The organism is Nostoc sp., assembly GCF_036917095.1.
GTDB lineage: Bacteria > Cyanobacteriota > Cyanobacteriia > Cyanobacteriales > Nostocaceae > Nostoc.
The window spans coordinates 115,344-173,014 of record NZ_JBALFH010000045.1; the positions used below are offsets into that span (position 1 = coordinate 115,344).

Consider the following 57,671-nt stretch of genomic DNA (forward strand, 5'->3'; position numbering starts at 1 on the left):
TCTACTGTCTGATAAACCACCGATCCCAGCTGCTTTAATTCCTGATAAAGCTTTACTTTTTCTAATATTTCCGTAGAGAGGTTGGATGTAATATCTTCATTTGGTAAATCAGTCCGACCTACTAATAATAATTTGGCATTAAAAAACTTAATTAGATATTTAGCAATTTCAACTGCAACACCCCCAAGCCCTCCACTGATCAGATACGTTCCCCCTGATTTAAAGGGAAGTTTTTGCTTTGGTTTGTCTTCTAAATTAACTTTTTCTAAACCTGCAATCAAACGCTGTCCGTTTCGATAAGCCACTTCTTGCTCTTTTGATAAAACCTGGAGTTCTTGTAGAAGATAGTTTCCATCCACCTCTATCGAATTTGGTGTTAAATCGATATGACGGCAATTTAACCAGGGTATTTCCTGGGGAATAGTTTTAATTACACCCAGAACAGGAGATTTTTCATAAGCAATCTTGTCTGTTGCTTGCGTAGACTGGGTGTAGCTAGAAACCAACAATAACTGAACTAAGTCTTGGAAGTGTTGAGTTTTTGCTAGGGCTTGGGTAAGAAATAATAAACTGTAAATTCCCTGTTTTTGGGATTTTTCCAGAGCTTCTATGCTCTTTATCTCTCCTTGATACTCTTGATAATTCCATAAATGGAGAATCTGACCGATCGTAAGGTTATCTGCTTTTATAGTCTCAAGCAATAGCTGATAATGCTCTGCATTTCCAGGAGTTAAAAAGAAGTGGTTGGAACTTTTTTTAGCAAATTCTGCTCCAGGTGAGACACAGATATACGGTAGGTTTTGCTGTTCTAGTTGCTGACAAATAAATGTCCCCAATCCTACCTCGTCGAGGAAGACTATAGTCAGACAATTTGGGGATAAAGTCTTCAAAGCCTTGGCTTGCTTGGGTCGCCAGACTTTTTCGTAGAACCAATCAGGAATAGTGTTGCTATTGCTTAGTAAGATATCGAATCGTTTGAGAATTGAATTGAACTCACCTGCATGAAAGCGATCGCTAAGTTGCGATCGCTGGATTTTACCAATAACAGTTTTGGGGATATCTTCTTTAGCTAATAAAATTAAATAATCAGGATTTAAGCCGATTTTGTTCACCACTGTCTGGCGAATTTTCTTCAATAACTCTAACAGTTTAGCTTCTTCTATAATTAGTGAACTGAAGAAAATAGCCAGTTTCTCTATTGCATCATCAGCATTGCACACTGCACAAGCGGCAGTGTAGGACACTTCAATTTCTGCAATTTCTTCAACTACTGCTTCAATTTCATGACTGTAGTAGTTGGCTCCATTGATAATAATAGTTTCTTTGGCACGACCACTAACCACTAATTGTCCGTTGGTAATAAATCCTAAATCTCCAGTATCAAACCAGCCATCTTTTAAAAAGGATTGACTGTTGGCATTGTGGTTGTTGTAATATCCCGGAGAAACTGCATCGCCTTTAACTTGCAAACGCCCGATGGTGTCTTCTCTTAATACAGAGTTTTGCTCGTCTACTATGCGAATGGTAATTCCAGGAATGACTGAGCCTAAATCGGTAAAAGTATTGTAATTTGGATGGTTTATGTCTACTCGTTGAATAGTACCTTGCAATATAGATTTGTCTACCTTATGGAATAACAAAGGAGCTTTTTTTATAGGCTGATAATATGTAATTCCTGAACCCATCTCAGCCATTCCAAAAGCGGGACGAATTGCCGTTGCTTTGAGTCCATAGGCAACCAAATTTTCTCGAAAATCCTCCACAGCTTTATTAGATACTGCTTCACCAGCTGTTAGTAGAAATTTCACGCACGATAAGTTCCAGTTCTGTTCTGGTTCTTGTTTGAGAGAGTCATTAACTATTGCATAGGCAAAGTTAGGTGCCCAGCTATGAGTAATCCGGTATTTATGAATCAAATCTAACCAATTGAGAATGCGACCCAAGATATATTCTTTTTGGGCATAAACCAAGGTGCAACCCAATTCAACACCACGGATATGCCAGTCGGAAATGCTGCCAATGTGATCGAATGGCAGCCAATTTAAAATCACATCTTCTCGCTCATGCTGATTGAGTTGGTTAGCTCCTCTGGCGCGATAAATTAGATTCTTATGAGTCAATTGAACGCATTTTGGTATTCCTGTACTGCCCGAAGTCAGGTTTAAAAGAGCTACCTCATCTGGTTGACTATGATGATATTGTTTGCTGGTAGTATTGTTTTTTAATACTTCAATTGTGCCTATCTTGATGCGTTCTACTGGTAGCCATTGCGATAGAAATTCTATCTCTGATTTGAGAACTTCCGTAGTTAAGATGACTGGACTATCTAAGAACTGCCAAATATGACAAAGCTTATCCACCACCTTGTTTGATTCTCTATAAGTCGGTGGCACTTCCATGATTACGGGAACAAAGCCTCCCAATATGCAGCCCCAAAAAGCGGGGATAATGTCACAGCTAAGTTCCATCTGCAAGATGACTTTGTTGGTTGGCTTGAGTCCCAACTTTCTCAAACCAGCAAGAATCCGCTCTGCAACTTCCAGTAACTCAGCGTATGATTGGCGTAGTTCTGTGCCATCGGGCAACAGGTAAATAATTCCCGCACTTTTAACCTGTTGCGCGGCTCTTTGCAGAACTTCGGGCAAGGTAATAGGTGCATGGGGATCGTTCGGGAGAATACTGCCGTGGCTAATGGCAAGTGGCTTCGGCTCTAAAAAATGTTGTTGTGTATCTGGTTGGGAATCTCTGGGAATTGGGACAACGTTAGCGATGGGCAAAGCCCCGCCTCCCGCGATCGCGTTCTTGTCTCGCCAATCTGGGATTAAATCTGATAAATGGAGTGAGGGGATATTCTTTCTCAACTCCTGCACCACTACCACTGCCTCTTCAATTTTGTGATCAGAGTTAAGTTGCTTTTCTACTTGCTCAATTAAATTTTCATCAATAATAGGAATGTTCATCAGAGCCAATTCGTCTACCTCTCCTGTGGCAGTTAAAGGTATATTTGACACTGGTACTACGGCTTTAAGTAATAATGCTTCCCCGGACACATTTTGAAGATAAGAACGAATTTGCTTTAGCGAGTTATTTGAGCTTGAAACAATATATGGTATGACTTCCAGTGGATATGTTTTATTCACAATCACTGTGCATTCGCTTAATGGAGCTTTCTCCAATAAAACTAATTCAAACTTAGTTTTAAGTTGCTGTATTCTATTCAAATATAAACTCTCTTCTTCTAAAAAAATCATTTTTTACACTCTTTCCCATAATTTAAATGTACTTAAAAATTACAAGTATATACTTACTACTTATTAATCTATAATTTAGGCAAACGAAAAACTATTACAAACACTACTCTGTTTCATATTGTAAAATATAAATTTTGCTTTTATTTTATATCAATCAATTCAGGAATAGCCTTTTTTTTGTTATATCAATTTACTATAGATAATATCTTAAAAATTATTGTTTTATTAAAGTACAAGTTTTATTAAATTAGTCTGTTTAACCTAAATCTTTTAAATAATCTCAGTTTTGTCAATAAAATGCAATAGCAGTTAAGACAGTTAAGTAGATAATAAGGTGGATAGTTAAGAAAGTTAAGAAATTTAAGAAAGTTAAGTAGATAATAAGGTGGACAGTTAAGACAGTTGAGCAAACATTTAACTAACCTTCCCATAGAAACTTGACGGCTTTATATTAACTTCTTAATATAGGAATTCTATTTGATTTTTGAAAGAAATTACGAGAAAATACGGTTAAGTGTACAAGTGTAAGAGTAGACAATGATAACTCAGCATCTACAAACTTCATCGCCTCGATTCGCCTTGGGATAACCTGTTCCATGCCGCAGCATCCGAGCATTAATAGGGAAAGGCAAACCAGCTAATTCACCAGCCGGTTCAACAATGGCGACGATCGGATCGTGTGCCAACGGGCCAAGTTGAAAAGACTGGAAAATATAGGGACTAGCAGGATAATCTAATCAAATAAAATTGCTACAGTTTGATATTGATTACTTAATCTTGATAAATAGTTAATAAATTTATCTTATGCGTTTGCTTAACTTTCCTAAATTTCTTAACTTTCCTAAATTATTAGAATAATTACTTCTTAACTGTCTTAACTGCTCTTGAAAATATATTTAATTACTGATATATCTGTAGTTGAAAAAATAATTTCCTTTAAGGAAAACTCTTATGCATAAGAACACAGTCAAAACAGTGGATGTTGTCGCGTTACCATTTTTTGCGCGTTTCTTGTCAGAGCAAGCTACTGAAGGTGAAGGAACAGATGTTCCTTGGACTTACAAGTTTCCTTCAGATTTGGAAGATAAATAACTTAGTCTTATACATCTGAAAGTACCTTTCTAATCGGGAAAATATCTTGTAATTGACTACACCATCATAATTTCATAGAGTAGCAGTTATCAAATAACTGAAAACTACTCATAACGCGATGGCGCCCGACGGAGGCGATCGCTTTCATATTTCTTTATCCATAACATGGAGGTGATTGCTTTTTATAGATACTTAAATTATTTAAAAATTTTGGATTATAAAAAGCAAGTTAGCTATTGCTTAATAGCTAACTCCTAAAATTATCAAAAAAGTATATTGTATGCACCTGTCTCGTGATGTTGTTTTATTAATCACCCACAGTGGTGATTTCTTCACAATAGATAGAGTGGCAGAAGCCTTATCAAAAAAAGGGGTGCAACCATTTCGTCTAGATACTGATAAATTTCCTCTAGAAGTGCAATTAACAGCACATTTTGACAAGTCTAAAAGCTACCACACTATAGAATATAACAACCACTCTATCAACACAGAGCAGGTGCAAGCTGTATGGATGCGCCGTATTTGGGAACCACAACTGAGTCAAGAATTAGCGCCAAAGTTCCGAGAAGCTTGCATTAGAGAATCACTTGCAACTTTAGATGGTTTTTGGGACAGTCTCAAAAGAGCTACGTGGGTAGATAATTTAGAGCGGATAGATTATGCAAGTAACAAGCTGTGTCAACTGCGGATTGCGTCTGAAGTAGGTTTTGTTATTCCCCAGACTCTTGTTACCAACAAAGCTCAAGCAGCACGAGAGTTTTTCGGGCAAGTCAAGGGCAAAATGGTAAGCAAGCTCTTAACTGCTCTTTCCCACAGTATGGAAGCTAACTCTTCGTTTTTTCTGTACACCAGCATCGTTAAGTCAGAAGACTTAGAAGATGCCGAATCACTGCGCTATTGCCCAATGGTTTTTCAAGAGCAAATTCCAAAACAACAGGAATTACGGGTGGTGTACGTGAATGGTAATGTATTTGTGGGGGCGCTAAATGCAGATGTGTATGCAGCAGCCAAAGTTGATTGGCGTAAACCAGGTGTTGAGGTTGGCGCATGGCAACACCACCAGCTTCCTGATGAAGTAATTCGTCGTCTCAAAGCCTTTATGGGGAAATTTGGGTTGTTGTTTGGAGCGTTAGATTTCATCCTCACACCATCAGGCGAATACGTCTTTTTGGAAATCAACCCTGTGGGGGAGTGGGGAATGCTGGAAAAGGATTTAAACTTACCGATTGCAAGTGCGATCGCAGACGCCCTACTTCAAAGATTTAATATTTGATATTAGCCTGTGGCAAGCCACCCAAAAGGTGTCTACATACTTCACACTTCATGCTTTTTATGACCGTATTAATAGTTACGTTTAGTAAAGACAACGAAAGCATTCCTCTAGTCATCAAAGAGATTGAGGCTAGAGGAGAAAAAGCATTTCGGTTTGACACAGACAGATATCCCACTGAAGTCAAACTAGATATTTACTCTGGCGATACTGAACGGGTAATTATTAGTGATGGCGAACAGAAGCTAGATTTGAGTGAAGTCTCCTCAGTTTGGTATCGGCGGATGCGCTACGGACAAAAAATCCCCGACTCAATGGACAAGCAATACAGAGATGCGTCAATTAACGAATGTCGCGCCACAGTCAGGGGGATGATTGCCAGCCTTCAGGGATTCCATTTTGATAAAATGTCCAATGTGGATCGGGCTAATAATAAGCAACTACAATTGCAAGTTGCACGAGAAGTTGGTCTTATAACTCCACGCACTCTGACTTCAAATAATCCAGAAGCAGTCAAGCAATTTGCTCAAGAGTGTAGCCAAGGTATAGTTACCAAAATGCTTTCTTCCTTTGCTATTTATGACGTTCGGGGGCGAGAAAACGTTGTGTTTACCACTCCAGTTACAGATGACGATCTGGAGAATATGGAAGGGCTGCGTTTTTGTCCGATGACCTTTCAAGAAAATGTGCCCAAGGCGCTGGAGTTGCGGACAACTATTGTCGGACACCGCGTATTTACTGCCGCAGTAGATTCCCAAAGCTTGTCAGGATCTACTTACGACTGGCGCAAAGAGGGGAGAGCCTTAGTTAAAAATTGGCAACCCTACGACTTGCCAGAAGATATTGAGAAAAAACTGCTCAAACTGATGGCTTCTTTTGGCTTAAACTATGGAGCAATTGATATTATTGTCACCCCTGATGGTCGGTATGTATTCCTCGAAGTTAACCCAGTCGGGGAATTTTTTTGGCTGGAGATATATCCACCACACTACCCCATTTCGCAGGCGATCGCAGAAGTATTACTGACTAATAAAAATTAGGTAATTGAGCCTTCTATATTTTTATTGTCTTCTATTTTGAAAGGTGTTAGTGAGATTCCACTATTAAGTTTATTAATATTAACTTCCTTATTTAAAATTACGAATTATTTACATTTGGAGATTAAATCCTTGTGATAAACCTAGTAAATACACAAACAGTTTTAACATTTAATGGGGTAAATGATTATATAGATTTTGGCAGAAACGATATTGGCGGCGTTTTCGCTCAAGGGAGTTCAGCTTTTACGGTTTCAGGATGGGTAAATCCACATGAACTAACAAATAAAGCCACTAGTTACGGGACGCGCAATGTATTTTTTGCCCGTTCTTCAGAGAGATTCAGCGATAATTTTGAATTCGGCATCAGTGAAACAGGAAGCCTAGATGTCTACATTGATGAAAGTGTTAGCAAAGGTATCAAAACCTTCGGGCAAGGAGAACTAACTATAGGACAATGGCACTTTTTTGCTATTGTTTTTAATAGTGGTGAAGTAACCGTATATCTTGACGATCGCGAATACAACGATTCTCTTAGAGGTTCATCTTTAAACAAAGCCACAAGTTCTATAACTCTGGGAGCAACCTTACATAAACAGGTTTATTTCAAAGGACAATTAGCAAATATTAGTGTTTGGAATTATCCTTGTACTCAAGCAGAAATCCAGACTCATCGTTGTGGGCAAATAGCCGGAGATGAATCAGGATTAGTGGCTTACTGGAGATTAGACGATGGGCAAGGTACAACTGTCAAAAACCAAACTGGAAAGTCCTATCAAGGAAATTTTCGTGGTAATCCTATTTGGACTTTAGCAGAAATTCCATTCGCAACACAATCATTAAATCTAGTTCCATTTGCAGCAGAATCATCCAATCAAGAAGATATTCAACTTGAAGAGATCCAAACTGAGACAGCAGTTATTCCTGAAGAAAATATCTCACCACTAACCACAAGTTTATTAGCAACAACGGTATCGTTAGTAAGCGACGACGAAAACCAACCAAAGGAAATTCAACAGACAGAAATAAACCGCGAAGAATCCGAGATTATTCCAACTGCGATCGCTCTCAGTCCAGATGATGAGGAAACCAAAACAGACCAAACTGAAGATCCCGTCAATATCCAACAAGCACAAATATTAACTCAGGAGGAATCGCCGTTAGTAAGCGACGACGAAAACCAACCAAAGGAAATTCAACAGACAGAAATAAACAGCGAAGAATCCGAGATTATTCCAACTGCGATCGCTCTCAGTTCACATGACGAGGAAACCAAAACAGACCAAACTGAAGATCCCGTCAATATCCAGCAAGCACAAATATTAACTCAGGAGGAATCGCCAGAAACTATGAATACAAAAGCCCGTCCCAAATATAAAATACTTTCCATTGATGGAGGCGGTATTCGGGGCATTATTCCGGCATTACTCCTATCAGAAATTGAACGGCGGACACAAAAGCCTATATTCAGTTTGTTTGATTTAATTACTGGCACTTCCAGTGGCGGAATCTTAGCACTTGGACTAACTAAACCCCGATTAAGTTCCGATATATCTAATAACTTGCCAGTAGCTGAATACACTGCTGAGGATCTCCTACAGTTCTTTCTTGAGTATGGGGTAGAAATATTTTATGAGCCGTTGTTTGAAAGACTACTAGGCCCGTTAGAGGATATATTTCTCCAGCCAAAATATCCTTCCGAAAGCAAAGAAGAAATTTTCAGGCAATATTTTGGTAATGCCCTTCTAGAAAATAATCTCAAAGAAGTTTTTGTAACGAGTTACGATATCGAGCAGCGAATTCCGATATTTTTTACAAACAAAATAGAAAAACAGCAAATAGAATCTAAAAATTTTCAGAAGTTATGTGGGGGTTTTTCGCTTTTAGATGCAGCATTGGCAACTAGTGCCACTCCGACTTATTTTGCTCCTCATCGGCTTGTAAACCCTCACAATAGCGGCATCGCCTATACTTTAATCGATGGTGGAGTATTTGCTAATAATCCAGCCCATTTAGCTATTTTAGAAGCACAAATTAGTAGTAAACGAAAAGCCCAAAAAGTCCTGAATACAGAAGATATTTTAGTAGTTTCTTTAGGTACAGGTTCGCTGACGAGTGTCTACCCTTATAAAGAAGTCAAAAATTGGGGACTTTTGCAATGGGGAAGACCGCTTTTAAATATTATGTTTGATGGTAGTAGTGAAGTGGTAGCTGGAGAATTAGAACAGTTGTTTGAACCTAGCGAAAAAGAAGCTAAAAGTTTTTATTATCGCTTTCAAACATTGTTAGATAGTGAATTAGAAGAAATAGATAATACCAAACTCCAAAATACTCGTCAGTTACAAGCTATAGCCCATCGATTAATATCTCAAAAAAGTCAACAAATCGATGAACTATGTAGTCTTTTGTTAGGATAAATCAGATTCCTTACATCTTGCATTAGTTAGCTGGTGCAAGATGTAAGATTTTTAATTTCTTCACAAAAGGAATTAGTAATGACTCTCTTAGTCATGTTTTCACTTTATAAGGATTGTAGGTAAGTACAATGGATGAACTCGTCAAAAAAATTTCTGGTTTAGGTCTTCCTGGTATACTTTTCGTGATCGCAACGGGTGCATCAGGGGGTAATGTCGCTGCCGTTGTCGCTATGCTTTCAACGCTGGGCGGGCCTTTAGGTCTCTTAGGAGGTTTAGGCTTGCTTGGGCTGGTAGCCGTTTTAGGGGAATATATAGCGGGATTTGGAATTGAAAACATTCTCAAGCTCGTCTATACAGAACGTAGCAAAACTGAATCTGTCAGATTTCTTCTCAAAGAAATTCAAGAATTGCCCATTTCAGATGAGTTAAAACTCAAATTGAAACATCATATTAGCCCAGTAGTCGTTACTGAGCCTGACCAAGGCCCTTTTCCGAGAACAGTCGAAATTGTTGATGACGAACCATTGACCTAGTACCGCAAAGCGGAAGTCAAAAATCAAAAAGCTTAGAAGACAGGCTTTTGAACAATTTGAAATAGTTGCTTTATTTACACCGTGCTGTACTAGTGCATTCGATTTGCTCCCCCTTAGCCTTAACGCTGACAGCGTAGCTGGCTCCCCTTAAAAAGAGAGGACATTTAATTAAAGTCCTCCTGAAAAAGGGGAATTTAGGGGGAGCTATAAATATCGAATACAACACCATAAAAGTTTTCAGACATTCTCTAAAAGGAAAAATGACCTCTGAGTCTAACTTAATTCTCAAAGGCCATTTCAAAATTCCTAGCGTAATTAGTAACAGCTACATTTTTAGAATATGCAAACTCCATCTGTGCGCGAGCAAAATACAATAAATCCTTTTTCAGCCTTGATTCAATTTTGGCAGGATGTGAAAGTAGTTGCCGGGCCTTATTGGTATCCAACAAAAGCAGAAGGAAGAGCATTTTCAGACGTGATTCGCTCATGGGGAATGCTCATTTCCTTAATCTTATTAATAGTTGTAATTGTCGGTGCAAATGCTGCAAATAGTTACTGGAATCGGTATGTGATTGATATCGTTATTGAACAGAGAGACCTTGATAAATATAATAGTACTTTATGGCTGTCCAGTCTAATTATTGTCGGGATGGTCTTGTTAGTGACTCTTTTGAGATATATCAAAAAAAAAATAATTCTTGACTGGTACAAATGGCTAAATTTTCATGTTCTAGAAAAATATTTAAGCAATCAAGCGTATTATAAAATCAATTTTAAATCTGATATAGATAATCCAGATCAACGCTTATCCCAAGAAATAGAACCCATTACTAGCATTGGCTTGAGATTCTCATCTTCTTTACTAGAAAAATCTTTAGAAATGGGAAGTTCTTTGATAATTCTCTGGATAGTTTCTTCAGAAATCGCAATTTATTTAATTATTTATACAATTGTAGGTAATTTAATAGCTGTTTACTTGAATCAAGGAATAAATAAAGTTAACCAAGAAGAACTTGCATTTAAAGCAGATTTTGCCTATTGCTTAACTCATGTTCGTAATCACGCTGAATCAATCGCTTTTTTTCAGGGAGAAGCTGAAGAATTAAATATAATTCAGCGCCGATTTAATAATGTTTTAAAAACTGCTGAACGCCGACTGAATTTGGAGAGGGGACAAGACGCTTTTGGCAGAGCGTATCAGTCTGCGATTAGCGTATTCTCGATGTTTATTCTTACACCTTTATTTCTTCAAGATAAAATTGATTATGGACAAATAAACCAAGCTAGTTTTGCTTGCTTTATGTTTTCTAATGCTCTAGGAGAACTAATATCTGAGTTTGGAATTTCAGGACGATTTTCTGGTTATGTAAAGCGTTTGGCAGAGTTTTCAGATGCGCTACAGGCTGCTAGCAAACAACCAGAGAACGTCAGTACTATTAAAATTATAGAAGAAGAACGTTTAGCTTTTGAGAATGTCACTTTACAAACGCCAAATTATGAACAGGTAATCGTCGAAAACTTGTCACTAGCTGTTGGGCCAGGAGAAGGTTTATTGATTGTTGGTTCTAGTGGTAGGGGTAAAAGTTCTTTGTTGAGAGCGATCGCTGGTTTGTGGAATGCAGGAACTGGTCGTCTCGTGCGTCCTCCCCTAAAAGAAGTATTGTTCTTACCCCAACGCCCTTATATCATTTTAGGGACTTTACGCGAACAGTTGCTCTATCCTCACACAGATAGGAAAATGAGCGACAAAGAACTCGAACATATTTTGCAACAAGTTAACCTGCAACACTTACTTACCCGCGTAAATGCCTTTGATACGGAAGTTCCTTGGGAAAATATATTGTCGTTAGGAGAACAACAACGCCTCGCTTTTGCACGGCTATTAATTACACATCCTAGTTTCACTATCTTAGATGAAGCAACGAGTGCTTTAGATTTAAATAACGAAGGTAATTTATATCAACAGTTACAATCAACGAAAACAACTTTTATCAGCGTTGGTCATCGAGAAAGCTTATTTAATTATCATCAATGGGTGTTAGAGCTTTCAGAAGGATCTAATTGGCAACTTGTTTCTATGCCAGATTATCAATTGCAAAAAGGGATTGTTATTAAACCAGTTGAAAAGGAGCAAATTACGATAGATATTTACCCGAAAAATGAACTCAAAATGAAACCAGAATCAGCAGCAAGCGCCACAATTATAGGACTTTCTCATAAAGAGCTTCAGACATTAACAGACTATTCTCTTAGTACTATTAGAAGCAAGGCTAGTCAAGAAAAGTCTGTGACTACTAAGGATGGTGTAACCTACCGCTATAACAAAAACCCGGAGGTATTGAAATGGGTAAGAGTGTAGCAACTATTTGTATATTTCAAAACAAGTGATGCTAACTAGAAAGCAAAAACAATTAGTTACTTATAAATCTATTACAATTTATGAAACACATTACAAATTTCCAACTTTAAAAAATTCCAAACTAAAAAAAGTTCAAAGAAAAATTAGAAAATGCCAAAACTTAATTAGAGAAGGTACCAAATATCATTCTTATTTTTGGGGAATAATCAAATGGAAAAAAGAAATTAGTCAAGGAGAAACTTTAGTAGAGGTTAAATTATTAGTTACAGATTATATTCAACTTCTTGAATCATTAGAAAATTATAAAAATAGTTATCAAAATTTTTTATTAAAATTTATAGATGACTGGAAAAATCTATTTAAACAAAAATATGATGAAATTAGAAAAGTAAATGAACAAAGAAATAAGCTAGAGATAAAAAATCATAGAAATCCTCAAATAATTTACAAGTTAAAATTGGAAGAAGAAGAAAATTTAAAATCTATTTTGCTATTAAGTAATACTAACTTTTTAATTTTAGAAAAAGTACAACTACTAAGTGAAGGAATTAAAAATTTAGCGGAAGATACTAAAAATCAAAAGCAAGCTATTCAGAAAATACTTAAAGATATAGAGGTGTATCAAGAAATTTATGAATACCAAGTCAAAGCTACAAAAATTCGTCAAGAAATCGCAAAAATAGCTGAAACAGCAATTAATCTAGAAAAGTCTCTACAAGATTACTTTAGTCCCTTTCAATCTTTAATAGATGATGTAGTAAAAGTAGATGCAGATTTTTACGCAATTGTAGGAGAAATTCAAAATTTAGCAAGTAGTACTCTAAATTCTCAAGTTAATTTATTAACAATACAAGATACTAGTACGATATCTCATGACATCCTCAATTTATTAGTGGCAAGTTATGATAAAAAATATAGGCTGCAAGATGCTTTTTTTCAGTCAAAATTATTAGATTTGCAGGTTCATGACTTTGATATAAGTAAAGATGAGATAACTTTAAATCAAGCGATTTACCTAATATCTAATTATATGTCTACTCAACTGGTTGCTCAAAAGAAAGTGCTAGGGATAGAAGAAGCAGATATTATTTCTCCTTATCCTCAACTTTTTATCGAGAAAACAGAATTGGCGGAACAACCTAATAATGATATTGAGTTGGCCACAGAATTTAAAAGTAATTGGAATATTGATTACAGTAAATTGCAAAATCTTCTTACACAGTACAAGTGGCAAGAAGCTGATATTGAAACAGCTAAATTAATGCTACAAGTCATGGGCAAGAATGATTGGAATGAAGTTTATAAACAAGATATTCTTAACTTTTCATGTCAAGCTTTTCATAAAATCGATCGACTTTGGCAACAATACAGTCATGGTTACTTTGGCTTTAGTGTTCAGCAAAGTATTTGGAACGAAATAGGCGGTCAAATAGATTATGAAACAGAAAAAAGACTTGGCGATCGCCTGGGTTGGCGAAAAGAGGGAAACTGGTTAAATTACGACCAACTAACTTTTGAATTATCCCCAACGACACCTATGGGACATTTACCAGTTAAATGGTTACATTATGACCAAAATATATTAGACATGCCTTCATATTCATCTACAGCCCCCCTGTCAATGGCAGCTTGGCGAGTTGGATCTTGGCTAATATGGCAGATGCATTTATTTTTTACTCGTGTCAAAACTTGTCATGAAACTTTACCATAAGTAAATCGCACATTACTTAATAATCAGGGAGAAAGCAAATGAATAATATAAATTTGTCAGATACAGAAATAGAAATTTTACTTTTTGGTAAATGGCGTTTTAATACAGATTGGGAAAAAATCTCTATTGAATTTAAAGATAATATGACTTATGAGCAAACTAGAATTCAAACATTTCTTTTATCTAAACCCAGCGAATTTGTCACGGGTAATAAATTTACTGGTGTATGGCACGTAAATGATAGAAGATTATGTTTAATTGTTAAAACTGTTCCTAAATCATTTTTCAATTTGCGATTACTGATATTATCTAAAGTAGATTTGGCAGATATGATAGCTAGCATATACTCTATATTTATAACAGAGAATTATGAAGTTATTGAAATTGATAAATTAAAATTTTTAATCAGCGACAAAAATCAGAGAATTGTTGGTATAAAAATCAATTAATACTTTTTCCATGCTGGTAATATTAACTTAATAAATTTAGGTAAAATATTAACTCTGTATAAGTTCTTACGATTCTGCATTTTGGTAGTAGACTTCTTAAAATTAATTTACAATCTTAATATGAATAATATTAATCTTATGCATAGATAGCTTAATAAATTTTAGAGCTTGCTTGCAAAATTTATTGTGCTAACCTAGTTTAGTACCACTAAGACTAACTAGAACTTGAATTTAACTCGTTTTTAGCTTACTTATGTATTCCTTTTGGACAGTTGGGCTTTCTGATAATGTGCATACCTAAAATTTTTAAAGTACTATTATTATCGCGGATAGTGAGTGATGTTAACTCTTGACCCAACACATAAAAGCTACCCATAATACTAACCCAATTGTGCAGTCCGTTTTTGGCTCTGTTAAGCGTTATTGTCGCATTCCTTCGATTATTTGCTCCTTTAAGTATTAAAATACCACCAAAATTAAAACTACCCGATGCAATTAATTTGCTGCTATTAACGCTAGCCGTAATATTGGCAAAGGTGTAGCCTAAAAACTTGAGGCTTCCTGCAATACTGGCAGAATTATTGATATTACCATTAGTTCCTTTGCTGAGAGTGACTGTAGCGCCGTTGAAAGCTAAAATGCCAAAATTGAAATTACTTGTAGCTTGAAATCCGCTCTCGTTCAGGCTGATACCTAACGCGGTGAATTGTTTGCCTAAGAGAGTAACATCGCCTAAACCAAAAACCTTTTTATTAGTTAAATCAAGTTTAAAACTCGGAACATTGAGCTTTATAATATTGCCTAATTTAAGAACTACTTCATTAATTGAAACATTCTGAGTGTTAAATGATAAAGTGCCGCTACCTAAAGATTGATTAAAAGCAATAATATTTGCTGTTCCTGTTGCGATTTGATTCTTCAAATTAACTGTCAGGTTCGGAATAGTCAAAGTCAAGAAACCTGCTAAACTCAGCCGAACATCCCTCAGATTGACACTATTTTGAGTAACATCAAACATAATGCCTGCTAGAGTATTCCCAAAAACTGAAATTGTTCCTAAACCACTACCACTACCAGATTTTATATCGATACTCAGGGCATCAACATCAATACTCAATAGATTGCCTAAACTTAGGTCAAAGTTTTTAAAGGTAGTATTGGTAGGGGTAATTTTAAATTCAACATTCGCAATTTCGTTGTCAAGAATTTCTAGATAACCATCTCCCTGAAGATACTGCTCACTAGGCGTTACTTTTAAAGATAAATCTAAACTATCGTCATCTGTTCCCTTAATTTTCAGAAATCCTAAATCAATTTCTAGAACTTTTAATGAACCAGAGATATTATTAAAAGTTTTATCTCCTTGAAGGATTAAGATTGCCTCATGACCCCAAGCATTAATTTTGCCATTAATTTCTAAACCTTCTGATATCGCTTGAGCCGCAATTCTTGTCGGAAAAGGAACATACTTAATTAAAGGATTGATTTTTCCGTCTCCATCCCCATCAATTGATTCGATGTTTAAGTTCACTAAGCTTTCTAAAACCCCTAGTGCTTTGTTAACTAAATCGGTTGAATAACCTACTTGTTTGCTAAGAAAGGAAGTGATTGGCCCCCGCCACAAATCTATTAAGCTAATCGCTTGCTTGGGATTTAAAATTAAAGCTAATCTTTCAGGATCATTAGTGTCCATCAGAAAAGCTACCTCAAGGTCTGTTTTTTCCCATTTCAAATCACCAATGAAGCCAAAGTTATCGAAGTAAGGAGGTAAATACGTTCCGCCTCCTTGAAACCTGATATTGCGAAGTTCAGTTCCTAGCAATCCATAGGGATTACACCAAGATTTTTCACCTTGTTGACAAAAGTATGCTGTTAAAGATTCGGGTTCGAGGGAGAGACTACCAGAGAGAAATAGTTTAGGTTCTTTTTCTTGGGTGGGATCGTAGCCTTGCAGAATCAAATTTCCAGTTAATCCAAAGTTTGGCTCTAAATCAGTCCCAATATTTAATCCTATGAGCAAGTTATTAAAAGTAGCCTTAAATTGTTGCTGAGAAAATAGCTGAATATCGCCTGCAATATTACTTGTTAAGCTAATCTGTCCTGCCGGATTAAAGTTAATTATCGCTCCTAAGCACCCAATTCCTAAGCTTTGATGAATAAAACTGCTGAAATTTGTCTGGAGATTATTGAAATCAATATTTCCAATAAAGTTGAATCCTATGCTTAAGTTAATGCAACCTAATTTTGGATGTATAAAATCATGTTCAGTATCAGTGATAATTAGCTCTGGGTTGCTTAATTTTAAATCGTTGATAATAGGAAGTTTACTCGCTAGATTGCTAAAAGTAAAATTTTTATTTAATTTATACTTTAATGTGCTTTGCTTCCCAATAAATAATTCAATATCTTGGTTATTTAGTAATCCTTTAAAGCTGATTTCAACTTCTTGATAAGTTTTAGAAATTTTATATTTTGGTGCAGATATTCTAATTTCAGGTTTTCCAAATACTTCAACAATAATTCTATCAAGCGCCACATTTATGTATGGAACTGTACTATGAATACTAAAAATTTTGTCTAAATTTAACTGCAAATTATGGTCAAAATCTAAATAACTTCCTGAAGTTGAGGAAACTAAATTTAGATCATCTGAAAATCCAAGTTTTAATTTGGTAGCATTAGGTAAGATAATTCTTCTTAAATCAACGCTATTAGCCATAAGGAAGTTGATGTAAATGTGTACAGTGACAAATTAAGCTCTCTTTGCAACCTATAAATACTTCCATAAGATATAACACAATATTTATTTTAAAGCTTGACGCCAGAAAACTGGGATAAAGCATCAGGTGCTAAAGGAGTAACTGGCCGATAATCTTTACTCACAAGGAAATCTGGGCGGGGATTTTGAATTTGTAAAGGAATATTTTCAATACTGTTATAAGTAATAATCACTGTAGAACGCCCAAAAGGCGAGATATTATTTGAGGAAGCATGTACAATATTGCTATCAAAAAATAATACAGAACCAGCCGCAGCTTTGATAAAAGTAATTCCATATTTTGATACTAAATCAGCAACTAGTTCCTGACTTAGAGAATACTTCAAATTAGCACTAAAACTTGATATCCATGCAGGGTTATCACCAGACTTATCAGATTTGGTGTTTGTCACTCTAGGATTAGCCGTAATATCAATCATTTTTTCTTTGTGGGAACCAGGGATAAGAAATAGCGGCCCATTAAATTCATTCATATCATCTAATAAACACATGGCATTGACTACCTGTGGTCTTGGCATTCCATCCTCCTTGCGCCAATAAATATAGTCTTGATGCCATTTCCAAATATCACCAGTAAATGCTGCCTTAAGATTTACTTTGAATTGATATATATATACTTGATTGTCAACTATTTGCATAGCAGGTTCAACAATGAATGGATGTCGTGTTAGGGAATTGAAAACATCATTTTCAGTATGCAAGCCGTGAAGCGAACGTACAGTGCTACCATCTTTTTCAAGGATTCTTTTTGGGGAATTTTCTGTAGATAAAGCAGATAATTCTGCTTTCAAAATTTCTACTTCAGTAAGTGATAAATATTCTGATAATAAAATATATCCTTGATTTTTATAGATTAGTAATTGTTCTTGTGTAAGGTACATATTTAAGCCTTGTATCTATGAATAATTAAAATATAACTTTTTTAAACTTTAGGGACATTGCCATGAATACTTAAATATTTAAAATTATTGTTGATACGTTAAAATACCCAAAAGCTTTCAAAGTCTTCATGGTTTTTTAAAGATTAAGGACTTCTACTTAGTTAAAATTGTCAAAAATATGTCTATTATGTAACTTTTATATTTAAAAATCCGCTACTTTGGAAATAAGCCAAATATTTACCGAACAATTCAGTATCCATTGATGGAGGATAGATGGAAGTATTAGCAATTGCCTCAAGTGTATTGCAACAGTCTAAATCAGGAGTATTTTGATATAGCTGCCATACTGTCATTCCTTGATGGACTTTTTCAGTTAACATGGGTATAAGAGGAAATAAAGGATTTTCCTGAGAGGATCGTCCTTGCTTAATTAAATCGTTTGTCCATTGTTCATAAGACACTTTTTCCAGTTGGTATCCACAACTCGATACTAAGCCAAATAATCTAGTTAAATCAATATTCTGCGATGCTAAAGGAACTAAATGAAAGGCATTTCCTAAAGATTCTTTCTTCCTAGATATTTGAACAATAGCTTTACTAGCATAATCAACAGTTATTAAATCTTGTTTTTGATTGACTAAATCTGGAAAACTACCTAATTGAATACAACCTTTGATCAATCTAGATATGTAGTCATCTGTATTAGTTACACCAGTATGCGGATGACCCATTAAAAATCCCGATCTAATAACTGTCACAGGGATTCCTCTAGATTTAGCAATCCAAACAAGTTTTTCAGCTACCCATTTACTTTGTATATAACCAATATCTTGATAAAGATAAGCTTCACTAAGATCGATATCATCATTCTCATAAAGGATATTTAACCCATTAAAACAAGCAATTGTGCTAAAAATGGCAATTGTTGAGATGTAGTGTACTGGCTTGAGTTGACCGTGACATGCCAATCTCAGTACTTCTTGAGTACCAAGAACATTTGTCGCCTTCATTAGAGAATATGGTTTAGCAAAGCCGACTTCAGCACCACTGTGATAAATAACATCAATCTGCTCTGCTAGCCTCTCAAATTGCTCTAAAGAAAGTCCTAGACGAGGCCTATCTAAATTGCCTGGGACAGCAATAATTCTTGAGCCTTGATTCGCGTCCCATATTAAATATTTTTCTAGGTTTTTCTGCAACCTTCTCAAACCTTCACTTTCGTTATCAGCACGCACAAGGCAATATATTTTCGCCTCAGTTTGTTGCAACAATTCATGTAGTAAGAAAGCACCTAGAAAGCCGGTAGCACCTGTTAAGAAAATATGGTTTGGCTGACTGATGTCTTTAGCAAGTACTCCTTGGGGATAGATATTTGGATCGAGTACGGCTTCAGCTTTGAAACTAATAACACTATTGAGAGCAGAACTTCCTTCATGATATAATTTCTCAACTATCTGGCACAGTCCCTCTATAGTCTGCTGCTCAAAAATACATCTTACAGGCATTTGTACTTGAAAAGTTTCTCGCACATACATCATTAACTGTGCTGCTAATAGAGAATTACCGCCAAGTTCAAAGAAGTTATCTTGAATACCCAGATTATCAATGCCAAGTATCTTAGTCCAGATACCAACCATTTGTTCTTCAGTAGGAGTCCGAGGTGTAATTAATGCTACTTCTAGAATTGGTCTGGATCGATCGGGAGCAGGTAATGCTCGACGATCTAACTTGCCACTGGGTGTTAGTGGTAACTTCTCTAAAGACACAAAAGCCGTAGGTATCATATATTCTGGTAGCTTTTGTTTGAGAAAGCGGCGGAGTTCTAATGTAAGTTGGGTGTCATTCTCATATTGTTGACTTTGCACCACATAAGCTACCAAACGCTTTTGTCCAGGTACATCTTCCCAATCTATTACAACACTCGTCTTGATGGAGGGATGTTGTGCTAGTAAAGCTTCAATCTCTCCTAGCTCGATTCGGAAGCCGCGAATTTTCACTTGATGATCGATCCGACTAAGATATTCGATATTGCCATCTGGCAAGTAACGAGCTAAGTCACCTGTTTTATAAAGGCGATCGCATTTCGCTCCCCTGCTCCTTTGGAAGGGGTTAGGAATGAACCGAGCATCTGTAAGATCCAAGCGATTGAGATAGCCACGTGCTATACCAATACCACCAATGTAGAGTTCTCCAGGCACACCTACAGGAACAGGTTGTAACTGAGAATTCAATAGATAAATTTGACTATTAGCAATCGGTCGTCCAATGGGTGGCAAAGCTGGCCAATCTGTAGGTGAATTGTTAAGGGTAAAGGCAGTCACGACATGAGTTTCCGATGGGCCATAGTGGTTGTGCAGAGTGCAGTTAGGCAATTGGTGAAATAAATGTGCGATCGCATCCGTAATGCGTAACTGTTCCCCAGCCGTAATCACTTCGCGTAAACTACAGGGTACAATGCTTTCTATCCTTGCCATTTCGGCTAATTGTTGCAAAGCGACATACGGTAGGAACAAGCGCTCAATCCCTGTTTGGTTCAGAAATTGCAGCAGGTGTGTGGGTTCGCGACGCATTGATTCCGAAATCAATATTAATGTTCCGCCTGTAGTTAAGGTGGCAAAGATTTCTTGGAAGGAAACATCAAAGCTAATTGGTGTATATTGCAGTGTTTTGCTGCCAAAGCCAACTGTGGAATTTTGCGACTGCCAAGCAATTAAGTTGACTAAGGGACGGTGCGGCATCGCTACACCTTTTGGTTTGCCAGTAGAACCGGAGGTGTAGATGACATAAGCTAAATTGTCAGGATGGATATTAATATCCAGGTTATTTTGGGCTTGGGTAGCAATATCCTCCCAGTCTCTATCCAGACAAACAATACTAGCTCGATGTTCGGGAAGCTCTCCCAACAATCGTTGTTGGGTTAATAGCACTGTTACTTGAGAGTCTGTCAGCATTAAGGATAAACGTTGCTTTGGATAGGCGGTATCTAGAGGTACATAAGCTCCACCAGCTTTGAGAATCGCTAATAGAGCTACGATCGTCTCTAGCGATCGCTCTACACAAATCCCTACCAATACATCTGGCCCTACGCCTAAAGTTTGTAAATGACGGGCCAATTGATTGGCTCTGGCATTTAACTCGCGATAAGTGATTTCCTGTTCTGCAAAAATTGCTGCTACAGAATCAGGCTCACGCTGTACTTGCGCTTCAAATAGTTGGTGAATGCAACTTTGTTCGGGGTAATCTGCTTGAGTTTGATTCCATTCCACTAATAATTGTTGACGTTCATTAGCTGTTAAAAGGGGTAAATCTGCAACTTTCTGGTCGGGATTAGCAACGATACCTGCAACTAAAGTCTGAAAATGTTCCCCTATGCGAGAGATGGTAGGAGCGTCAAATAAATCGGTGCTGTACTCAAACCAACCACTAATCCCATCTGGTGTCTCAAATAGTTCTAAGAACAGATCGAACTTGGCTGTGCCATTGTGTTCTAAGCGATGGTTAATGGTCATGCCAGAAAGTTCTATAGCTGGTATGGGTACATTTTGCAGAGCAAAGCCGATTTGGAACAGGGGATGGCGGCTCAAATCCCGTTCCGGCTCTAGTTCCTCTACCAGTTTCTCAAAGGGTAGGTCTTGATGAGCATAAGCTTCTAAGGTTACTTCTCGCACTTGCTTGAGCAATTGACGGAAAGTGGGAGAGTCAGAAAAATCACTGCGTAGTACTAAGGTGTTAACAAAAAATCCAATTAAACTCTCAATTTCCTGATAGTGACGGTTGGCAATTACTGAACCTACTTGGATATCTTCACTACTCGTATAATGGAATAGCAATGTTTGGAACGCTGCTAAAAGCGTCATAAATAAAGTAACTCCCTCCTGCTGACTGAAGCGAGTTAGTGTCTCGCTGACAGATTTGGAAAGTGCTAAAGGTTGACGCGTTCCACGATAGGTTTGGATTGCTGGTCGGGGGCGATCGCTTGGTAACTGTAAAATGGGTAAATCTGCTAACTGCCGTTTCCAATAGTCTAGTTGTTCTGATAATACTTTTCCTTGCAACCATTGCCGTTGCCAAGTAGCAAAGTCTGCATACTGAATCGGAAGCTCAGTTAGGGGAGAAGGTTGACCGTTGACGAAAGCTTGATATAGCAGTCTCAGTTCTCGGAAAAATGTACCGACAGACCAACCATCAAAAACAATATGGTGAATGTTCAAAAGCAGTACATATTCTTCTGCGCTTAATTGCAACAAGGTGGTTCGTATTAGCGGCCCGTGATTGAGGTTAAAGGGGCGTTGGCACTCCTCAATAGTTAATCGCTGGATTTCTGTGTCTTTTTGCGAGTCAGACAGCGAACGCAAATCTACTAGATGCAAAGGTACAGTTAGGGTAGGAGCAATAATTTGTACTGGCTGCCCATCTAAGAAAGCAAAAGTGGTGCGTAAAACTTCATGGCGGCGAATAATTTCGTTGGCACTCTGTTCTAAGGCACTTAAATTTACTTGACCAACAAGGTGAAAAGTCTGCGGTAAATTGTATAAGGGATTGTCAGGTAAGAACTGTTCCAAAAACCATAACCGCTGCTGGGCAAAGGAAAGAGGTAAGTTTTGGTTGCGCGTTACAGGTAAAATTGTTTGAGTGTGCCATTCCAGATTTTGCTTGAGTTGTGCCTCAATACTTTCAGCCAAGCTGGCAACAGTAGGTGCATCAAATAAACGTCGCAATGGTAAATCTAATTGATAGGTATCTCGAATACGAGAGATTACCTGAGTCGCTAGCAGTGAGTGTCCGCCAATCTCAAAAAAGTTATCGTAGACACTAATCTGCTCCAATCGCAAAACTTCTACCCAAATTTTTGCTAGTACTTCCTCAACGGTGGTACGAGGTGAGACAAAATCTTGCTCCCGATTCCGTCCAGTGCGATCGGGTGCTGGTAGGGAGCGACGATCTACTTTCCCGTTAGGTGTTAGTGGCAATGCATCTAACATGACAAAGCTGGAAGGCACCATATAATCTGGCAGCTTCTCCTTGAGAAACCTACGGAAATTGCCACTCACTGTGCGCTGCAAAATCTTCCATAGATGTTGGGTTTCCAAGATATGCTCTATGCTTTGGTGAAAAAGAATTTTTTCGGTAGGCGTTAGAGTCAACTGAATGCCAGCCCGCTGACCCTGACTCCAAGCAACGCTGCCATTTAACCATAGTTCTTCCGATGTCACTGGCAAGCGTAGGCAAAGACGGATGCGTTTACCTCTTGCCCAACTAAATGACACTCCTACCAAACAAACGCCATCATTGGAGATATCCTTTGTTTGTAGTTCCACTATCTGGTTGTCATCAGTTTCCACTCGACAAACACTTTCATAAGGTACTCGCTCAGGAATCAAGCTGGAAACAATATAACCGACTAGACGCTTGTCCCCAGGCACATCCTCGCGTGCCATAACTACAACTTCATGCACGTCAGGATGCTGCAACAGCATTGCTTCGATTTCCCCCAACTCAATGCGGAAGCCACGAATCTTTACCTGCTGGTCTATCCGACCCAGGTATTCAATATTTCCATCCGGTAAGTAGCAAGCTAAGTCACCTGTTTTATACAAACGATGCGATTTTGTATAAGGATTGAGAATAAAACGTTCGCTAGTGAGATCCGGTCGATTAAGGTAACCCCTAGCTAAACTATCGCCACCAATATAAAGTTCTCCCGGAACACCGATAGGAACTGGCTTTAACTGTGTATCGAGTATGTATATCTGGGTATTAGCTATGGGACGACCTATAGACGGATAAGTTGGCCAGGAATCAGGATTTCGATCTAATGTCAAAGCCGTTACCACATGGGTTTCTGATGGCCCGTAGTGATTATGAAATGAGCAGTGTGGCAGCGATTTGAATAACTTGATAATGGATGGGGTGATTTGCAGTTGCTCACCTGTGGTAGTAACTTCTTTTAAGCTGGTAAATAATTCCAACTGAGATACAGCCATTTCTGCCATTTGTTGTAGTACGACAACAGGCAAGATAACTTTTTCAATCTCTTGACTCTGAATAAAGCGAGCTAAAGCTGTAGTGTCCCGACGCAAGTTTTCTGAGATGAGAAACAAAGTTCCTCCTGAAGACCAAGTAGCAAACATCTCATGAAAGCTAGCATCAAAGCTCAAAGAGGCAAATTGCAGGGTACGTACACCTGTTAATAGTGAGTTTAGATGCCATTGCAGTAAATTCACTAAAGGACGGTGAGCTAAACAGATCCCTTTCGGCCTGCCTGTAGAACCAGAAGTGTAGATGATATAGGCTAAATTCTCTGCTGTTACTTCACTGGAGGGATTTTTCTGACTATATTGGTCTATCTTGTCCCAGTCGGTATCTAAACAGATAATCTGCGCTTTGGTTTCAGGAAGCTCTGCTAATAGTTGTTGCTGAGTGAGTAATATAGATACTTGAGTATCCTCAAGCATAAAAGCTAGGCGTTCTTTAGGATATGCTGAATCTATTGGTACATAAGCCCCACCAGTTTTGAGAACTGCCAAAACTGCGATCGGCATTTCCAAGGTTCTTTCTACACAGATTCCTATCGGCATATCTGGTTTCACACCTAGCGAAAGCAGATAGTGTGCTAACTGGTTCGCACGCTGATTTAGCTCTCGGTAAGCGAGTGAAGATTGTTCGTGGCTCTGTGCCTCTTTAAAAACTACTGCTACAACATCTGGCGATCGCTCTGCCTGCGCTTCAAAAAGTTGATGAACGCATTTATCTCTAGCGTAATCGCTACTAGTATCATTCCAAGTTTCTACTAGTTCTTTCTGCTCAGTTTCTGGCAAGATATTCAGTTGATAAAAATACTCGCATCCTTGACTAACTTGATTTGCTATAAATAGCAATCTCTCTAAAGAGCTTATATCTGTAAAATATTTTTGATTATAAAATATTTCTATTTCTAAACTATCATTAAAGTCGTTTATTACAAGATGAACTTCATTTTCGTCAAAAGAATTGTGAACCTTTAATCTAGAACATTCTTCAGCAAAAGGAATATTTAATATGGTAAAATTATAAAAATTATAGAAAAACTTTAACTGTTCATCTTTTAAATAGTTTCTTTGTAAAAGAACTGAAATATTTTGGAGATTATCTAGATTTTTACGATAGTTTCTTATGTATAAAATATAATCAACTATACTTGATTTATTCCCAATATTTTTTTGAGGTATAACAATAGGAACTACTTGGTAAATACAACCTAAAACATTAAGCCAATTCTCATCCCTTTTCCCAAAAATATCATAAAAGACCAAATCTGCTGGTGCTTGTAAATATTTACTTAAATAAATACCATAAATAGCCCTAAAAAATGTAGGAACGCTACATTTTTTTAATTGGCAATATTTTCTAATTTGTGCTAGTTCATTCCCAGTAATTTGTAATTTTCTTGATTTAGCATTGTTTTCTGTTTCAATTTTGATATAAGGCGTAACAGGAATAACATTACTTAAGGTTTCTAGCCAATACTGCTGAATCTCTGGAGTATCAAATTGAGTCACACTATCGGCAATAAAATCATGAAAATCATTTCCCTCAAATTTTTCAGGATTATTACCTATTTTTAAATCTTGGTAGACTTTTGCAACCCTTTCAAAGAAAACTTTCCCAGAATATCCATCAAAAAGGATATGAGGTGCACCTAAAATAGCTGTGTAGCTACCCTGCTCATCTTTAACTAAGATATTTTTAAATAAATCACTTTTTTGTAAATCTAACTTATTTTTAATCTTTTCTTCGATAACTTGCTGTAAACTAGTGAAATAGTCATTATTAATTACTAAATCAATAAATTCAAAATTAACATCAACATCGTTGTCTACAAACTGAAAAGGTTCGCCTTTATAAAAAAAGAACTTTGTTTTAGTAGTACTATCTTGTTGACATACTATTTTTATTGCTTGTTCCCAAATAAATCTGTCTAGATTTTGTGGCAACTTTACAGAAATTCCTAAACTAAAAATAGTGCTATCTGGATGGAGCATATTATCCAGATATAAATCTCTCTGTGTAGTTGTTAATCGTGATATTTTTCCAATTCTTGAAGGTTCAAAAGGCTCATTTAGTATAGTTCCTGTTACCAAACTCATGAATACTTCACCAATTGAAATATTAGAAAAACTTGTATGTTGATAATTATTAATCATGATAATTTCTTTAGATAAGATTTTTAGTTGAATAATTTAGATGCTTTTTGATGTACTGGAAGTTCAATTATGAACTCAGTTCCTTGTCCTGGTACTGACTGACAAGTGATTTGTCCCCCATGCTTTTCTACAACAATTGTGTAGCTAATAGATAATCCTAACCCAGTACCTTTCCCAATAGGTTTAGTAGTAAAGAAAGGATTGAAAATCTGAGAAAGTATCTCCGGTGTCATACCAGAAGCATTATCAGAAATACGAATAGTTAGCAGATTTTTATCTAATAACTCAGTAGTTATTTTGATATAAGCTGGATGAAGTTCAGCTTCCTTCAATGAACGCTGAGAGTTATACTCTTCCAAAGCATCGATAGCATTAGCTAACAAATTCATAAATACTTGATTTAGCTGACCTGGATAACAATCTACTAATGGTAAAGTGGCATAATCTTTGATAATTTGAATTTTAGAATTGACTGACTCGGTTTTGAGCCGATGTTGCAATATTAGTAAGGCGCTATCAATACCTTCATGAATATTAACTGCCTTCATTTCTGCTTCATCCAAACGAGAGAAGTTACGTAAACTCAGAACTATCTGGCGGATGCGCTCGGCTCCTATCTTCATAGAAGATAGCAATTTTGGTAAGTCTTCAAGCAAAAACTCCAAATCTATATCCTCTTGTTCTGCGATAATTTTAGGATTCAGATTGGGTGATACTTTTTGATAAACTTTAATAAGATGTAACATATCCTTAATGTATTCACTAGCATGAGAAATATTGCCATATATAAAATTAATTGGGTTGTTAATTTCATGAGCTATACCAGCAACTAATTGACCTAAACCAGACATTTTTTCTTTTTGAATTATCTGTAACTGTGTTATTTGTAGTTGCTTCAATGTCATCTCTAATTTTTGTGCTTGTTCTTCTAAACACACATTTTTGTCATTTAATTCCTGTGTTCTTTCTTCGACCTTTAGTTCTAGATTTTTGCTATAATTCTCTAATTGCTGATTAGCTTGTTGCAGATTATCATTTAGTTTAGATAGATTAGTATACAACTTGGCATTCTCAATAGAAATAGCTGCTTGAGAAGCAAGAATTTTTAAAACTTCTAACCGTTCAGTAGTAAATGCATTAGTTGTTAAATTATTTTGTAGATATAGAATTCCGATAAGTTTACTTTGATGAATTATGGGTGTACATAAAACTGATTTACATTTATTCTGAATGATATAAGGATCGCTAGTAAACTTTCCTTCAGAGCTAGCATCACCAATAACGACACTTTCTTTAGTTCTGACTACATAGTTGAGGATAGATATGGGTACATATAGACTATTATCTAAAGACATGGATGTTTCCAAAAAAACCTCATTTTTGTTAACTCCCACCAATGCTTCTATTACCATTTGACCATTTTTCTCTAAAAGGAAGCAGCTAGTTTGCGCCCCAGCATTTTCCATAACAATTGCCATCAGCTTAGATAGCAATTCATCTAGCATGATTTCACTAGAAATAGCTTGGGAAGCTTTAAAAACTGTAGATAAATCAAAAGATGCCAAATTATTTATCTTGCTTGAAGTAGTTCGCAAGCTAGCCTTAAAACTGGATGATTCATGATTTATTTTTAATGGGCAATAATCGGGGTATTTTGACTCTAACTCACTAACTTTTGCGATCGCTCCCCAACGTATATAAGCATGATAAGATTCTCTCAGGTAGAAGATAGCCTGCTGCTCTCTACCACGGGAAAAGTAAAATTCTGCTGTTAACTCATTGGCTAGTGCTTCTTCTTGAAGATATCCCTGTTCTTTGGCTCCTTGAATAGCTAGCTCATAATACTCCATAGCTACAAAGGTTTGTCCTAAAACTCGGGCTTTTTCCGCCTCCACTAAATCATACTTGTGCTGAAAATTGGCAGGAGCGTGGCCAGCCCATATTCGCATTTTTTCCTGATTGATATTAATCGCAACCATATATTCTTGTTGAGTGTTCGGTTCAACATTGGGATATAAGCTAATCAGGGTTAAAGAATAATAAAAGTTGTGGATGCTAACTGTAATCATCCCCATCACACTACTTATATATTCTGAAGCTAATTTGGCATTATTAAGTGCTTGACTGGAATCTTTAAATAAGTAAAATAGAATCATTTTGCCAACATAAGCAGCAAACAAAGAAGTAACATTTTTAGTAGCTTGTAGATATGGCAGCATTGTTTCTTCATTAAAGCTATCGCCAAGCAAATAACATTTATTTTGTGATACACCCTGCAAATTTAATGTCAATTGATGCCAAATTTTAATGTAATTTATCGGGAATTCTAATTTAAATTTTTGTAGCAAATCAATATATGATACTTGCTGTTGAGCTACTGATTCGAGTTGTTCTCCTCTAAAAAATATATGACCGCAATAGTGGATAGAGCAATAGCCAGCGTATTCTAAGTCTCCAATTTCCAAGGCGCTCTGAATTGCTTCCTCTAAAGGAGCAATACTTTCCCTAACGTGCTCTTTCCAATGAAAAGTAAAACCATAGAATGGGGCGCATACTTTACTTTTGAGTTCCTTAGCTTGAAACTGCTCTAATATCTGCCAAGCTATTTGACCAGAGTGATATCCAGCATCAATATTTTCTAGATAGCTAGACAACACCATGCCATAACAAGAATATCCAGCAGCAGCCAAAGCTGAATGACCGTGTTCAATGCAGAGATTGACAACAGTCAAGATGATCTGAGGAAAAGTTGTCCCTGTTGTGTCAGTAATAAAAGCAGCTCCACCAACAGTAACAAGGATTTTTAAAGCTGCCAGTATGTAAGGATCTTTTACAACTGGAAAGTTTTCTAAATCTTGAAGCTGAGGTAAATTAGCTATAGCATTTTCCTTATTTGGTATCGCTGATAGAGAAATGCCCAACTTTGCGATCGCTTCTAGTCCAGTATCAATGGCTTTAAGCATCTGATTTTGAGCCATATAAAACTGGATTTGTAATTGATAAGCCTTGATTCGATCGAGCAGATTGCTAGCTTTGTCTAGAATAATTTCAGTTAAAATAGCTGCGCGTGTAAAATTAGTGTTTAAGTACTCTAATTCTACGCTTTCTAGATGAAGTACTAGCATCAAGTCATAGTTATTTTTCCAACTCGATGGTGTCAGTAATTCTAGTCCAACTGTTGAATAACTAAGAGCAGCTTCATAAGCTGATGATGCTTTTGCTTTTTGGCTAGCTATCAGATTTAATTTAGCTAGCCGATCTCTTTGAGATCGATCGCAAATAAATTCAGTACCAAAATTTAAGTGGTTAACAATATTAAAAATATTTTCTTCAATTTCCTCTGTTTGGCAAGATTCTAATATTAATTGCCCAATTTTCAGGTGAGTTTGTTTTCTTTGCGATTCTGGAATCAGGGAATAAGCTGCTTGCTGGATGCGATCGTGCAAAAACTTATATGAAATTTTTAATTCTTGAGATTCTAAAGATATCGATATGTCTTTATCAAAAAAGAGTGGAGCTTTATAGTTATCGCTTAAGGGCAAAATTAGGCTTACTTGAAGTGCTTCCCATAATTCAGAAGCGGTTTCTGACTGAGATTTTTCATTTACAATTGCTAAAATATCTATGTTAAACCGATTGCCAACACAAGCAGCTAGTTTTAAGACCTGTTGTGTCTCTTGAGGCAATTTTTTAATATTTCTTACAATTAATTCTAGAGCATCATAATCTGTAATCCCAATAGTTTGAATCTGATTTATTTCCCACTGCCATGTTCCACTATTAAAGTCAAAATTTAATAGCTTTTCTTGGTACATAGTTTGGAACAACTGAGTTAAGAAAAAAGGATTTCCCTGAGTTTGGTTGAAAAGAAGTTCAGCTAGTATTTTGGTTTTTTCTGTTGCAGTATGAAGTGTATCGACTACTAATTCATGCACATCACTAATACTTAAAGGTTTCAGTGTAATACTATTTACAGTTGCTCCTGCTTTTTGGATTTCATTCAAGGTTTGATTCAAATAATGAGTTGATATGACTTCGTTATCTCGATAAGCCCCAATCATTAAAAAATATTGGCTATCATCAAGCATCAACATCTGAATCAATTTTAGGGTGGCTAAATCTGCCCATTGTAAATCATCAAAAAATAAAATAAGTGGCTGTTCTTTTTGAGTAAATACTTGAATAAATTTTTGAAATGCTCGATTAAAGCGATTTTGGGATTCAATTGCTCCTAATTGTGGTACAGGTTGTTGTTGACCTACAATTTTTTCAATCTCAGGAATAACATCAATAATAACTTGACCATTTTCACCAAATGCTTCTAAAATTCGCTGTTTCAAAACAATTATTTTTTCAGAGCTTTCTGTTAATAACTGTTGGGTTAATTCTTGAAATGATTCAATTAGAGCCGTATAAGGGATATTTCGCTTAAATTGATCGAATTTACCAGAAATGAAATATCCCCGTTTTTGGAGAATAGGCTTATGAATTTCATTCACTAAGCAGGATTTACCAATCCCTGCATAGCCTGAAACTAGCATCATCTCACTTCTACCAACACTTACTCGCTCAAAAGCTGACATGAGAGATGCTACTTCTTCCTCGCGTCCATATAGTTTTTGAGGAATTGTAAATTGGCTGAATTTATCTAACTTGCCAGGAATAAAATTTTCGATTTTTCCATTATTTAATAACTGTTTTGAGCAAATCTCTAAATCTGCTTTTAGCCCTAAGCCACTTTGATATCTTTCTTCAGCAGTTTTAAATAATAGTTTCATTACAATATTAGATACAGCCTCCGGAATTTGTGGGTTGATCTGATGAGGAGGTATCGACTGTTTGGCAATATGAGAGTGAATTATTTCTAAGGGATCGGTGCAATTAAATGGCAAATGGTCAGTTAGCAGCTCATAAAAAGTTACGCCTAAAGAGTAAAAATCTGTTCGGTAATCAATAGTCCTATTCATCCGACCTGTTTGCTCTGGAGACATGTAAGCAAGTGTTCCTTTAAGCAAATTAGGATTGCCGATCGTTGCATTTTCTTTTGACAGACGTGAGGCAATGCTGAAATCAGTAATTTTAACTTGCATTGACTTAGGATTGATAATGATATTCTGTGGTTTAATATCTTTATGAATAATATGTCTATCGTGCAAATCTATAATAATATCTGTAACCTGAATGGCTAATTTTAAAAAACCTATTATATTAAGTTTATTGTTGTTAGTAAATTCTTTGAGGTTTTGTCCTCCAATGTCTTCTAAAACTAAAGCAATACTATTTTGATAACTTTCTAATCTATAAGCCTTGATAACTCCTGGTAAATCTAACGATTTAGCAATTTCATACTCATGTTTAAACTCTGTTACATATTCAAGATTAGCGTATTCACTTTTAAGTATTTTAAGAATAACCGTTCTTTTATTTTTAAGATCCTGTGCCCGATAAACAACAGTATCTACACCATCTGAAAGTTTATCTATAATTTTATATTTTGAATTGTCAATCATTTTCCCTTCCTCAGGATTACAAACTATTAACTATACTGTGATTTTATTGGTTCAACTAGTTTTTAAACTTAGTTATCTAAACATAAATTGTAATTTTTGTAGCATACGCTTTTAGGCTAAAAAGTTTTAATTATCTCCATATATAGGATATTTTTTGACTTTAAAACTTATTTGATAAATATTTTGCTAATAACTCTTGCCCCTGTTCACCTATTTTTTCTAACATCTCTTCAACCCTGTGCATGGCCAGGCGCGATGGCTTTGCGTGTCCATTTTCCCAACGATTAACCGTGGAATAAGTAACACCTAAAGATGCTGCAAACTCTTCTTGTGTCAAACCAGTAATCGTGCGAAGCTTAAGAATCAGCTTGCCAACTTCTGGTTGTTGGATTATTACTAAAGGTTTTTTAAACATCATGTAACTTAAAATACCATCAATATAGCGAACAATATATATTTTGTTACATGGTACTGATGCTCAGGCTTTATTGTAACCCGCTAATATACTATTTCCTTTTGAAAAATAATAAGCAGCATTCTATGTAATTCCCGCAAGAGGTATTGTATACACTATTTTGAAACTTGTGTGTTTTGACAAAGCAATTTGCTGTATCCATCCTAAACTCCTCCGACAGTTCAATTGCCCTTACTGTAGAGACATGTCACCCTTTTTGGTAAAAGAGTATTTTCATCGCAACGATGATTTCACAGTAGCGCTCCATATCGGAGAGTGAGAAAAAGTTTCCACAAATTTCACTACAACTGTTTGCCATTCACTTATGAGCCAGTATATTCTCAGCAGTCTCACAGATGATGAAGAGCTTAATTTTTTTGAAGAAGCAGAGGTTTTTGTTTTTCCTACTTCTTTCGCCCAGCAGCGATTGTGGTTTCTCGACCAGTTAGCACCGGGCAATCCATTTTACAACGTGTCAACAGCACTTCGCTTGACAGGTTACCTCAACTTCACCGCTTTAAAGCAGACATTCAACGAAATTGTACGTCGCCACGAAACCTTACGCACTAGGTTTGTTATGGTAGACCAGCAACCAGTGCAGGCTATTGTACCCAGCTTAACCATACCTCTTCTGGTAATAGACCTACGCAATTCCAAGAGCCAAGAACGGGATACACAAGTGCAGCAAATTGTAACCCAAGAGGCTCAACGTTGTTTCAACCTCACTACTGAGCCATTGCTGCGAGTAAAGCTGCTACAACTGGATGAAGCAGAATATCTACTGCTGCTAAATCTACATCACATTGTTGCTGATGGCTGGTCAATTGGAGTACTAATTAGAGAATTGGGGATATTATACAAAGCTTTTGTAGAAAATAAGCGATGTCTGACGTTACCAGAACTACCCATTCAGTATGCAGATTTCGCCGAATGGCAGCGGGAGTGGTTACAAGCACTGGGAGTAAACGGCTGTTCGCCACTACAAACCCAGTTAGCTTATTGGCAAAAGCAGTTAGATGGGATTTCAGTACTGAATCTCCCCACTGACCGAGTAAGACCAGTTGTTCCAACTTACAAAGGTGCGAAACAATTTCTGGAACTACCGCAAGATTTAACTCAAGCGCTAGAGGCACTTAGCTATCAAGAAGGTGTGACCTTGTTTATGACAATGCTTGCAGCGTTTCAGACTTTGCTCTATCGCTACACGCAGCAAGAGGATATTGCAGTAGGTTCACCCATTGCTAATCGCAACCGTAGCGAACTAGAGGGATTAATTGGTTTTTTTGTCAATAGCTTGGTGCTACGTACAGAATTCTCAGGGAAGCCGACGTTTCGAGAATTGTTGAATCGAGTGCGAGAGGTAACTTTAGGAGCCTATGCTCATCAGGACTTGCCCTTTGAAAAGCTGGTGGAGGAACTGCATCCAGAGCGGGATTTGAGCTATCATCCTTTTTTTCAGGTTGTATTTAGCCTGCAAAACACTCCCGTTGAAGCGCTAGAGTTACCAGGGTTAACGCTTTCGCTTTTTGAATTCGACAGCAAAACTGCAAAGCTTGATTTAGAGTTTCATCTGTGGCAGGATTTGGAAAGTTTGAAAGGACAAATGGTGTATAGCACCGATTTATTTGATGACACGACCATTACCCGGATGCTGGGACATTTCCAAACACTGCTAGAAAGCATTGTTGCGAATCCAGATCGGTGCCTTTCAGATTTGTCTTTGCTTACTGAAGAAGAACGACAAGAGTTATTAATTGATTGGAATGACACTAAAAGAGATTACCCAGAGAACAAGTGTTTTCATCAGTTATTTGAAACACAAGTGCAGAAAACCCCCGATGCGATCGCGTTAAACGCACGCTCCGCTAATGCACTAGTATTTGACGATGAACAACTCAGCTACAAAGAGTTAAATATACGCAGCAACCAACTTGCACATTATCTGAAAAAATTAGGTGTAGTCCCTGGCGTTTTAGTAGGTATTTGCCTAGAGCGATCGCTCGTGATGATAATCGCACTATTAGCCATCCTCAAAGCAGGTGGAGCATACCTCCCTTTAGATCCGAGCCTACCTCAAGAGCGTCTTAACTTCATGCTAGAAGATGCACAAGTTTCAGTCTTGCTAACACAAGAAAAGTTGCTCAAGCATTTTGAAGACTTCTCAAATCCAATTATTTGCATAGATGAAGATTGGGCAACTATTACACAACACAGCCAAGAAAACCCAACCACCTGCGTAACATCTGACAACCTAGCTTATGTTATCTACACCTCTGGATCGACAGGAAAACCTAAAGGTGTTTTGCTCCAACATCAAGGATTGTCAAACTTAGCGGCATCTCAGATTGAGGTTTTCAACTTACAATCGAATAACCGCATTCTGCAATTCGCATCATTAAGTTTCGATGCCTCAATTTTTGAGATTGTCATGGCACTACAAACAGGAGCAACTCTTTATTTAGCAAACCAAGAATCCCTTCTACCCGGACAACCTTTGCTCCAATTATTGCGCGAAAAAGCTATTACTCACGTCATCCTTCCGCCAGCAGTATTAGCAGTCTTACCTACAGAATCACTTCCGGCATTGCAAACTATTATTTGTGCAGGCGAATCCTGCACCGATGATATTGTAAAACGTTGGTTTAACTCTCAGCGTCGGTTTTTTAATGCTTACGGCCCTACTGAAGCAACAGTTTGGTCAACCGTTGCAGAGATTACTCATATAATTGAAAAGCCGCCTCTTGGTCGTCCTATTCCTAATACTCAAATATATATATTAGATAAACATTTACAACCTTTACCAATTGGAATAGCTGGCGAATTATTCATAGGTGGTGAGGGATTGGCACAAGGCTATCTTAATCGCCCTGAATTAACTAATGAAAAGTTTATTTCCAATCTTTTTAATCATCAAAAGGGAGCGCGACTTTACAAAACGGGTGATTTAGCTCGATATCGTTCGGACGGTAATATTGAATTTTTAGGTCGTATTGATAATCAAGTAAAAATTCGGGGATTCCGCATTGAGTTGTCAGAAATCGAAACAGTGCTGAGTCAGCATGAAAGTGTCCAAAGAGCAGTAGTAATTGCTAAAGAAAATGTATCTGGCGATCGGTATTTAGTGGCTTATATTGTTACCAATGTAGAAACGCAAAATTTCGCATCTCTACTACGTAAATTCTTAAAAGAAAAATTACCAGAATACACGATACCAAAAGCTTTTGTAGTGCTGGATTCTCTGCCGCTAACAGCTAGTGGTAAAGTGGATCGTTTGGCGCTAACAGAACTCGACAGTCCGGCTAGCAGCTTACTAGATAAAACATTTATCGCTCCTCGGACTCCAACTGAGTCAACCTTGGCAAAAATTTGGGCTGAAGTGCTTAATGTTGAGCGTGTGGGAATTTACGATAACTTTTTCGACTTGGGAGGAGATTCGCTGTTAACTGTACGCCTCCTGAAGCAAATACACAAGCAGTTTGAGAGTGAATTGCCGCTATCTACCTTATTTTTAAATCCGACAATTGAAAGTTTAGCAACTGCTCTATCCTTAAAAGCAGATTCTCTCACGTGGTCACCCTTAGTACCGATTCAACCTGCTGGTTCAAGTCCAGCTTTCTTCTGCGTCCATCCAATTTTTGGCGTTGTCTTTCCTTATTACGAATTAGCTGCTAATTTGGGAAAAAATCAACCATTTTATGGGCTACAACCTATTGGACTGGACGGAAAAAGTTCTCCATTAACTCGGATTGAGGATATGGCTGCTCACTACATTGAAGCATTGCGGAGAGTGCAGCCTAAAGGCCCTTATTTTTTAGGAGGTTGGTCTTTTGGAGGTTGGGTTGCTTTTGAAATGGCTCAACAACTCCAAAAGTCTGGGGAAGAAGTGGCTTTACTGGCTGTGCTTGACACTTTAGCACCAATTCCAGGCAATATACCTTCTTTGGGTAGTGGTTTCAAGTTTATGCTGACGACAGTGGCGCGATATATATGGCCCTTTTTCCTCGATTATTTTTATCTAATTATTGCGATCGCTAAGAATCGAATTAATAGTTTAACTTCTCGGTTGACTAATTTTAATAAAATTGTGCGAAACTCTTTTTGGGAGTCGTTAATGCGATCGCTCCAAACAAATCTCTTCTCTCACTTCACCCTAAAAGAGGATGCCCCAGTTAACGTTATACCTGAAGAATCCAAGTTAAGACTTTTAAGCGAGTTAGCAATTCGTCCAATGCTTCGTGTTTTTTATGCCAATAGCCAAGCAGTTCTTAACTACGTTCCGCAAGCCTACCCTAAACGAATTAATCTTTTCAGAACAAAGGTTCAATCAAGCATTGCCAAAGAAGATCCGAGTATGGGTTGGGATCAACTAATTGTGGGAGGAACGGAAATTCATCATATTCCTGGCAATCACCTAACTATGTTGAGAAAACCCCATATCCAAGTTCTCGCCGCACAGCTAAGAGATCGTATTGAGAAAGCACAAAATTTAAAATAAGGATCGTTATGTCTTCTGAAGAAGTCTTCGTCTTTCCAGCATCTTTTGCTCAACAGCGGCTATGGTTCCTCGACCAGTTGACCCCCGGCAATGCAATCTACAGTGTGCCGACAGTAATTTGCTTGACAGGTTCGCTTAACTTAACGGCAATAGAACAGGCTTTTAACGAAATAGTGCGTCGCCACGAAACCTTACGCACAACTTTTATTGTGTCGGATGGGCAACCCCTACAGGCGATTCCTGCGGAAAGCTACGCTAACGCACCCAGCTTAACAATACCTCTTTCTATATTAGACCTCCAACAATTGCCAGCTGATGAACAAGAAGTTAAAGCAAAGTCCATTATTACCGCAGAGATAGAACATCCCTTCGATTTATCCTCCGGGCCATTGCTGCGAGTAATACTCCTCGTCCTTTCTGAGACAGAACATATTCTATTACTGAATATGCACCACATTATCTGCGACGATTGGTCTATGGGGGTACTGATTCGGGAACTAGGAACGCTGTACGCAGCTTTTGCACAAAACCAGCCTTCTCCTCTATTAGAACTGCCTCTTCAGTATGCCGATTTTGCTCACTGGCAGCGCGAGTGGCTGCAAGGAGAGGTACTCCAAACCCAGTTAGCTTACTGGCGGGAGCAATTAAACGGTATTTCCATACTGCATCTGCCTACTGACAAACCAAGACCAGCTATACAAAGCTATCAAGGATCAACACAATTTTTAGAATTACCGCTCAAGCTAATTGATGCACTAGAAAAGCTGTCACAGCAAGAAGGTACGACATTATTTATGACGTTGCTGGCAGCATTTCAAACATTACTTTACCGCTACACACACCAAGAAGATATCGCGGTAGGTTCGCCAATTGCTAACCGTAATCGTAGCGAAATTGAAGGAATAATTGGTTTTTTTGTCAATAGTTTGGTACTACGTAGCAACTTGTCTGGAAATCCCTCTTTTCGGGAACTATTAGGCAGAGTCCGCGAGGTAACGTTAGGAGCATACAGCCACCAAGATTTACCCTTTGAAAAGTTAGTTGAAGAACTGCATCCAGAGCGTAACTTGAGCCATCATCCGCTATTTCAAGTGGTATTTGGTTTTCAGAATGCGCCAATGTCAGCGCTAGAACTACCTGGATTAGTACCTAGTTTTATGAATATTGACATAAAAAAAACGCGTTTTGATTTAGAACTCCATTTGTGGAAGTGTTCTGAGGATTTTAGGAGCTTATGGGGTGCAAACTGGGAGTATTCTGACGGACTCCGAGGTGTAATGGTTTACAACACAGATTTATTTGATCGAGCCACCATTAGCCGGATGGTGGAACATTTTAAAACTCTGTTGTCAGCTATAGTTGCAAATCCAGAAGAACGAATTGCAAATTTACCCTTATTAAGTGAAGCGGAGTTACATCAGGTATTGGTGAAATGGAATAACACCCAAGCCGATTATCCTCAAGATAAGTGTATCCATCAATTGTTTGAAGAAAAGGTACAACAGTATCCTGATTTTATAGCAGCAAACTTTGCTAACGAGCAACTGACTTATCAAGAGTTGAATACTCGCAGCAATAAACTAGCACACCACTTACAAAAAATCGGAGTAGGTTCAAAAGTTTTAGTCGGCATTTGCATCTCACAGTCTATAGAAATGATAATCGGGTTGTTGGGTATTCTTAAAGCAGGGGGAGCGTATGTTCCATTAGACTCAAGTTATCCTCAAGAGCGTCTAAATTTTATGCTTGAAGATGCACAAGTTTCAGTATTGCTGACACAAGAAAACTTACTCAAGCATTTTGAAGGTTTCTCAAAACCAATTATTTCTATAGATAAAGACTGGGAAATTATTACCCAAGAAAAGCAAGACAATCCCGAAAGCGATTTAAATAGTGATAATTTAGCTTATGTTATTTACACCTCTGGTTCTACAGGAAAACCCAAGGGAGTTGCTGTACTTCACACAGCTGTAAATCGGTTAGTGTGCAATACGAACTATATAAAATTATTACCATCTGATAAAATCGCCCAAGCCTCAAACGCTTCTTTTGATGCAGCTACATTCGAGATTTGGGGAGCGCTACTTAACGGCGCTCAACTTATGGGAATTAGTAAAGATGTAACCCTCTCGCCTCACGAATTTGCATTACAGCTACGAGAAAAAGGTATCAACATTCTGTTTTTGACTACCGCCTTATTTCAACAGATTGCTAGAGATGTTCCGCAAGTTTTTGCTACCTTGAAATATTTACTGTTTGGTGGCGAGGCTGTTGATACGAGATGGATTAAAAAAATTATTAAACATGGTGCGCCAAAGCATTTAATTCATGTTTATGGGCCTACAGAGAATACAACATTTTCTTCTTATTATTACGTACAAGAGTTACCATCAGCCACATCTTCCCCTATTGGGCGTCCCATTACAAACACGCAAATTTATATATTAGATACCTGTTTACAACCTGTACCTGTTGGCGTTACTGGCGAATTATATATTGGTGGGGAGGGGCTGGCGCGAGAATATCTCAATCGCCCTGAACTGACTACTAAACACTTTATTCCTCATCCTTTTAGTAATAATCCAAAAACACGTCTTTATAAAACGGGTGATTTAGCTCGCTATTTACCAGATGGCAATATTGAATTTTTAGGTCGCGTTGATAATCAAGTAAAGATTCGTGGCTTCCGCATTGAGTTGTCAGAAATTGAAGCGGTGCTGAGTCAATATCCAGCAGTGAAGGAAACTGTAGTTATTGCTCGTGAGGACGTACCTGATGATAAGTACTTAGTGGCTTATATTGTTCTCAACCAGGAACAGATAGCGATGCAAGAGGTACAAGGCTTTGCATCCTTATTTCGTCAATTTCTCAAAGAAAAGTTACCAGAATACATGGTGCCAAGCGCCTACGCGATCCTGGAATCTCTACCTCTAACACCTAATGGCAAAGTGGATCGGCGTGCTTTACCCATGCCTGATACAATTACTTTCAATAATCAAGATTATGTGGCACCGCGATCGCAGGTTGAAGAGTTACTTGCCCAAATTTGGGCTAAAGTCTTGGGAAAAGAGCAAGTAGGCATCCATGACAATTTCTTTGAATTGGGTGGTCATTCTCTTTTAGCGACTGTGCTAACTTCCCGTATCCGTGACACCTTCCAAATAGATTTGCCTGTACGCAACTTGTTTGAAGCACCGACTGTAGAACAACTATCTAGATATATTGACACAATCTATTGGACAGCAAAAGGTATAGATAAGGCTGAAACTACGGAAATTCAACGAGAAGAAGTGGAATTTTGAGAAACCCCTAAGTTAGCGATCGCCATACCATTTATGCCATCCGATATATGTGCACGAGCCGCAGTAGCGATTAACTTAAGCATTAGGAAAATGCGCGAATTGGCTGGGTTTAATCTAAACTGACTTTTCCCGTCATGTGGAAAAGCTTGCTTTTTGATGGCGTTTATGTACAGCCTCAGTGCCTTGTGTTTTTCAGTCTTGGGAGTTTTTAATAAGCTCGCTAAGGTGTTCTGCTGCCGTCTTCAGGCAAAAACCTCTAGTAGAAATCAACCTGTATTAGGAAGTCGGCTATGCATATTGGATTTCTCAACCCTCAAGGCAATTTTGATTCAGGCAATAGTCATATAACGAAACACCCAGATTTTGGGGGTCAGCTGGTTTACGTTAAGCAAGTTGCCATAGCCATAGCTCAAATGGGTCATAAAGTTGATATTCTCACCCGTCAAATTATTGACCCGGAGTGGCCAGAGTTTGCCGAAGCGATTGACACTTATCGAGGGATCGATAATGTCCGCATTATCCGGTTAGCGGCTGGGCCAAAAGAATTTCTCTCTAAAGAGTTGTTATGGCCTCATCTGGTTAATGATTGGATACCCAACATTTTAAAATTTTATCAACAAGAGGGTGGCTTACCCGATGCAATGACTGCCCACTACGCTGACGGAGGACTGTGTGGCGTTCTAATTGAAGAGGAGGCAGGCATACCTTTTACTTTTACTGCTCATTCTCTCGGCGCTCAAAAGATGGACAAACTGGAAGTCACCCCAGAAAATCTGCCAGAAATAGACGAGCAATTCCATTTCAGATATCGCATTTTAGCCGAACGCCTGAGCATGAATCGCTCGGCGGTTAATATTACCAGTACGCGACAAGAACGTTTTGAACAGTATTCTCATCGAGTCTACAGTGGTGCAGTGGATGTAAACAACGACAACCGCTTTGCAGTGATTCCACCGGGAGCAGATTTCTCGATTTTCGGTGCAAAAGCGCGTTACGAAAACGAGGAGGCTACTTACGAGTTCATTCAGGAGCGATTGGCACGGGATATTGCAGAACCACGTCGAGATTTGCCCGTTATCCTAGCATCCAGTCGATTAGAGCTTAAAAAAAATATATTAGGGCTAGTGCAAGCCTTCGCAATCAGTCCAACACTTCAGGAACGAGCTAACTTGGTGGTACTTACAGGAGGGCTGGACGATCCTTTACGAGAGGAAACTAGTGATGGCATAGCTGAAGAGGTATTAGCTCCCATTCGGGAAGTTATCAAAGAAAACGACTTGTGGGGCAAGGTGAGTGCCTTTGGTTTGTCAGATCAGTCTCAAGAGTCACTGGCAGCAGCCTATCGGTTTATGGTTAAACGCCGCTCGGTGTTCGCGCTGACTGCACTCTACGAACCCTTTGGGCTTGCTCCCTTAGAAGCAGCAGTTGCAGGTTTACCAGTGGTAGCAACCAAGAACGGTGGCCCCAGCGAGAGTTTCCGACAGGGAAATAAGGAATATGGCGTACTCATTGACCCAGAAGATTCTGCTGATATTGCACGGGGCTTGGAGCGGTTGCTATGTGATGCTAACGAGTGGGAAAATTTTGCCCAGGCTGGTCAGCAACGGGTGCTGAAGAAGTACACTTGGGAATCTACTGCTGAAAACTACCTGACTTTGCTTGAGCAGATTGTGTCTTCATCAGAAACCCGCCCTCGCGCTGAACTCCTTCCCATCCATCCCTACTTCCTTAATCCAGAATCGCAGACCGATGTTTTTTTGGAAGAATTGGGCGAACTTTACTTTGGAACTAATCAAAAGGTGCTAAGTACAGCACTTCCTTAACGTGAGTTTGACAAGTATTATTTGACCTCTCCCCCAACCCCTCTCCGACACGGAGAGGGGAGCAAAAGCTTAATTTTTCGCTACTCCTCACTCTCCAAAACGGAGAGGGAGGCTGGGAGGGAGAGGTTCGTCGAACTCACGTTTCCTTAATTCGTAGTGAATTAAATTTGGCAATACCCTGCAATGGCAATGAATGCGTCGGCTTGCATTGTTAATGCATCGGCTTGCATTGTTAATGCATCGACTTGCATTGTTAATGCGTCGGCTTGCATTGTTAATGCATCGGCTTGCATTGTTAATGCGTCGGCTTGCATTGTTAATGCATCGACTTGCATTATTAATGCATCGGCTTGCATTGTTAATGCATCGGCTTGCATTGTTATACCAATTCAATTAATGATTGCAACACATCCTTGGGTAAAGACGCGATGAATCGCGTCTCTACAAATGGTCTATTTGTCGCATTCTTTTTTCAAATTGGGATTAATGCGTTCCCCTGCCTTGGAAACGCTACCCTTTTACGCAAAATACTAAGTACATCTGCCTTTAAATAAGCTTCAGTAGCGATCCCAGCTATAAGCAGTCAGCGCAAAATGTGCTGACTGCTTCGGCAAACTGCTGGTTTTGTTCCATCAATGCCATGTGTCCACCTGGTTTTAGGGTGACTCTTTGAGAATAAGGTATTTCTGCTTTCATGCGATCGCTTGCAACAGGTTTAGTTGCTATATCGGAATTGCCGCAAACGACTAACACAGGAACGTTAATAGTTGCAAGTGTTTCTGTTTCATCGAACTTTAACATTCCCAGTGTGCCACGAGCCAGAACACCAGGCGAACCCAATGCTGATAATAGACCTGCAAAACTTAGTTGACCGCGTGTTTCAGTACCCGTAAATCCAGATAGTTCGACGGTGATGTACAGGGAACCATTGAAATACGAGAGCCAAGTCATCAACCAAAAAATTGGCCACAGCACGATAGTCAGGTACAACACAGGTTCGAGTAGCGGTTTCTGCAATTTACGTGCCAGATTGCTAAAAATACAAGTTTTAACCGGATTGGTGTAAGTAGTATCTACAAGAATTAAGCCAGCCACCCGACTCCCTAATTGCTCTGGAAACAGGCGACAGAATGTCAGGTTAATCATTCCACCCATGCTGTGCCCTACCAAGATAACAGGTTTATCCCCTGCAATCGCAACAACAGCTTCCAAGTCACGGGCATATTTTTCTATAGAGTGGTCATTGTTTTTTGGTTTGGCGGATTTTCCTAACCCTGGTAGATCCCAGACAATTACTCGGAAGCGATCGCTCAATTGTCGCTTGGCATAATACCATATAGTACTGTTTGGCCCCCAACCATGTGACAAAATAATCGGTTGACCATCTTCAGGGCCAAAAAACTCTACTTGCAACACGCTCCCATCAGGACGTGGCAAACGCTGCACAGTTTTGCTACGCATAAACTTGGGTTCCTCGGCTCCACGACGGCGCAACAGTGGCAAACTGATAAAACGACCGCCAAAAGTCCACAGAACCATTACTAATCCAGCCACCAAGTAAGATGTTCCTACAAGTTCTCGTTCGTACCACTCATAGAGAATGTAGCTCCCCCCGCCAAGTATGCCAATGGACAGCAGTTGAACCAGCCATACAAGTAGAAAATTATGAGGCATGAATATCATGAGCCTAAACCTTGTAATACGTTGTTAACTGCTTTTAGCTTCATACCATAGTTAGAATCATCCAACTTTCACTCCCAAGAATGATTTATACATTGTTGCAAGTGTGATAAAACTGCTGGGTTAGTTGATAAACAGTGTAGAGAAGGAAAAACAATTATCAAGTCAGTAAGCTTATTAAACAAGCATTATTCATTCTCATTTCTAATAAATAACAACAGTTGCGAAGAGGTGTAATTTTGAATACGGTTGAGTTTGTCTCTTATCTTCGCAGTTTAGATATTCAAGTTTCTATTGATGGTAAAAAGTTTCGCTGTAACGCTCCTGAAGGAATTCTTACAGCAGAACTGCGTGCAGAAATTCAAGAGCGTAAAGCAGAAATTATTGAATTTTTAGAAACATCTAATCGGACTAATAACTACAGTTTTAGACCTATTGTACCTATTTCGCGGTCAGGAAATCTTCCCCTCTCCTTTGCTCAACAACGGCTGTGGTTTCTTGACCAATTAATCCCTAATAATCCTTTCTATAACATTCCACTAGCACTACATTTAACAGGTTCGCTCAATAAAGCCGCACTAGAGCAAACTTTTAACGAAATCGTGCGACGACACGAAGCTTTACGCACCACTGTTGGCATCCAGTCAGGGCAACCAGTTCAAGTAATTAATCCGATGCTAACTATTACTTTACCAGTAATAGATTTACGGCAACTGCCACAAGCCGAACGAGAAATACAAGCACGACGACTCACTACCCAAGAAGCTCAACGTCCTTTCAATTTATCAACCGATTCGTTACTGCAAGTAAAACTGCTGTGGTTGGATGAGACACAATACATTCTGCTGCTGACTATGCACCACATTGTCTCCGATGGTTGGTCTATTGGGGTGCTGATTCAAGAGATAGCAGCACTCTACACAGCCTTTGCCAGCAATCAACCTTCTCCTCTACCGAAACTGACAATCCAATATGCAGATTTTGCATACTGGCAACGCCAATGGTTGCAAGGGGAAGTATTAGAAAAACAACTGAGTTACTGGCAAAAGCAATTAGATGGCATTTCTATGCTAAATTTGCCAACCGATAGACCAAGACTAGCTGCCCAAACTTATCAGGGTGCAAGGCAACCTCTGCAATTATCAAAAAGTTTGAGCAAAGCACTTTTAGCTCTCGGACAACAAGAAGGGGTAACTTTATTCATAACCCTGCTGACAGCATTCCAAATTTTACTTTACCGCTACACGCAACAAGAAGATATCGCTATTGGTTCACCTATTGCCAATCGCAACCGTAGTGAAATTGAGGGATTAATTGGTTTTTTTGTCAATAGCTTAGTACTGCGTACCGACATATCAGGAAACCCAACTTTTAGGGAATTATTAAATCGAGTTAAAGAGGTAGCTTTAGGAGCTTATGCTCATCAAGATTTGCCTTTTGAAAAGCTGGTAGAAGAACTGCATCCAGAGCGCAATTTTAATCAAAATCCGCTCTTTCAAGTTGTTTTTGCGCTCCAAAATGCGCCGATGTCTGCGTTAGAGTTACCTAATTTAACTTTAAGCCCGCTACCATTTGAAACGGAAACAACGCGGTTTGATTTGGAGTTTCACTTGTGGGAGCCAAATACTCAAAATGGTTTATGGGCAGATAGCTCAGAAGGAATTAGTGGTTTTGTAATTTATAGCACTGATTTATTTGATGATGCTACTATCACCAGGATGCTAGGACACTTCCAAACATTACTGGAGGGTATAGTTGCAAATCCAGAAGAACGAATTGCACAATTACCACTTTTAAAGGAATCTGAACTACATGATTTATTAGTTGAATGGAACAATACTCAGTTAGATTATCCTCAAGATAAGTGTATCCATCAGCTATTTGAAAGCGTTGCAAAACAGAATCCAGATGCGACTGCACTAGTATTTGGCGATAAACAACTCAGCTACAAAGAGTTAAATATACGCAGTAATCAACTTGCACATTATCTAAAAAAATTAGGAGTTAAAACCGAACTTTTAGTAGGACTTTGTGTCGAACGCTCTTTTGATATGGTAATCGGGATGTTGGGCATCCTGAAAGCAGGTGGAGCTTATGTACCTTTAGATCCAAGCTATCCATCTGAACGTTTAAATTTTATGCTTGAAGATGCTCAAGTCTCGGTTTTATTAACTCAGGAGCGATGGCTTGAACGACTTAAAAACTATAATTCACAAATAATCTGTTTAGATAAAGATTGGGAGCTTATTTGTCAAGAGATTGAAGATAACCTTACTAGTAAAGTTACAGTAGATAACCTTGCTTATATCATTTATACCTCTGGCTCAACTGGAAAACCTAAAGGAGTTAAAATTGAACATAGAGGATTGTTAAATTTAGTATTTTGGCATCAAAAAGCTTTTGCAGTTTCATCCATTGACCAAGCAACGCAGATTTCTGGAGTTGGCTTTGATGCTTGCGGTTGGGAAATTTGGCCTTATCTTAGTACTGGGGCAAGCATTTATTTTGTAGATGATGAAACCAGGCGATCGCCTGACCATCTCCGAGATTGGCTAGTATCAAAAGCGATAACAATTTCTTTCATCCCAACACCTTTGGCAGAGAAAGTTTTATTATTAGATTTTCCTAAGAACGCAGCTTTACGAATATTACTCACAGGTGGAGACAAACTAAATCAATATCCTTTAGCTTCCCACTCTTACCAAGTATTTAACAATTATGGGCCAACGGAGAACACAGTTGTAACCACTTCTGGTCATATTTCTGTTAAGAATAAAGATAATTTAGCACCTGTAATTGGTCGTGCGATCGCTAATACTCAAGTTTACATACTAGATAAATATTTACAACCAGTACCCATTGGTGTTTCAGGAGAGTTGTATATCAGCGGTGACGGGTTGGCACGAGGTTATTTAAACCATCCTGATTTAACCGTTGAGTGTTTCATTTCTAATCCTTTTAATAATAAACCAAAAGCACTACTTTATAAAACAGGTGATTTAGTTCGCTATCGAGTAGACGGCAACATTGAATTTTTAGGTCGCCTCGACGATCAGGTAAAAATTCGCGGCTACCGCATTGAATTGGGAGAAATTGAAGCGGTGCTGAGTCAACATCCAGGAGTACAGCAAACTGTAGCAGTAATTCGTGAGGATCGAGGAGAAAAGCGTCTATTAGTTTGTGTGGTACTGAAAGCTGAAGACAGCAGCGAACAGGAAAATATGCAGTTACAGAATGAGCAGGTTTTGCAATGGCAAACGCTCTACAACGAAACTTACAATCAACCTGCTGCTGATTCAGATCCAAGATTTAATATTGTCGGCTGGAATAGTAGTTATACAAATCAGCCTATTCCAGCAGAGCAGATACGCGAGTGGGTGAATAACCAAGTGGCGCAAATTCTAGCTTTACAACCCCAGCGAGTGTTAGAAATTGGCTGTGGAACAGGTTTAATTTTGTTTAGGATTGCACCTCACTGCACTAAATATTGTGGGACGGACTTCTCCCAGGTTTCACTTAACTACATTCAGCAACAGTTAGAAAAGCAAGAAATACCGCAAGTAACACTGCAACAAAAGATGGCTACTGACTTTCAGGCAGTAGAAACAGCAGCTTTTGATGTAGTAGTTCTCAACTCGGTTGTGCAATATTTTCCTAATATTGATTATCTTATCCGCGTACTAGAAGGTGCTGTGCAAGCAACTGCTCCTGGTGGCTTTATCTTTATAGGAGATGTGCGTAGTTTGCCGCTTTTACAAGCTTTCCATGCGTCGGTACAACTATATCAAGCTGAAGCTTCCCTTACCCGATTTGAATTGCAGCAACGAGTAAAATCGCAAGTTTTTCAAGAAACAGAGTTGGTCATTGAACCAGCTTTCTTCAGTGCATTAAAGCAGCATTTTCCTCAAATTAATAGCGTGCAAATTCAACTTATCCGAGGACGCGATCGCAATGAATTAACTCAGTTTCGTTACAATGTAATTATTCATATTGACAATGAAACCGTTAATAATACTGAAAATACTTTAGTGTTGAACTGGTCTGAAGATAATTTAACAGTGTCAGCAGTAAATCAGTTATTGATTGAGAAGCAACCAGAAATTTTATGCATTACTAATGTAGCTAATGCACGAGTATTTGCGGCAGTTAAAACAGCAGAATGGTTATTAGGGATAGAAGATTTTAAAACTGCGGGTGAAATGCGTGAAGCTTTGGAAAAACTCCCGAATTTAGGAGTAGATCCAGAAGATTGGTATACTCTGAATGTACCCTACAGCGTTGAGATTAGCTGGTCAAATTCCAGTACTCAAGGATGCTATGACATCATTTTTGTCCGGCAAGATGCAGTAGGTAAGAGAATTATTTTTCCAAATAGCACGACTTACTCCCGTTCGTGGCAATCTTACGCCAATAATCCCCTACAAGCTAAAGCTGCGAGTAAGTTAGTGCCGCAATTGCAGACTTATCTACTACAAAAGCTGCCTGAGTACATGGTGCCATCAGCTTTTGTAGTACTCAACTCCTTACCTCTAACAGCTAATGGCAAAGTAGATCGTCGCGCCTTAATTGCATCCGATGCTATTAAGCCTCAATTGCCAGAAAATTACATCGCGCCTCGAACTCCCGTTGAACAAGTGCTAGGGAAAATCTTTGCCGAGATTTTAGGACTCAAACGCGTAGGAATTCATGATAATTTCTTTGAATTAGGCGGCCATTCATTACTGGCAACTCAGCTTGTCTCTAGAGTGCGCGACGCCTTGCGCGTGGAGTTACCTTTGCGTAGCGTATTTGAGGCATCGACAATTGCAGAATTATCTAAAGTGGTGGAAAGCTTTAAAGAAAGCAATGCTCAAAGTCAAGCCCCAGTTTTAGTACCGCTATCGCGTGAAAGTCGGCGGATTAAGTTATCTTCCTTAAACGAAGACAGCAAGGGGCATTAGTAATATATACCCTAGACTTGAATCCTTACGATCTGAGCAAAAAGTTTTGTAACAATTGTGGCTGGCTTGTGTAAAAGTCGGCTTCAAGATATGAGATATATATAACTTCGCAACTTGGTGCGTACTGATTCGAGGTCTTTTATGACTAATGATTGGAGAAAACAACTAGATACAGAACTTAAAGAATTAGCGATCGCAGCCCAACAAGACACACACCTAACCAAGGGAAAGCGGATAGCTTTAACACGGCTGATTAATACTATTTGGCAGTCAGGTAAGCTTGTTCATCCTTATAAAGGTCAATTTCAACTAGCTTATGAAGATATTTATGATGAGGCAGTACAAAATTTATTTTTCTATCTTTGTCAAGACAACAATATTAATAAGTATGACCCAGAACGCGGCGAAGTGATGACTTGGGTAAATATGCTATTAACTAAACGTTTCTTTCCAGAAGCTATCCCCAAAGTTATGGGTAAACAAAATGAAATAAATCTCGAAAGTTCTCACTGGGAAAATCTCCCCTCATCTCAACCTATGTCTTTATTTGAGCAAGTAAGAGAATGTATAGAAGCTGACCCAGAATTAATTTTTTGCCAGGAACATATCAAAGGTCATCCAGAGGCAAATTTTCAAGCTATAGCTAAAAGAAGATGTTCGGGTATTTCCTGGAAAGAGATTTCAGCAGAATGGGGCATTGGAATCACATCTTTACATACTTTCTACCAACGTTGTTTGAAAAAATTTGCTAATAAATTCCATGAATATTTATATATTTAAAATTTCATATAATCTAATTAGCTAGGCAAAAAATATGAGCAAAACCAGAGAACTTTTAAGATTTTCAGCCCCAATACCTGTAGATGGAAGGCATCGAGCGGAAGAGTTACGACGACAACAAGCCACGCAAGCAAAAGCCGAACAAGTTTATCTCAATACTCTATCTGTATCTTTCGTTAATTATTATCTACGTTGCATGGGATTTGAGACAGACTTGAATAAAAGTGACAGTTGGAATGTCATAGAACAGACACTAATGGATGTCGCTGATTTGTCACTAAAAAACTTGGGCTTGTTAGAATGTCGCCCAGTATTAGAAGATGCAGAATATATTTATGTGCCACCTGAAGTACAATCAAATCGGATTGGCTATGTAGCTGTGCAAATCAGCAAATCATTTAGAGAAGCAACACTGCTGGGATTTGTCAAGCAAGTACAAACTGATTTGTTCCCAATTAACGAATTGCAACCTTTAGACGATTTGTTGGAGTATTTAGAAGAACTTTCTCAATTCCAGCTTGCTGAAATAACTGATTATTCGCTTACCTCTAATCAGGAATTAGTGAAATTGAAGCAATGGTTGGAGAATATTTTTGAAGCTGGTTGGCAAGAGATTGAAACTCTTTTAGGCACTAAAAGTGTTAATCCAGCATGGAGTCTGAGAAGTGAAACAGGTGCTTTTCTTAGTAGGGGCAAGCTGATTGATTTAGGAAAAGTTTTGAGAGAACGAGCAGTAGTTTTAGTTGTTAGTCTGCCTCCAAACAATGAACAAGAGATGGACATTATCGTAGAAGTTCATCCGACAAGTGGACAAGATTATCTGCCGCCAAATCTTCATTTAATTGTGCTGGATTCTGAAGGAGCATCTGTAATGGAAGCCCAAACTAGAAGCAATAATAAGAATATTCAATTGGAGTTTAGTTGTGAGGTGGGAGAACGTTTCAGCATTAAACTTGTTTTGGGAGATATCAGCATTACAGAAAATTTTGCCATTTGTTAAGAACAACAGCAGGGGTGCTGCCAATGAGAAAGTTAGTTGTGCTGAAGCTAGATGGCGATTTGCATTTAGGCGTGCAAGTGACGCTGGAGATTGGGGAAGAGGGCAAACGCCCGACTACAGAAATGACTGGCAAGTTGCCCTCCAATCTAGATATGGCAACAGCAATTGACCAGTGGCAATCTATATATCGCAGCTTGTGGAAATTTACTCGCATCAAAGCCAAAAAAATTATTTACGATGGTTCTATCTCCCAGCGACGTAAGGAGTGCGATACAAAAGCTAGTGAGGTGCGGGAGCATTTAAATAACTGGTTGCTGTCAGAATCTTTTCGTCCCGTGCGGGAAAAATGGCTTAAACACCTGATGCCAGATGAAGAAGTGCGGGTGTTGATTCGCACTCATTGTTTGCAACTCAAGAAACTTCCTTGGCATTTGTGGGATTTGGTAGATCGGGATTACCTCAAAGCTGAAGTTGTTCTCAGCGTTCCAGAATCAGAACCAGTAACAGGTGCGTTGCAGACATCCTTATGGAGAAATAAAATTAGAATTTTGGCAATTTTAGGCGATAGTAACGGAATTGATGTGGAGCAAGACCGGCAGTTACTAGAGAAATTACCTGGTGCCGCGACAACTTTTTTAGTAGAACCTCAATATTCAGATATTGACGAGAAATTGTGGAAACAACCTTGGAATATTTTATTTTTTGCAGGTCATAGCAAGAGCGAGGGTGAAACTAGTTGTATCTATATTAATGAGACAGATAAATTAACAATTGATGAACTCAGACATGCCCTGAGAAATGCTGTTGCCAACGGTTTACAATTAGCGATTTTCAACTCCTGTGATGGATTAGGATTAGCGCGAGAACTGCAAGATTTACAGATTCCGCAAGTTATTGTCATGCGGGAACCAGTGCCAGATAAGGTAGCTCAAACATTTTTAAAGCATTTTCTAGAGGTTTTTTCATCAGGACAATCTATATATGCTGCGGTTCGTATTGCCAGACAAAGGCTCAAAGGAATAGAAAAGGAATATCCAGGTGCAAGTTGGTTGCCAGTAATTAGCGAACATCCTGCCGTAGTGCCAATAACTTGGTTAAAGTCTCGATGGTTTTTTAATACTCGCCGTCTCGGAAGTTTGTTACTTTTGAGTTTGCTGGTAACTGCTGGTGTATTAGGAATAAGACACCAAGGAGGATTGCAAACATGGGAGTTGCTCTCATACGATCGATTAATGCGATCGCGTCCACAAGAAAAGCAAGATTCGCGTCTATTAATAGTCACCGTCACCGAAGACGATCTTTACCTACCAGAGCAAAAGCAAAGAAGTGGATCGCTGTCAAATCTTGCACTGACGAAACTTTTGGACAAACTAACAAAGTTGCAACCCCGGAGTATTGGCTTGGATATTTATCGTGGCGATCCGGTACAACCGAACCAAGCTTCTTTAACTACTCGTTGGCAAACTGATGACAATTTCTTTGCAATTTGCAAAGTTAGCGATCGCACACAAAACTATCCCGGAGTTCCATCTCCAAAAGGAGTTCCACCAGAACGCCAAGGATTTAGTGATATTGTCCCAGACTCAGACAATGTTTTGCGTCGTCATTTATTAGCAATGCAACCAGCAGATCCAACATCCCCATGTACTGCAAATTACGCCCTTAACGCCCAACTAGCATTCCACTACTTAGAAAAAGAAGGAATTTCTGCTCAATACACCCCCCAAGGAGATTTGCAGCTAGGTAACGTTGTTTTTCAGCGGTTGCGATCGCCAAGTGTCTCCAAAGCAGAATCGCACATGGGAGGCTATCAACAAGCGGATACAGGGGGCTATCAAATATTGCTCAATTACCGCTCTTATCAAGGTTCTCCTTTAGAAATTGCTCCTAAAGTCACGCTTACAGATGTTCTTAAAGGTAAGGTTAACCCCGAACTAGTCAAAAACCGAATTGTTCTCATTGGGACTACTGCTCAAAGCTTCCGTGATTATATTCCTACCCCTTACATGAGCGAACAGGGTTCTTCTCAAGAAATACCAGGAGTGATTTTGCAAGCGCAAATGGTCAGTCAGTTGGTGAGTGCTGTTATGGATAGGCGACCTTTGATAAGAGTTTTGCCTGTTTGGGGTGAAGTGTTGTGGATTTCGGGTTGGTCTGTGGTTGGAGGTGCGTTCGCTGTTGCCGGATTGCAGATATTTCCTTGGCGCGATCGGTCGGGAGTATATATAGTACTCGCGGGAGGATGCGTCCTTGTAGTCTTATACGTTCTTTGCTTAATTCTATTTTACCAGGGCATTTGGGTTCCCCTAGTTCCCTCAGCCTTGGTTTTAGTCGTTACTGGCGGTACAGTGGCGATTTCCAATCCCAAATGGTATGAGGCATAAAAAGATGAAATTGTCTATGCAAAAGATTCAAATTTTCCTCGCCGTTAGTTTAACATTCCTTAGCTCTATACAAGTGCGAGCAGACCCTCAAAACCCCAAGGAACAATTAAATCAATCATTGATTTTTGCTGCACCGCCTCCACCTACAGACATCGGAGAACCAGGTAAGCGAACAGAAGCAGGTAGCCGTGGATGTAGTCAGGACACGAACAAGCCTCTGACTTCTTCTCAAAAGCGACTCACAGCCTTAGTACCTATTTATTCAAATCCAGAATTGGTTTTTGGAACAACGATCGCTGAGTATCCTAGTTTCTTATTTTATGTTCCTTATTCATCTGACTTTGCCTATGGAGAGTTTGTGCTGGAAGATGAAGCAGAAAATCAAGCTATTTACAAAATTTCTTTAACGGGGACACCTGGAGTAGTTAGCCTTCGTTTGCCCTCAAAAGCAGCGCCTCTGGAGATAGGTAAGCGGTATCGTTGGTACCTTAACGTTTACTGTAACAAGGACAATCAAATTATTGCTGATGTTGAAGGATATCTAAAACGGGAGCAACTCAACCCTGCTTTAAAAACTCAATTGGAAAAAGCGACACCAAGCCAGCGCGTAACCCTTTATAGAACTAATGGTATTTGGTATGACGCCTTGAGCGCTGCTAGCGAACTGCGCCGCACCAATTCGCAAGATACTTCTTGGAGGGCGCTGTTGCAAGCTGTTGGTTTGAATGATTTTGCAACTGAACCAAAAGTGGAGTGCTGTAACTTAGAAAACTAGTAGTGAAAGGCGATGCGATCGCATTGTCAGCCGAAACAATCGCATTGTTAGTCGATGCGATCGCATTGTCAGTCGATGCGATCGCATTGTCAGTCGATGCGATCGCATTGTTAGCCGGAACAATCGCATTGTTAGTCGCAACAATGGCATTGTTAGTCGAAACAATGGCATTGTTAGTCGATGCGATCGCATTGTTAGTCGGAACAATCGCATTGTCAGTCGATGCGATCGCATTGTTAGTCCGAACAATGGCATTGTCAGTCCGAACAATCGCATTGCAGTCCCAGTGAAGTCTCTAATATTAACTTGCTCTGCAAGATGCAGGCTTCAACCAAGGACTATGGGGCGTAATGGTGGGAAGATTTGCTGTCAAGACGACTTCCCCTTTTTTGTTTAGCGCCAAAGCAGTAGCTTCTATGATGGGTTTTGGTGCGGGGGTAGTTATTTTGCTGGGAACAAAGGGGCGATCGGGGTTATCATCGTTTGGATTGAGAGTCACCAAATCTACCTGCACTGTATCAGTGTTGAGAGCTTCACTTGGGTTAGGAGGCAAGCCGCCGCGTCCAGTGATTGTAAAACTGCTCTTAGCTAAATTTCCACCAGCTTGACACGTCTGTGCTACTTGGGTATCAACTGGTACGGTTGGCAGGTTGACTAAGCCACTGTTAGGGTCAATATCCGGCGTGTTAAGTTCTACAGTACCGTTTACACCAAATTCAGAACTAGCGGTGATATCCGAAAGAGAAGTTGGGTTAGAGCGGGGTTGAATGCCATAGATACCAATGGCTCGAATATCTACTCTCCCACCACTGCCTGTGTAAGCATTAGCAGTGATGTCGCTATTTTCGCTTGGGACAGCAACAATGAAGCCCGACGGGGCATCAATATTAATGTTGCCACCATTACCACCAGCTTTTTCTGTGCCTGCGGTGGTGGAAATGGAAGCGCCATGACGCAGAACCAGTAAATCAGTTTGTAAGTTGATGTCGCCACCGTTACCCGATGCAGATTCGGCGATAAATCTTCCAGAGTTGTCCAAACGAATTTGAGGTGAGATAACTTCAATGTTTCCGGCACTTCCTAAACTTTCAGAGCGAACAAACAAGCCGCTATCAGCATTAATATTATTTACACCTTTTGTACCAAAATCATTTGCAACTTTTATACCAAATTTTGCAACTCGATCAACATAAGTAGCATTACTGCCATTAACAATCACTTGGTCAGTAGCATTGACCGTAATCTTACCTGCTCTTCCATTACCAGAGGAAGTAGCAAGCAATTGTCCTCCATTGAGAACCTCAACTAGTTTTGCCCTCACCATAACACTGCCACCATCACCATTGTTAAAGGTTTGTGCATTTAACACCCCACCATCTAACGCGCGAAAGGCACTCGTATCCACGATGATATTGCCACCTTTGTCTGTAGAATTGGTAAATGTAAATAAAGCACTAGAGGAGCCGCTGATTGGACTAGTTCCAGAAACACTGACAAAATTTTTTGCGTTGATTTGAATGTTTCCTGCATCACCTTTTCCACTGGTATCAGCAAAAACTTGAGCACCATTGGTAAGAGAAAATTTGTCAGTGTTAATATGGACATTTCCTCCTTTTCCTTGTGCGTTATTATACACGCGGGTGGCAGCATAACTGTTGAAAGTGTAAAATTTACCGATGGTAACACCATCAAAAGAAACACTTTTTCTGGCATTAATAATCACGTTGCCTGAATCCCCTATCCCACCGGTACTGGCTTGCAGTTGAGCACCATTGGTGAGTGAGAGTTCATCTGTAGTAATGTATATACCGCCGCCGTTTCCTTTTCCCCCTCCTCCCACTCCACCAAAGGCAGCACTAGGGAATATGCCATCCCGAACTCCATCGAAATAAACACTCTTGCGGGCATCAATAATCACACTACCTCCATTCCCTTTTCCATCAGTAGTGGCATTTAGTTGAGCGCCATCGCTAAGGGACAATGTTGCCGCGTTGATATTGATGTCGCCACCTTTACCTACACCCCCTAATTCCACCTTGCTGAAGATGTAAGCGTTATCTGCAAGGGAAACAGCATCTTGTGCCCGTAGTGTCACATTCCCTGCATTCCCTTTTCCATCAGTAGCGGCAATAAGTTGAGCGCCATCAATTAGTGACAGAGTTGCCGCGTTGATGTCAATGTCGCCACCTTTACCTACACCCCCTGCTGACACCCTGCTGAAGATGTAAGCGTTATCTGCAAGGGAAACAGCATCTTTTGCACTCACTGTCACATTCCCCGCATTCCCTTGCCCAGATGTTGAGGCATCAAGTTGAGCGCGATCGCGTAATGAGAAGGAACCAGAATCGATATTAATGTTACCACCATTCCCAACTGTCTCCATTCCCACACTGCTGTTAATTTTACTGTTTCTTCCAGCAATATCAACAATGCCACTAACATTAACATTGACATTCCCTGCATTCCCTTTTCCATCAGTAGTGGCAATAAGTTGAGCGCCATCTTGTAACCAGAAGGAACCAGAATCGATAGTAATATTACCCCCATTGCTAACTGCACCTGTTCCCACATTGCTGCGAATCCCACTGCTAAAACCATTTTTCTTCCCAGCAATATCAACAATACCAATAACATTCACATTGACATTCCCCGCATCCCCCCGTCCTGCTGGCTGGGTAGTAGATGCACGACGAGTAGCGGTTAGCAGTTGAGCGCCATCAATTAGTGATAGTGTTGCAGCTAAGATGTCGATATTACCTCCCTTACCGACACCTCCCGCTTCTACCGTACTGAAGATACCAGCATTATTTGCAAGAGAAACAGCATCCCCTGCCCGTACTGTCACATTCCCCGCATTTCCTTGTCCAAATGTTGAGGCAGCAAGTTGAGCGCCATCTTGTAGTGAGAAAGAATCAGAATCGATAGTAATATTACCTCCCTTACCGGCACCTCCCGCTTCTACCGTACTGAAGATGCCAGCATTATTTGCAAGAGAAACAGCATCCCCTGCCCGTACTGTCACATTCCCCGCATTTCCTTGTCCATAAGTTAACGCTGAAAGTCGAGCGCCATTTTGTAACGAGAATTCACCAGAATCGATGGTAATGTTACCCCCATTACCAAGTGACCCCAAACGCACAAGATTACGAACTCTACTACCATCAGCAACTTTGATTGACCCGGTAGCATTAAGCGTAATATCTCCTGCAACAGTTTCAAATGTCCCCAAACGTCGCCCAATACCACCGCTTAAAATACTTCCTCCCAATATCTCTAGATTAGAGGCATTGACTGCAATATTACCGCCACCAGCGCCTTCTACATATATTGCAGCTTGATTGGTGAAGGATACCGAGGTTCGCGCAACATTAGAAGGAAATTTCAAACTGAGATTATCGCCATCTACACCCAGCGCTACACTACCAGGTTCGCCTAACCCTCCTAACTCAACTCGTCCACCAAAAGCATTTAATTGCCCCTCATCCATGCTGACATTACCACCCACCAGCAGCAAACTTTTTCCATCTGGTACTCGTAAACCAAATGCATTAAAGCCTGCCGGATCTGTTCCTGCAAATGCAACTGAGTTATTTTGAATCGCTGCGTTTTGATTAATCTGATTAAACAGTAATGCTGAAGGATTAATAGTCAACAACGGTGAAGGGATATTTTGATCAGTAGCGCTAAAAAATCCGATATTTCCAAATTGCAGTGCATTCGCTGTACTTGCTACAAACGAACCACCAACATTTAAGCTGGCATCTGCACCAAAAATAATTCCGTTAGGATTAATTAGAAACAAATTAGCTGTGCCATTAGCGCCAATTATCCCATCAATCTTAGAGACCGATCCACCCGTTACCCGACTGATAATATTCTGAATATCCGCAGCATTATTAAACAAAGCAGCGCCGTTAGTCGGGACAGAAAATTCCCGAAAGCTGTGGAACAAGTTGCCACCTGCTTGAGTTCCTCCTTCAATGATGCTGTTGTTCCCTTGTAATTTGACACTAGAGTTATTAGGCAAAGTGCCATCGGGGATAATTTCGGCAAAAGCGCAATTTGTACTCCAAATGCTTGAACCACATATTGCAATTCCTATTAACCAGCCCCAACTAATATTTATCTTGGACATTGTACCCCTCTAAGCAAACAGCGATCGCTATTTTGGTGATGTCACACCACTAATGTGGGTTTACAGTGGTTGCAGTCACCTCTAGATAACTCTCAGTTGCAATGCCGTTAGTTTTACACCAAACTTGCTATTTATTTACATAAATTTATACTTATCCAGATATAAAACTACAGCCAATTACCTAGCAAAACGTAGGGTGCCCAAAACCTGGGACGTTTGTACTTAGGATTTTGTAAAAGAGTCAGTTGGGCGCGACGCAGTGCTTCAGCTTTAGTCAAGTTTTTGTTAGCTAACTCCTGGTAAAATTCATTCATCAACACAGAGGTAGACTCATCATCTAAGTTCCACAGAGAAGCGATGGTACTGCGTGCTCCGGCTTGAAAAGCGACACCAGCAATTCCCAGCCCAGCCCGTTCGTCTCCAGCAGCAGT

Annotated in this window: 28 protein-coding genes (2 of these 28 cut by a window edge); 17 read left to right on the top strand and 11 right to left on the bottom strand. The window is 39.0% G+C overall.

Annotation, left to right across the window (positions count from 1 at the left end; genetic code table 11):
• Positions 1-3,140, bottom strand: the 5' portion of a protein-coding gene (locus tag V7L01_RS28870; protein ID WP_335040996.1) for an SDR family NAD(P)-dependent oxidoreductase. 1,039 nt of this gene lie to the left of the window's left edge; the window shows 3,140 of its 4,179 coding nt (coding positions 1-3,140); the start codon lies at positions 3,138-3,140; the stop codon falls past the left edge of the window.
• A 656-nt stretch (positions 3,141-3,796) separates the two neighbouring features.
• Positions 3,797-3,937 carry a hypothetical protein gene (locus V7L01_RS28875; RefSeq protein ID WP_335040998.1) on the bottom strand — a complete coding sequence of 47 codons (141 nt, stop codon included), beginning with the start codon at positions 3,935-3,937 and terminating at the stop codon, positions 3,797-3,799.
• A gap of 265 nt (positions 3,938-4,202) precedes the next feature.
• On the opposite strand from V7L01_RS28875, the gene V7L01_RS28880 reads away from it, so the two are divergent.
• The 8 genes from V7L01_RS28880 to V7L01_RS28915 all read left to right on the top strand — a co-directional run bounded on the left by V7L01_RS28880 (position 4,203) and on the right by V7L01_RS28915 (position 14,119).
• Positions 4,203-4,343, top strand: coding sequence for a microviridin/marinostatin family tricyclic proteinase inhibitor (locus V7L01_RS28880; protein ID WP_335040999.1), 141 nt, complete (start codon positions 4,203-4,205; stop codon positions 4,341-4,343).
• 280 nt (positions 4,344-4,623) lie between these two features.
• The gene (locus V7L01_RS28885; protein ID WP_335041001.1) at positions 4,624-5,616 is read left to right on the top strand and encodes an MvdC family ATP-grasp ribosomal peptide maturase; all 993 of its coding nucleotides are present in this window, start codon (positions 4,624-4,626) and stop codon (positions 5,614-5,616) included.
• A gap of 59 nt (positions 5,617-5,675) precedes the next feature.
• Positions 5,676-6,653: an MvdD family ATP-grasp ribosomal peptide maturase gene (locus tag V7L01_RS28890; RefSeq protein ID WP_335041003.1), complete on the top strand. Its 978-nt coding sequence runs from the start codon at positions 5,676-5,678 to the stop codon at positions 6,651-6,653.
• 131 nt (positions 6,654-6,784) lie between these two features.
• A complete protein-coding gene (locus V7L01_RS28895; RefSeq protein WP_335041006.1) occupies positions 6,785-9,067 on the top strand; it encodes a patatin-like phospholipase family protein in 2,283 nt (760 codons plus the stop codon).
• 128 nt (positions 9,068-9,195) lie between these two features.
• Positions 9,196-9,600: a hypothetical protein gene (locus V7L01_RS28900; protein ID WP_322648170.1), complete on the top strand. Its 405-nt coding sequence runs from the start codon at positions 9,196-9,198 to the stop codon at positions 9,598-9,600.
• Between the two features lie 340 nt (positions 9,601-9,940).
• Complete coding sequence (locus tag V7L01_RS28905) at positions 9,941-11,959, top strand: ABC transporter ATP-binding protein/permease (protein ID WP_335041008.1); 2,019 nt, start codon at positions 9,941-9,943, stop codon at positions 11,957-11,959.
• A gap of 28 nt (positions 11,960-11,987) precedes the next feature.
• Positions 11,988-13,670, top strand: a complete 1,683-nt coding sequence (locus V7L01_RS28910; RefSeq protein WP_335041162.1) for a GUN4 domain-containing protein — start codon at positions 11,988-11,990, stop codon at positions 13,668-13,670.
• Between the two features lie 38 nt (positions 13,671-13,708).
• Complete coding sequence (locus V7L01_RS28915) at positions 13,709-14,119, top strand: hypothetical protein (protein ID WP_335041009.1); 411 nt, start codon at positions 13,709-13,711, stop codon at positions 14,117-14,119.
• 247 nt (positions 14,120-14,366) lie between these two features.
• On the opposite strand, the gene V7L01_RS28920 is transcribed toward V7L01_RS28915, so the two are convergent.
• The 5 genes from V7L01_RS28920 to V7L01_RS28940 form a co-directional block, all read right to left on the bottom strand.
• Positions 14,367-16,838 (bottom strand): hypothetical protein, encoded by a 2,472-nt coding sequence (locus V7L01_RS28920; RefSeq protein ID WP_335041010.1) that lies wholly within the window; start codon positions 16,836-16,838, stop codon positions 14,367-14,369.
• An 89-nt stretch (positions 16,839-16,927) separates the two neighbouring features.
• Positions 16,928-17,779: a phytanoyl-CoA dioxygenase family protein gene (locus tag V7L01_RS28925; protein WP_335041011.1), complete on the bottom strand. Its 852-nt coding sequence runs from the start codon at positions 17,777-17,779 to the stop codon at positions 16,928-16,930.
• A gap of 185 nt (positions 17,780-17,964) precedes the next feature.
• A complete protein-coding gene (locus V7L01_RS28930; protein WP_335041013.1) occupies positions 17,965-25,962 on the bottom strand; it encodes an amino acid adenylation domain-containing protein in 7,998 nt (2,665 codons plus the stop codon).
• Positions 25,963-25,985: 23 nt separating this feature from the next.
• Entirely contained in the window at positions 25,986-31,472 is a 5,487-nt protein-coding gene (locus V7L01_RS28935) for an ATP-binding sensor histidine kinase (RefSeq protein WP_335041015.1), read from the bottom strand.
• Positions 31,473-31,632: 160 nt separating this feature from the next.
• Positions 31,633-31,890 carry a helix-turn-helix domain-containing protein gene (locus tag V7L01_RS28940; protein ID WP_335041017.1) on the bottom strand — a complete coding sequence of 86 codons (258 nt, stop codon included), beginning with the start codon at positions 31,888-31,890 and terminating at the stop codon, positions 31,633-31,635.
• A 361-nt stretch (positions 31,891-32,251) separates the two neighbouring features.
• Here V7L01_RS28940 and V7L01_RS28945 point away from each other — a divergent pair, with 361 nt between their 5' ends.
• The 3 genes from V7L01_RS28945 to V7L01_RS28955 all read left to right on the top strand — a co-directional run bounded on the left by V7L01_RS28945 (position 32,252) and on the right by V7L01_RS28955 (position 41,546).
• Positions 32,252-36,421, top strand: a complete 4,170-nt coding sequence (locus V7L01_RS28945; protein WP_335041019.1) for a non-ribosomal peptide synthetase — start codon at positions 32,252-32,254, stop codon at positions 36,419-36,421.
• An 8-nt stretch (positions 36,422-36,429) separates the two neighbouring features.
• Complete coding sequence (locus V7L01_RS28950) at positions 36,430-39,723, top strand: non-ribosomal peptide synthetase (RefSeq protein WP_335041021.1); 3,294 nt, start codon at positions 36,430-36,432, stop codon at positions 39,721-39,723.
• A 290-nt stretch (positions 39,724-40,013) separates the two neighbouring features.
• Complete coding sequence (locus V7L01_RS28955; protein ID WP_335041022.1) at positions 40,014-41,546, top strand: glycosyltransferase; 1,533 nt, start codon at positions 40,014-40,016, stop codon at positions 41,544-41,546.
• A gap of 161 nt (positions 41,547-41,707) precedes the next feature.
• Here the strand turns inward: V7L01_RS28955 and V7L01_RS28960 are convergent, their stop codons facing one another.
• Positions 41,708-41,923, bottom strand: coding sequence for a hypothetical protein (locus V7L01_RS28960; RefSeq protein ID WP_335041024.1), 216 nt, complete (start codon positions 41,921-41,923; stop codon positions 41,708-41,710).
• A 196-nt stretch (positions 41,924-42,119) separates the two neighbouring features.
• Positions 42,120-43,220 carry an alpha/beta fold hydrolase gene (locus V7L01_RS28965; RefSeq protein ID WP_335041026.1) on the bottom strand — a complete coding sequence of 367 codons (1,101 nt, stop codon included), beginning with the start codon at positions 43,218-43,220 and terminating at the stop codon, positions 42,120-42,122.
• A 245-nt stretch (positions 43,221-43,465) separates the two neighbouring features.
• Between V7L01_RS28965 and V7L01_RS28970 the strand changes: the two genes are divergently transcribed.
• From V7L01_RS28970 to V7L01_RS28995, 6 genes are all read left to right on the top strand, one after another.
• Positions 43,466-48,166: an amino acid adenylation domain-containing protein gene (locus tag V7L01_RS28970; RefSeq protein WP_335041028.1), complete on the top strand. Its 4,701-nt coding sequence runs from the start codon at positions 43,466-43,468 to the stop codon at positions 48,164-48,166.
• 141 nt (positions 48,167-48,307) lie between these two features.
• Positions 48,308-48,946 carry a sigma-70 family RNA polymerase sigma factor gene (locus V7L01_RS28975; RefSeq protein ID WP_335041030.1) on the top strand — a complete coding sequence of 213 codons (639 nt, stop codon included), beginning with the start codon at positions 48,308-48,310 and terminating at the stop codon, positions 48,944-48,946.
• 34 nt (positions 48,947-48,980) lie between these two features.
• Complete coding sequence (locus V7L01_RS28980) at positions 48,981-49,946, top strand: DUF1822 family protein (protein ID WP_335041032.1); 966 nt, start codon at positions 48,981-48,983, stop codon at positions 49,944-49,946.
• A 23-nt stretch (positions 49,947-49,969) separates the two neighbouring features.
• The gene (locus V7L01_RS28985; RefSeq protein ID WP_335041034.1) at positions 49,970-52,330 is read left to right on the top strand and encodes a CHASE2 domain-containing protein; all 2,361 of its coding nucleotides are present in this window, start codon (positions 49,970-49,972) and stop codon (positions 52,328-52,330) included.
• Between the two features lie 16 nt (positions 52,331-52,346).
• Entirely contained in the window at positions 52,347-53,105 is a 759-nt protein-coding gene (locus V7L01_RS28990; protein WP_335041036.1) for a DUF928 domain-containing protein, read from the top strand.
• 85 nt (positions 53,106-53,190) lie between these two features.
• A complete protein-coding gene (locus tag V7L01_RS28995) occupies positions 53,191-53,502 on the top strand; it encodes a hypothetical protein (protein WP_442937037.1) in 312 nt (103 codons plus the stop codon).
• On the opposite strand, the gene V7L01_RS29000 is transcribed toward V7L01_RS28995, so the two are convergent.
• The gene (locus V7L01_RS29000; RefSeq protein ID WP_335041040.1) at positions 53,407-57,240 is read right to left on the bottom strand and encodes a two-partner secretion domain-containing protein; all 3,834 of its coding nucleotides are present in this window, start codon (positions 57,238-57,240) and stop codon (positions 53,407-53,409) included. The two genes, V7L01_RS28995 and V7L01_RS29000, sit on opposite strands and share 96 nt — an antisense overlap.
• 167 nt (positions 57,241-57,407) lie before the next feature.
• Positions 57,408-57,671: the 3' end of a CHAT domain-containing protein gene (locus V7L01_RS29005; protein WP_335041042.1), read on the bottom strand. 2,328 nt of this gene lie beyond the right edge of the window; the window shows 264 of its 2,592 coding nt (coding positions 2,329-2,592); its start codon lies beyond the right edge, outside the window; it ends in the stop codon at positions 57,408-57,410.

What these genes read in the sequence shown, in the direction of transcription:
- V7L01_RS28965 (WP_335041026.1), bottom strand. Translation starts at nt 43,220, where the DNA reads ATGCCTCATAATTTTCTACTTGTATGGCTGGTTCAACTGCTGTCCATT.
- V7L01_RS29000 (WP_335041040.1), bottom strand. Translation starts at nt 57,240, where the DNA reads ATGTCCAAGATAAATATTAGTTGGGGCTGGTTAATAGGAATTGCAATA.
- V7L01_RS28920 (WP_335041010.1), bottom strand. Translation starts at nt 16,838, where the DNA reads ATGGCTAATAGCGTTGATTTAAGAAGAATTATCTTACCTAATGCTACC.
- V7L01_RS28955 (WP_335041022.1), top strand. Translation starts at nt 40,014, where the DNA reads ATGCATATTGGATTTCTCAACCCTCAAGGCAATTTTGATTCAGGCAAT.
- V7L01_RS28905 (WP_335041008.1), top strand. Translation starts at nt 9,941, where the DNA reads ATGCAAACTCCATCTGTGCGCGAGCAAAATACAATAAATCCTTTTTCA.
- V7L01_RS28990 (WP_335041036.1), top strand. Translation starts at nt 52,347, where the DNA reads ATGCAAAAGATTCAAATTTTCCTCGCCGTTAGTTTAACATTCCTTAGC.
- V7L01_RS28890 (WP_335041003.1), top strand. Translation starts at nt 5,676, where the DNA reads ATGACCGTATTAATAGTTACGTTTAGTAAAGACAACGAAAGCATTCCT.
- V7L01_RS28985 (WP_335041034.1), top strand. Translation starts at nt 49,970, where the DNA reads ATGAGAAAGTTAGTTGTGCTGAAGCTAGATGGCGATTTGCATTTAGGC.
- V7L01_RS28910 (WP_335041162.1), top strand. Translation starts at nt 11,988, where the DNA reads ATGCTAACTAGAAAGCAAAAACAATTAGTTACTTATAAATCTATTACA.
- V7L01_RS28935 (WP_335041015.1), bottom strand. Translation starts at nt 31,472, where the DNA reads ATGATTGACAATTCAAAATATAAAATTATAGATAAACTTTCAGATGGT.
- V7L01_RS28930 (WP_335041013.1), bottom strand. Translation starts at nt 25,962, where the DNA reads ATGATTAATAATTATCAACATACAAGTTTTTCTAATATTTCAATTGGT.
- V7L01_RS28945 (WP_335041019.1), top strand. Translation starts at nt 32,252, where the DNA reads ATGAGCCAGTATATTCTCAGCAGTCTCACAGATGATGAAGAGCTTAAT.
- V7L01_RS28960 (WP_335041024.1), bottom strand. Translation starts at nt 41,923, where the DNA reads ATGCAAGCCGATGCATTAACAATGCAAGCCGATGCATTAATAATGCAA.
- V7L01_RS28900 (WP_322648170.1), top strand. Translation starts at nt 9,196, where the DNA reads ATGGATGAACTCGTCAAAAAAATTTCTGGTTTAGGTCTTCCTGGTATA.
- V7L01_RS28975 (WP_335041030.1), top strand. Translation starts at nt 48,308, where the DNA reads ATGACTAATGATTGGAGAAAACAACTAGATACAGAACTTAAAGAATTA.
- V7L01_RS28925 (WP_335041011.1), bottom strand. Translation starts at nt 17,779, where the DNA reads ATGTACCTTACACAAGAACAATTACTAATCTATAAAAATCAAGGATAT.
- V7L01_RS28940 (WP_335041017.1), bottom strand. Translation starts at nt 31,890, where the DNA reads ATGATGTTTAAAAAACCTTTAGTAATAATCCAACAACCAGAAGTTGGC.
- V7L01_RS28885 (WP_335041001.1), top strand. Translation starts at nt 4,624, where the DNA reads ATGCACCTGTCTCGTGATGTTGTTTTATTAATCACCCACAGTGGTGAT.
- V7L01_RS28980 (WP_335041032.1), top strand. Translation starts at nt 48,981, where the DNA reads ATGAGCAAAACCAGAGAACTTTTAAGATTTTCAGCCCCAATACCTGTA.
- V7L01_RS28950 (WP_335041021.1), top strand. Translation starts at nt 36,430, where the DNA reads ATGTCTTCTGAAGAAGTCTTCGTCTTTCCAGCATCTTTTGCTCAACAG.
- V7L01_RS28880 (WP_335040999.1), top strand. Translation starts at nt 4,203, where the DNA reads ATGCATAAGAACACAGTCAAAACAGTGGATGTTGTCGCGTTACCATTT.
- V7L01_RS28915 (WP_335041009.1), top strand. Translation starts at nt 13,709, where the DNA reads ATGAATAATATAAATTTGTCAGATACAGAAATAGAAATTTTACTTTTT.